The organism is Pseudoneobacillus rhizolycopersici, assembly GCF_054786815.1.
Window position 1 is genome coordinate 115344 of the sequence record NZ_JBTOOE010000001.1, and the last position, 57069, is coordinate 172412.

Genomic DNA, 57069 nt, shown 5'->3' on the forward strand with positions numbered 1-57069 from the left:
ACAATCAGTATATTATTAGAAAAGCAGTTGAAGAAGACGCCGAGCAACTTATCCAACATTTTAAAAAAGTATTAACTGAAAATCCCAATTTTTTCGCAACAACTCTAGAAGAATATGATTTGACCGTTACCGAGGAAGTTGAATTTATTCGTACAATGGAGAGTCAAGGATTGCTAATCGTGGCAGAGGTTGATGGAAAAATCATCGGAATGCTCAACTTTCGATTATCCCCTCGTAAGCGATTTGCCCATCAAGGAATGTTCGGAATGAGCCTACAAGAGGCCTACACAAATATGGGTATCGGTAGTGCTTTAATTAACAGATTGTTAGATTGGGCAAAAGATGATCCAAGAGTAGAAAAGGTCTCCCTTGAGGTATTTTCCAATAACGAAAGAGCGATTCATGTCTATAGCAAGCTAGGATTTGTCGAAGAGGGAAGAAGAGTGAAAGCAGCAAAATTAGGTCCGAATGAATATGTCGATGATATTGTGATGAGTAAGTTTGTTTAAAGAGTATGAAAAAAGGCAGGAGTTTCCCTGCCTTTTTATTTTGGAATTTATGGTAAAATGAACAATGATTTAAAGGCTATTTATACGAAAAGAGCCATGATTAATAACTGAAGAGGTGTCACATGTTACGTATAGAATCCAAGGCGGTAAGGACAGAAAGTCGGGTAATTGTCATCTCTGATATCCACGGAGACCTAGAGCTTTTTCAAAAGCTTTTATACAAGATCGAATTCAATGAACATGATGTCCTATTTATAAATGGCGATATTTGTGAAAAAGGTCCCAATAGTTTAGGAGCAGTCAGATATGTCATGAACTTAGTATCGAAAAAGGTTTATGTCACAAAGGGTAATTGTGATATTTTAATTAAGCATGTTTTTCAGGAAAATGAAGGAATTATCGAATATATGAGAAATCAACCAAATTCTATTTTGAATGAAATGCTTGAAGAGCAAGGAAAGTTCCTTGAAGATTTTTCATCATTAGTTGAGTTGGCTGATTTTTATCAACAGTATTATTCTAAGGAAGTTGATTGGCTATTAAACCTTCCCGATGCATATGAAACGGAAGATTATCTCATCATTCATGCCGGAGTTGAAAATATCGAAAATTGGCAAGAAACTAGCCGAGTTAAAGCTCTTTCGATACCAACTTTTTATGAAAAAGGGCATCAAGTCGATAAAATTGTCATTGTCGGTCATTGGCCTGTCATAAACTATACCTCCATGACGGTCAGCAGCGACAATCCGATTATTGACTTAGATCAAAAAATGATTAATATTGACGGCGGTAATCAAGTTAAATCGTTTGGTCAGCTGAATGCTTTGATTATTGAAAATGGGGAGTACACCTTTACATCTGTAGACCATGTTTTGCAAAAGCGTACTATTAGAATGGATTTCGATGCACCAGCGGAATACATAGGAACTGTGACATATCCGAATTACGAAATGAAGGTATTGATCCAAGAAAAGCATTTTACTTTATGTGAGAATATCAATCTCGGAATCCAACATTGGATTAAAAACGAATACCTGGTGGAGAACGGGGAAGGTACCTATTGTAAGAATGATCTAAGTACGACATTATTATCGGTACGTGCCGGTGAGGTTGTTTCTATTTTGGATGACACTTGTGAAGGCTATGTCCTCATTAAACGAAATGGGGAATTAGGATGGGTTCCGGAAGATGTTATTCATATATAAAATTAACCATCCCATAGCAAACGATGTCGATATTTGTATCCTAATAAAGATTGAAAGGTAATATTTTCAAGAGTAATCTGAGATAGGTAAATAATATTTTCTAAGGGAAATGTTATTTAAATAACCCCTTTGGGAGCCGAATCGAGGACAATTGTTTATGAAAATAAAAAGCTTACTATCGACTAGTTTTACCTGCCTAATCCTCCTAATTGGAAGTGTAGGGCATACATACGCCAATAAAGAAAATCCAATTATCAAAACGGAAATATCCAAAATAGCAAACTTGCAATATTCCTTTCAAGGTTCTCCAGGCATCATCATTGGAAAGCCAAACACACAAACATTTCCGCCAGAATACAGCGATATTTCTGGTGTTCTAACCTTCCGAGGAAACCATCTTCGGGACAGCGCTGCTTATGGTACCCTTGCAAAGGCACCAACTACTCTTGAGAAAAACTGGGAGTTCCAAACTGGCAGAAGCCCAAGATGGGGTGGAGGGGCGGGCTGGACAGGTCAGCCGGCGATCATTAAATGGCCCAATGATGTAAAAAACATCATGAACCTACAACCCGAATTTAAAAATAACCCAAACTTTGTGGAGGTAATCTATGCCTCTTTAGATGGCAAGGTTTATTTTTTCGACCTATCATCTGGGAAACAATCAAGAACACCGATCAACATTGAAAACCCGATAAAAGGAAGTGTTTCTGTTGATCCCCGCGGATATCCATTATTGTATGTCGGTCAGGGAATCCCCGAAACAGGCAATGACAAAATTGGTTACCGTATTTATAGTTTAATAGATGGCAAGCTATTGTACTTTTTAAAGGGAAGAGATGGGTTCGCTTATAAGGGCTGGGGCGCATTTGATGGTGCAGCGCTTATAAACCGTCAAACAGATACCATGTTTCTTGGCGGCGAAAATGGGCTTTTTTACTCTATCAAATTAAATACAAAGTTTGATCTTAATAAAAAATCCATCGCCATTAGCCCACAAGTGGTAAAATATAGATATAAACTTTCCCCGAAGGACCATATTGGGATAGAAAATTCGGTGGCTGCCTATAAAAATTTAATCTTCTTTACCGACAATGGCGGTACCTTACAAGGAATCGACACTACTAAAATGAAACCCGTATGGGCTAAGGGAGTGACCGATGACTCCGATGCCACAATCGTAGTTGAGCCGGTAAACGACATTCCATTTTTATATACTGGGACAGAGGTAGATAAACAAGGTACAACCGGGAACAGTATCCTACGCAAAGTGAACGGTCTGAATGGAAAAACCATCTGGCGAAAGGATATTCCGGCGCTCAGTGTTTTAGGGGAAAACCCCGTCAATGGTGGGCTCCTAGCCACACCTGTCTTAGGGAAAAACGATATCGCAGAAAGTGTTATATTCACGATTGCAAGGTACAAAAAACTAGCAAGCGGCTTGATGATTTCTTTAGATAAAGAGACAGGTAAAGAACTCTGGCGCTGGGAAATGCCGAACTACGCTTGGTCCTCACCGGTGGTAGTGTACGATCAAAAAGGTCATTCCTATATCATACAGTGTGATTCAGTTGGAAGAATTCATTTATTGCAAGGAAAAACTGGCAAGTTGATTAAAACGATCAATACATATGGAGCCAATATTGAAGCGTCTCCAGCAATCTATCAGGATACAATTGTTATTGCGAACCGTGGCGGGAAAATATTCACTGTGAAAATCAATTAATGGTTGCTTGTAATAATGTTATGTAAACTTAAAAGAAAGAGTGGTGATGTAAATGAATTTAGGCGCACTTTTAGGTCGGGGAAATACGGCTGAAGTTTTCCAAATGGGAGAAAAGGATGTTATAAAGCTATTTTATAATTTCATTCCAAATGAATTTATCGAAAAAGAATTTGAGATTAGTAACATTATTCATCAATTGGGAGTACCATCTCCTCAAGCAAAAAAAATAACCGAACATGACCAGCGCTGGGGAATCATTTATGAAAGAGTAGGCGGCAAAAGTTTTACAGAAATTTTGTCATCGAAACCTTTTTCCTTAAAGAAAAATGCTCGTTATTTTGCGGAATTACAAGCAAGATTTCACCAAAAAAATACAATTCAGCTACCAGCCCAGAAAGCGATTTTCTCGCGTCATATTTCAGGAACTGATCTACTAACGGATGACGAAAAGGAAACCATTCTAGAATATTTAGGGAAACTACCTGAAGGGTACCAAGTTTGTCACGGAGATTACCATAGTGACAATATTGTTGTAAAAGATGGCGATGCGAAAATTCTTGATTGGATGACATGCGCATCAGGAAATCCATATGGCGATGTGGCAAGAACTTTTATGATAATGCGTTACTCTTATCTTTCAGAAAGCATGCCAAAAATGACGAAATATTCCATTCAACTGATTCGAAAACTATTGTGTAAATTTTACCTAGATTCTTACATCAAACAGACAGGTGCCAGTAAAGAAGCTATTTTTAAATGGATGTTGCCTGTAATGGCTGCTAGACTTGTGGAAGGTGTACCAAATCCGGAAAAACAGTTTCTCTTAGTCAAAATTAGAGAGGAATTGGCAGCTCTAGAAAACAAATAATACAATCAAACCCAAAACTTGTTTTTGGGTTTTTTTTTATGAGATAAGTTTCTACTAGATAGATTAAGCATGTGTATCCCATAGTTTGTATATTACCTCACCCAACCGAAAGAATCGGTCTTTCAAAATATCTTAGAAGATTCTAAAAATTCCTATTCCCAAAAAGTAGAAAAGTAGTATAATATTCGTGTCCCGAAATTAATCACAGGGGACTTACTTTAATCTACAACTTAAGGGAGAGTCTAACTTTGCAGCAATCAAGATTTTCGCTATTTAAGCACCAATCTTTTGCAAACTTTTGGTTTGCCAGAATTCTGTCATCATCATCCTTTCAAATGCTTTCGGTTGCCATTGCCTGGCAAATGTATGATCTTACCAAGGATCCATTTAGCCTAGGTTTTGTTGGACTAGCCCAATTTTTGCCTATGGTTCTGCTGACCTTTGTCGTAGGTCAGGTGGCCGACCGATTTGATCGCCGAAAAATTGTTTATATTTGCCAATTTATCGAATCTGGTATCGCTGCACTTTTACTTTATGCCAATTTTACTGGTGGACTTAATAAAGAACAAATTTATCTTGCTGCTGCGATTCTTGGGGCTTGCCGGGCTTTTGAGGGGCCGACTTCCACCTCATTATTACCACAATTGGTATCTAGGGCGATTTTACCCCAAGCGATTTCTCTCAGTACGACCGCTGGTCAAACTTCGCAAATTCTTGGCCCGGCATTGGGGGGCTTGTTATTTTCATTAGGGGCATCTTTTGTTTATGGAACTGCAACCGTTGCTTTATTGATCGCTTCTATTCTTACTTTTTTCATAAAGGTCGAACAGGTTGTCAGAACGACCGAGCCGGTGTCATTCCGGTCGGTGTTTATGGGATTGGAATTTATATTTAAGAAGCCCATCATCTTAGGAACGATTTCCCTAGATTTGTTTGCAGTTCTATTAGGTGGGGCAACGGCGTTAATGCCAATTTTTGCACAAGATATTTTACAAACAGGTCCATGGGGGCTTGGATTATTACGGACCGCTCCTGCCATCGGTGCCTTAATCGTTTCGGTCTTCTTGGCCTACCATCCTTTAAAGAAAGCCATCGGGTTGAAATTGTTTGCTGCATTGGGTGTGTTTGGCTTATCAACTATGGTATTTGCGTTATCCACAAACTTGATTCTATCTTTAATTGCGTTACTTTTCATCGGGGGATCGGATGTAGTCAGTGTTGTCATCAGACACTCGTTGGTCCAATTGCAAACACCTGACGAAATGCGTGGACGTGTGAATGCGGTCAATTCACTATTCATCGGGACCTCGAATCAGCTAGGAGAGTTTGAGTCAGGAATGGTCGCTGGTTTAATCGGTACCGTACCCGCGGCATTTGTTGGGGGAGTAGGCACGATTTTAGTTGCTGGTCTATGGATGTACTTATTCCCATCCTTGAGAAGAATCCGCTCATTATCGGAAAGTTAGTCTGCCCCTTTTACTATAACTACCATTTTTGGTAAAATGAGATTAACATTCTGATTGCAAGAAGGAGGGACAAGGGTAACGATTATGTATGAATTAAAGACAAAAGAAACGGACCGAAGTGTGATCGAGTTTATAGAAAATATTGATAACCCCAAAAAACGGGAGGATGCTTATCTTTTATTAGATCTATTCACCGAAACGACTGGTTTTAATGCAAAAATGTGGGGGCCGAGTATTATTGGATTTGGTTCTTATCATTATAAATATCAATCGGGTCATGAAGGTGATGCACCACTCGTCGGCTATTCTCCGCGTAAAGCTAAAATCAGTTTATATTTTGCACCTGGGGACACAAAACGTGAAGAATTGTTACAGAAATTCGGAAAACATACGACAGGAAAGGCTTGTGTTTATATAAATAAGGTGGCAGATATTCAAATGGATGTGTTAAAAGAATTAATTGAACAATCAGTAAAATTTTTGCAAGAAATGTATCCTTCCAATTAGTTCTGAGTTAAGAAATAAGCCAATTTCAGAATTCTGAATTGGCTTATTCTCATCATTATTTCCTCTTTCTTAACACAGTGATAAACCCATCTAAAATATCATGACTGACCGCGAATCCTTTTCGTTTGTAAAATTCCAATGCCGTCTCATTGCCGTTTGAGACATAGATGAAATAGTCTTCGACATCTTCAAACCGATTTAGCCACTCCATTGACATATTAAATAATTTCGAGCCGACACCATATTGTCGATATTCTTCTTTTATGTAAAATTGAGATAAGCAGCCAACATTATTATGTCGGACTGAATCTAGGTCAAAAAAGGTAGCAAACTCATTGGAATATACTTCCTTAGGTGAGATGTTAGAATAGACATACCCAATCGCCTTTTCGCCATCCTTCACAAGTACAATATAATTATGTACAGCCTTTTTAACGGAAGGGACCATCCGTGTTTCAAAGTTCATTGCATCAAATAATTCCGGTTTAACCGATGCCTTTGATTTTTGAAAAACCATCAATTCATTACATAAATCTCGGCAAGACTCTATTTTGTCATCAAGAATCACTTCATACTTTAGCTCCATCGTTATCACTCCTTACTATTATTTTATTTGGAAATGTAATAATTGTCTAAGGTGGAATGAAAAATGAATCAAAATCGAAAAATTTTTATGTTTATTGCTGCAAGTCTTGATGGCTATATTGCAACCAAAGAAGAATCGTTAGAATGGCTGTTTAAAGTCGAAGGCGAAGGAGATAATGGCTATTCTGAATTTTATCAAACTATTGATACCATTATAATGGGCAAGAAAACCTATGATTGGATTATGAATCAGGAGCAAGGCAACTTTCCCTATAAGAATAAGCAATGCTACGTTTTTACTAGAGCGAATCATGACGATACCGAGTACGTAAAATTTGTAAATGGTGATGTGGTTGAATTCGTCGATTCGCTTGATGGCCAAAACATCTGGGTTGTGGGTGGAGGCGAGCTGCTCTATTTCTTTTTAAAAGAACAACTGGTCGATGAAATAATCGTTACCTTGGCACCTGTGCTAATCGGTAATGGCATTCCGTTATTTAGAGAAGCCGAATATTATTTAGATTTAAAGTTGAAAGGGACTCGGACCTTCAATCAGTTTGTTGAGCTGCATTATGAGGTGAAAAAATAGTTTCAATCACTTAATACCACTTTTCTAATCCTGTTAACCACACAAAAAGAGGCGTACCTATAAATAGGTGCGCCTTCCTATTATCGTTTTTTCTTCTTCGAAAGGTCTTCAACAAGCTTGGATTTCTGAACAACCTCTACCTGAACTTGGACATCAATCTTATTCCCCTCAGTATTCGTCACGTTTGAAACCTTTGCTTTCCGCCCTTTGATCTTCAACTCATCACCGACTGCTGGCACTTGCTTGGTTAACTGACTTAATAACAGATTACGATTCTCATAGAAATTAACAACAAACACTTCTACATCTTCCTTTCCATTCTAAAATCTATCTACTAAAATTTATGAAAAAATTCATAGATTTAGACCAAATCGAAGTAAAAATCTGTCCAACTTTCACTAAATCTTGTATAAAATCCCTTTTTTTAGTAATCTAGCATGGAAAACTAACCCAATTATAAAGAATTTATTAAATTTCATTATTTGTCATATTGACCATATATACTCAACATTGAAGGGGGCCAATTGCTGTGATGGCACAAATTTTACTGGTGGAAGATGATTCCGAGATTGCAAGAATTGTATGCGATCATTTGCGAAGGAAAGGCTATAAAGTGTCGTGGGCATCAACTGGGAAGGAGGGCTGGGATGATTTTCAACATTCATCCTATCAACTAGTGTTGGTTGATCTAATGCTCCCGGAAATGGATGGGTTCCAGTTACTGAAACATATTCGCCTTCAAAGTGATGTTCCCATTCTAATCTTAAGTGCCAAGATAAACGAGGATGATAAAGTACGAGGATTAAAGGATGGGGCAGACGATTATTTAACAAAGCCCTTTAGCTTAAGAGAATTGGAAGCAAGAGTGGAGTCACTTTTGCGGCGATATCAGCGGTTTTACGAAAAGGATTACCAAACCATCACAAATGTCCAGTTTTTCCATCCAGGTCTATCGATTGATCTCGTCAAAAAGCAAATTTTTGTCGATCGAAATGAGGTAAACTTAACCGCCAAAGAATATGATTTATTGCTGCTATTCATCAAGCATCCTGGCCGAGTTTTTTCTAAGCAAGAAATTTATGAGCATATTTGGAACCAGGTCGATGTCGACGGAAACAATACCGTCACTGTTCATATTAAAAGCTTGCGGACGAAACTACATGATTCGTTACGAGACCCGTTGTACATCCAAACAGTTTGGGGAGTTGGGTATCGGTTTATTGGAGCGAGTTAAATGAAGATAAAAACATGGTTAATGTTATCCTATTTCGTTCTCATGCTGCTTCCCGTCTTTTTCATATACAGTTTTTACGAGTGGATACAAAGCACTTATGAAAAAGAAGCGTTTGAGGACTACTTACAAGTCGAATCGACCATCTCAAGTCTTGACCGTGATTTACAGGAACTGTCTCTTTACTTAAATTCGGAAAAGTCACAAGTTAATCTTGACCATCTTTTTCAAAAAGATGTCACAATCACTTTGTATAACGCAAAAGGGAAGATCCTCTTCAGCAACGGACAAGGAAGTGCTCATTCCATCAGTCCACCTGTGCTATTCCAGGACCTATATCGACTAAAAACAGGTATTCGCGATTATAGTATTAAAAAGCCAGTCTTTATTAATGGAGAAATCATAGGTGTCTATGAAATTTCGATAAAGAGAATAGAAAATATCAAAAGACTGGAAACGAAGAGAAATCTTATCATCGGTCTACTTGTTCTAACACTAGTGATTGTGTATGTCGTGATGATTTCTTTAGTCAACCGTAAACTAATTCGACCGATGAAAGTCCTTATGAAAAGGATGGACCAATTTGGAACTGGTGAAAAAGTAGAGAGTATTCCTTTCATAAAAGGGGAGGTCGGGGACCTCATTAGACATTTTCAGAGAATGAGAGCTTTACTATTGAAAAGTCAGGAAAAAATCCAACAAACGCAAAAGGAAAAAGAATATATGATCGCCTCGATTACCCATGACTTAAAGACGCCGCTTACATCCATTAGGGCCTATAGTGAATCCGTATTATATAATCAATTGACTGAAACAGAAAAAAAAGAGTATCTCCAAATTATTGTTGAAAAGGCCGATTTTATGAAGAGAATGTTTGATGACCTGACTACCTATACACTTTTACAAAATACCACACGTAAAATTGACAAAGTAGTCGTGGATAGTGAAGAGCTCTTTGAGATGCTACTAAGCGGATACAATGAGTTAAGTGCTCAAAAGGAGATACACTTAAAAGTGGATAATGTGGCTACAGGAGAACTAAGGGTGAATATGAACCAACTGACAAGGGTGGTCGACAATCTCGTTAGTAATGCACTTAAATTTACCGAGCCGGGTAAAAATATTTGGCTTGGCGCCTTTACTGGAGAACCGCCAACTTGGATTTTTCCGCCTTTTCTAACCCAATGGAAAACAAACCCTAGTGGTGTATGCTTAATTGTCCAAAATGAGGGAAAAGGCATTGCATTAGCGGAACAAGAAAAAATACTTCAACCACTCTATCAAATTGAAAGCGCTCGAACAAAAAATGTTCCAGGAGTTGGTTTAGGCCTTAGTATTGTGCTGATGATTATCCAACAGCATGGCGGATTCATTGACGTATTTTCCAAAGAAGGTTATGGTACTGCGATAATTTGTTATCTTCCATTTGAAGGTAAGGGTGGTGTTGAAAATGAAAGCATATAAGATTTTATTCCTTGCTTTAGGAGTTCTGTTAATTGGTTGCAGTCATACATCGGTCCCCACCTTCGATCAAATGATGGAAGAAATGATTGTGTATCGTTCAACAGCCAATTTACCCCAATCCTATTATGTAGAATCGGAAACGACGTTATATGAAAATAATAAAGCAATTAAAAAAGAAAAGATGAAAAGATGGTACGAAAGCTCATCAGGGAGAGAGCGAATCGAAACCTATGTTAAGGGTGAACCTGTACAATTTTCTGTCTTTAATAGTAAAGAGCGTATCATCTATGCGCAAGGGCAGCCAAAGGCCTTTGTTCAAAGTGAGAAACATAACCAATCCGGATTTCAAGAGCCACTGGTCCATTCTGTTCTACAAATGTTACAGCAAGATACTAGTACTCATACCATTGAGCTAGTAGGCGAAGAAACCATCGAAGGTGTGGAAACCTTCTATTTAGTGTTGAAGGCAAAGGAGCAAAACGCAATAGTAGGCGATCGGCAACTTTGGATCGATAGGAAAACATGGATGTTGAAAAAAATGGTCAGTGTGATAGGAAACATCCGCTACGAATCTTCCTTTAAAAATTTTCAGAAAAATCCGGAAAATTTATCAAAGAAATTTATTATGGAGCTACCAACTGACGTTGAAATTGTGAGGGAAGAGACTTCGAATACTAATCTAGGTAACTTGGAAGAATTGAAGTCTCGATTCGAACAGCCATTTTATTTCTATCCTGATAGGAATGGGGTATCACTACAATCCATCGATCAAATGAATAACATGTTTACTTTGACGTATATAAAGGAAGCGCAATTATATTTTTTACTAACCATAAAAAAGACAAAAGAAGAAATAAATGGAGATTACCAGATTAGAGGAAATAGGGCTCAGCTCGAAAAAATGGCTGGCTTAGGACATTCGTTAAGTTGGAATGAAGAAGGAATACGTTATACAATTTTAGACTTGACCAATGTTTTATCCAAAGAGGAAATTTTTGACATAGCGACCGAGATGAAAAAGGACGATAAGTAGGAGGAATTTTTATGAGTACACTCCCGATTATGAAAACAAAAAAAGGACCAAGTTCGAATCTATTTGAAATGATTGCGATGGGTTTTCTCGTTGTTCTATTAGTAGGCTCTGTTATTTTTACCTTATCAATTAGCACTTCTAGTGCCCCGACAGGCTATGTGAGTTTATCAGGTCTGTCACTCGAAGAAACGAAACAAAAAGCCAATTTCGATATATCACTTTTAGATGGACTGCCGTTTGCTGTTACAAAGGAAGAGGGGGGAATCTACATCACAGAGTATGGTTCCAAGGAATTTCACCGTGTGAACCTTCATTATTCAAACGAAAAAACCGGGCAAGAACTGTATGTCGTGTTCTCTAAGCTAGAAAAGGACCTAAAGGAATATGAGCTTTCTGAAAGAGAGATTGTAAAATTGAACGATGGAAAACAGGCAAAATACGGTATTGTCGAATTTGGTGAAGGTTTAACCTGGATAAAAGATGGAATTTCCTATGGAATCTATAATCATGTTCATAAGGGGCAGCCAACCCTAGGTGTTGAAAAATTGAAGGAGTTGGCGGAAAACCTATAAAACGTATCGGCGTTCCTAAGTAATGGTGGGAACGCCAATTTTGATTTGCCCCCATATAATCAAATCTTATTCTCCAAAGGAAGCAATACTTCTTATTCCCACCAAACCTCTGTTATAATAAATAAATGAACGAATTTTCCGAAAAATCCCATCACAACTTAAGGAGTGATTCACTTGAAAAATGTCTACCTCATTGAAGGAGCACGAACCGCATTTACCAGTTTTGGAGGCTCTTTTGCTAACCTTCTAGCGGAAGATCTCGGGGCGGCAACCGCAACCGAAGCCATGAAAAGAGCGAATATCACCCCAGCCAATATCAATCATATCATCTACGGAAATGTCATCCATTCCTACCCAAATGCCACCTACTTATCACGCCATATTGGCTTAAAAGCAGGAGTCCCAAAGGAAGCACCTGCCTATACCGTGAACCGTCTATGCGGTTCTGGAGCGCAGGCTATCGTTTCTGCAGCTCAACATATTCTCTTAGGTGACGCGGATCTTATCCTTGCAGGGGGAGTTGATAATATGTCAATGGCACCATACGCAAACTTTAACTCCCGATTCAGTAAATCAAAATATGGACCGATTTCCTATGAAGATATGCTGCTTTCAACTTTAACAGACGAGTATGCAGGAAGCGGGATGGGAATAACCGCAGAAAAATTGGCTACTATCTACTCGATTTCACGCCAGGAGCAGGATGAATTCTCACTCTTAAGTCAACAGCGAGCCGCAAACGCCCGAAAGAATGGGACTTTTGCTAAAGAAATTGTCCCTGTTAAAAACCAAGTCAAACAAGAAAGCCAATTCATCTCAGAAGATGAGCACATTAAGGAAAATATAACGATAGAAAAATTACAATCTTTGAGACCATCCTTTAAAAAGGATGGCACCGTTACCCCTGGAAATTCAAGTGGAATTAATGATGGCGCCGCTTCCGTCATCGTTGCAGGGGAGAAAGCTGTTAAAGAAAACGGACTTCGTCCTCTTGCGAAGATTGTTTCTTGGGGAGTGGTTGGCGTTGACCCAACGGTTATGGGGATTGGGCCAGTACCCGCCATCCGTCAAGCATTAGGACGAGCCAACTTAACCACTGCCGAAATCGATATATTTGAAATCAATGAGGCGTTTGCAGCACAATATCTCGCCGTGGAACAAGAGCTTGGACTTGACCGCAGTAAAACAAATGTCAATGGCGGGGCAATTGCTTTAGGTCATCCCGTTGGTGCAAGTGGGGCTCGCCTTGTATTATCACTAGCTTACGAGTTAAAGAGACGGAACGCCCAGTATGGAGTCGCTAGTCTTTGTATTGGCGGTGGTCAAGGAATTGCACTTGTCTTAGAAAACGTTTAAGGAGTGAAATAAATGCTAGAAAAATTAGCGTTACCAGTCATCGTTGCCCCGATGTTTTTAGTATCCAGTCCAGAACTTGTAATAAACGCGAGTAAAAAAGGTATCATTGGCTCCTTTCCCTTATTAAACGCGCGGACATCGGACATTCTTGAACAATGGCTTATTGATATTAAGGCTGCCTTACCTACTGAACTATGGGCTGTCAATTTCATCTCCCATCAAACTAACAAACGTTTCTACGAAGATTTAGAATTCATTCGAAAATATCAGCCACCCATTGTAATTACGTCTTTGGGTCACCCAGGCAAGGTATTAGAGGTTGTCCATGAGTATGGCGGTTTCGTTTATTCCGATGTTACCACGATAAAGCATGCTAAAAAAGCAGCTGAAACTGGCGTCGATGGATTGATTCTTGTCTGCAACGGAGCGGGTGGGCATGCTGGCATTTTGAACCCCTTTTCATTCATTGCAGCTGTAAATGAGTTTTGGAGTGGGACGATAATCCTTGCTGGCGGGATGACCAATGGCAAAGAAGTATTAGCAGCCAAAGTGTTAGGGGCGGATCTAGTCTATATGGGGACACGATTTATCGTAGCGGAAGAAAGTGTTGCGTTACCACAATATAAAGAAATGATTATGAATTCTACTTTAGAAGACCTCATCTACACCGATGCTTTCAGTGGAGTCCATGCTAATTACTTGATTCCTAGTTTAGTCAAGGAAGGGATAGATGTCACCACTCTGAAACCAAGGGATACAGTCGATTTTTCGAAAATGTCAGAAGCAAAGGCTTGGCGAGATATTTGGTCCGCAGGGCAAGGGGTGACAACCATTCGTGAGATTCAACCTGTAGCGGATATTATCGATATTTTAATACGAGAATACGAAGCGGCGAAAAGAAACACTCATTAGCTTTTGAATGATTGACTTCCTTTAAAGTAAAAGAAAATATATTCTGATTCTTATCAACAACACCTACTCAATCCAGAGTAGGTGTTGTTTTGTTATTCCATTGACGTGCATATTTCGATGAAATGTCCATCAGGATCGCCCACATAAGCCACCGTTTGCCCCCATGGTTTCGTTACCGGTTCTGTTAATATAGTTACACCTTTCTGACGTAATTCATCAATACATGCCTCAACATCTTCCACCACAAAACCTACTTCAAATGTTTGAGAGGCTTGCAATCCTTCTGAAATCGATAAACCGGTAATTTCCTTAGCTGAATTCCTCGTATTAATGGAAAGGATTGTTGCCCCTGTGTCAAATTCTACATAAGTATCCGCTTGCATTCTAACAGGTAACCCGAGAATATCTCGATAAAACTCCATTGTTTTAGCAAAATCATTCACGTACAAAATGACGTACTTCATTGCTAATTTCATCTTTTCCTGACCTCCCAAATATTTCTACAATAATTTTACCAAAATTGGGACAACTCGGCCAATAGGAAGGGCTTTTTTTACTAAAATTGACTGATAATTTCCACAAATTTCTGTTATGATAGAAAAAGCTAGTCTATCAAATAGAGGTGAATATGCTTGTCGAATAAACATGATCAAGAAGTTTCTAAATCAGGAGCGCCCATTTATCGTCATGAAGATAAAGAATTTGAACTGCAGATTCCTCAAGAAATGGACATGTCTGCAAAGGAAAAATTTGAAGATCATATCGAAACATACATCGGTCCAATCAATGGTGTATATCACGAAATTCTTTCGCATTTAGTTCATATTGATGTGTATCATATTGCTCCATCAAAAGAACAGCCCTATCACACACTGATTACACATGGGATGAGCGACCTGCCAATGAATGTACCTCCAGGTCGAGAAGATTATCGGTTTGCGGAGTTGGTTTGTTTTTTGCCAAAGGAATTCGATTTGTCAGATGAAGGTTTAAAATCTCCGAAAAACGCTTGGGCACTCGAAAATTTAAAATTTTTAGCCAGGTTTCCGCATGAATACAATACCTGGTTAGGAATGGGTCATACGCTGCAAAATGGTAATCCAATCGAACCGTTTATTCAAGGGACAAAGCTTTGTGCGTCGTTAATCATTCCACCGGTTATTTTGTCTGAGAACTTTACCTCAGTAAGAATTACAGCCGATAAAAACATTCATATTTATAATGTGTTTCCGATTTATTTAGAGGAAATGGAATTCAAAATGAAGAAGGGGATAGACGCATTACTCGATAAATTTGATAAGAACAAACTAAACGATATCTATGACTTAAATAGAGTAAATACATGTAAGAATAAATGGTTTAAGTTATTTTCATAAAATAAAGAACCCGATTCGATTCGAATCGGGTTTCATCTTTTATGAGGTGAGTTCTTTTAATTCCTTCGATAAACGGAGGAAATCCGCTTTATTTTTCATTAGCAACGCTTGGTCGATTTCTTTTAGCAGCCTTTCTTTTTTGACATTTTGAAGAATCTTATCCAAAATTAATTCAGCAAATAAAGAATCGAGCGAGTTTTCTTCCGGTTGAACAGGCGGATTTAAAAAGAATTGTTGCATTTAGAAATCAACTCCTTAGCTTTTTTACAGTATAACAGTAATAGTCTGACTATTCAATCTTTTTGTTTTTGTAAAATTATCCAACGATAATGAGTGACCATTTAGACTAAAAAAGGAATAGATTAGTCGCTCGTGTGATTTATATCACGAAATTGAAATTGTTTTACCATTATAATCATAAGAAAAAACATATTGAAGGTGAAAATATTGGATTATCCATTTAAATCGCTTTATTACGAAATTGGCGGACAAGAAACAATTGATAAATTGGTTAATGCATTTTATCCACGCGTCTATGCAAATGAAGAACTTAGACCTTTGTTTGAAGGAGATATGGAAGAAATCAAACGAAAACAAAGAATGTTTTTGCCGCAATTTTTAGGTGGACCAGCCCTATACAGTCAGGAGTTTGGGCCTCCTGCCATGCGCGAAAGACATTTACCGTTTGAAGTTACTCCTTATCGAGCTAAATGCTGGTTAGGTTGTATGAAAGAAGCTTTTGAAGAAATAGGGCTTTATGAAACAGCTGCTGGGAAAGCTTTTTATGATCGCCTAACTCAAGTAGCTGGAATAATGGTTAATAGCCCGGATCGTTAAAAAAACAGCTTCTCGGAGAGTAGGATGAAACATTTTACCCCATTTGGTGCATCTTAATGTTGGAGGTGACAAAAATGAGGGGTAAAGAGGAACAAGCCTTTCCGAATGTGAAATTAGGTGGAAAGATTGTGAAAGAAAAGGGAAGAGTTAATGGCGAATTGGGCAATGACCCAGATATACAAACCAGTAGGAAAAAGAAATAGCGTTATAAAAAAAACAACCTTAAGGGGTTGTTTTTTTTATGGATTAAATAAGCTAGTCCTAACATTAGGGAAAATGGTCTAACTATTTCATGTAAAATTAGTTCTTTTGTTGTAGCTTAAGGTTTTAAAAAATGGGGTACTTGATGAACTGTTAACGATTTGAAAGTTTTACAATTTTTTCATAAAAGGAGGATTAAAATTGCAAAAAAATCGGTTGGTTGGTTTTATCGCGTTTTGTTGTTTATTATGGACCTTTACACCTAATCTTTTAGTCTTAGCCGATTCCCAGGTTGAAACTACCTCTGCATCAGAAATAGAAGTAAATAATAGCATAGTCACCGCCTCGTCTCTTGAACTTTCTACCACAAGACACACTGGAATCCATCTCCATCTATCGAACTGTCCTGAAGTATATACCCAAATCTTTGTGAAAATAAAAGGCGAATGGCTAGAATTAACACAACAAGGGAACTCCGCCCTCTATAAAGCACTTGATGGCGGTGAATTTGTCAGTGATGATATTAGAGAATTTAAATTTATTACCGAAGCAAAAGAAGAAATGATTGTTTCCGTAAGTGAAATAAAAGTTGGAGTGGAAGCAGAAGGGACGATTAATTACTGGTTAGAAAAATGTCTCGGGACGACACAACCGATTGAGGCTCCCAAAGATGATAACAATATCAAAAATACGCAGATTCACATTCATTTAAAGGATTGCCCTCAGGAATTTTTGCAGGTATTTGTTCGTATAAAAGAGGAATGGCTTGAGCTAATTCGTCAAGGAAATTCCTCACTATATAAAGCTCCGGATGGCGGTGAATATGTTCAAGATGATATTTCTGAATTTAAGTTTATTATTGAGTCTAAGAAGGAAATCATTTTACCTGTAAATGAACTGAAGGTTGGAATGGAAGCACAAGGAACCATTAATTACTGGTTAGAAAAATGTCTTCAAAATGAAGATCCACCATCCGATGAAGGGGGCATAGGGCCGGTAGATGGTGAAGAAAACAATGACGAAGATCCTGTTATTGGTGGTGGGAATGATGATCTTTCTAGTCACCCACCTGGTCAAATAGGCGGGGATGACGGGACTAATGTAGACTCTCCAACTGGAACATTACCCCAAACAGGTGATACAGGAAATTTATTTTATTATGTTTTTGGTCTCGTATTAATTAGTCTGGGTGCCTTTCTCTTATTAAGGAAAAAAGGATCAATGGTATAAAGGAGTTGTAGGATGAAGGTATTTATTGCCATCGGATGTATGATCACTGGCATTTTATGTTTGGCGTATCCTAAACTTATGGAAAAAATTCACAATCAGCAACAAACCGAAATTTTGCAGGTATGGGAACCCAACACGATTGGGATGATAGATGAGTCGGCCATCATCCCGAAAGCTTTAAAAAAAAATTTTATCGAATTAGATCGTGTTTTAATAAATGAGCCAGTTGAACTAGCTGCCGAAGAGGAGACTATTCAAACGCAAACTCCAACTCCAAAGCAAACAGTCCAAAAACAACTACCTTCTAAAATGGTCGGTGTGATATCAATCTCAAAAATAAAGGTGACACTGCCGATATTGGAAGGTACTAGTAAAAAAGTATTGGATGTTGCTGCTGGCCACCTAGAAGGCTCCGTACTTCCTGGCAAGAGCGGTAATTCTGCTATCGCCGCCCATCGAAGCAGGACATATGGTCGGATGTTTAATCGCCTTGGCGAAATGAAATTAGGGGACGAAATTACCGTAGAAACCAAAAACGGCTCGTTTCGTTACGTTGTTTTTAAAAAACTGATTGTCACGCCTGATGACTTGTCCGTACTTAGAAATTACGGGGATGAAAAAGTGATTACTCTGATCACTTGTCATCCTGTTAAAAATCCAACGCATCGATTAATCATTCAGGCTAAAATGTCTTAAAAAAAGGATAGATGGAAGCTTTTTTACAAGCTTTCGTCTATCCTTTTTTCTTAGCTTTCTTCCAGGGCATCAATGGCAACCAACCTGCGATGATCATGATTGCCTCTTTGCGATACCATTGCCATGCTAGAGGTTGGCTCGATATTTTCGATCCAAACGGGGACTCCATGATAATGGACTGATATTTCTTCGTCAGTTGCGATGATGGCTTTAATGCGATGTAAGTCCACTAGCTTTCACCTCGATTACCTGATGGAGCATCACGATATGGGTCTTCGCTTTCCTTACTATTTTCATCATGGGTTGGATGTGCACCTGGGAATTGTCTAGGAAGACTCTCATGGAAATTTCTATTTTCATAAGTAAAAGCACTGTAAAATTGCTGGCCATGCTCCCAAGGTGTATCTTTATTGCTAACGGGTTTATTTTTATTGATGGATGAGCCAAAGGGCCCCTCGGGAAATTCTTCAGACGTCAGAAAAGTTTTTTGCGTTTCAACAGTTGAAAAATCAGTATATTGTTCATCCTTATCGCTCATTATTCGCACCTCATAAATCATATCGTTTATTATAGTATGAACGAAGGTGTGATATTTATGTTGATGAAAGAAAAATGGCCATATGGAAAAATTTTATTATCTACCCGTATCTTTTTATATACGCTCAACCGTTAAAAGGATAGAGAGGTTGTAAAGGAGTGAAGGAAAATGTCAAACAATAGGGGCATCATAACTACCACCATTACGGAAAGTGAAGAGGATCGGCAAATGCTTCATTTTTATCCTGGATTGGTTCGCTATTGTCGATTTCTTTCAAGAAATAAATGGGATGGGGAAGACCTTGCCCAAGAGACGATGTTAAAGGCATCGTTGTCTTATCAGTCTAATGATGTAAGTTCCGCCTTATTAAATAAAATCGCCTATCATCAATGGATTGATTTAATGCGAAAAAAGGAACGGGAGGTTGTTGGAATCCCCGATGAAATCAATGAAATACAAAAGGAAAGCTCTCCAGACAGACTGATGGACACTGTCAAATATCTGTTAAATCAACTCACACCTAAACAAATGGTTATTTATTTACTTAAAGAAGCCTTTTCCTTTCGTTCAAAAGAGATTGCAGAAATACTAAATACATCGGAAATGGCTATTAAGTCCACGTTACATCGCGCTAAAAACCGTTTGAAAAGAGAAGAACACCTTCATTCCAATGATGGGTTTTGGTCCGAGGAGGAAAAGGAGCTACTAAGTGATTTAGTTTATCAATCACTTCAGGCAGAGGATCCTCAAGTGCTCATTGAAAAAATGGCCGATTTTCCTTCAATTGTAAGTGCCCCTAGTTTGCCAGAAGCAAAGATGTCACTTTCACCTCTCTATTCTTATTGCATAGCAAATGCAGCATAAAAGGAAAGGATGGGATTATTAATGGGTACTATTCCTTATGTAATTGAACAATCCAATCGTGGAGAACGTTCCTACGACATTTATTCAAGGCTTTTAAAGGATCGGATCATTATGATCGGTGACGAAATAAATGACCAGGTAGCAAACAGTGTCATTGCTCAGCTCTTATTTTTAGAGGCAGATAATCCTGAAAAGGATATATCGATTTATATTAATAGTCCTGGAGGATCAACTTCAGCGGGATTTGCCATTTTCGATACAATGGAGCTGATTAAACCGGATGTAAGCACGATTTGTATTGGTATGGCAGCTTCCTTTGGAGCGATGTTACTTCTTGCTGGAACAAAGGGGAAGAGATATGCACTACCTAATAGTGAAATCATGATCCACCAACCATTGGGTGGAGCAAGAGGGCAAGCAACCGAAATTGAAATCTCCGCCCGTAGGATTCTAAAACTACGTGAGCACGTTAACCAAATCATTTCCGAACGAACCGGTCAACCCGTCGATAAAATCGTCAGAGACACCGACCGCGACTACTTTATGAGCGCCCAAGAAGCCCTAGAATACGGCATCATCGACAAAATCATTAGCCGAAAACCATAAACCCTTCACCACTTAAAAGCATGTGTTTTTTTAAAAGCACTAAAGCCCTTTAGCGCTTTAATAAATTTGGGGACAGTCCCTACATGCTTTAAAGTGCTAAAGGGTTTTTGTTTAGTATTATTTTTTTATTGTGGAATGATATGGGTAAAAGGGTTAAGGGGGATAAGGATGTCTAATTTCTGCCCTGTTCTATGGCCAGAGGATCCTACACCGGATGGTCAAAATGACTGTATGGAATGTGGTTTATACAAGCACGGTTCGCGCATGATTTGGGGAGAAGGTAACCCGAAAGCATCTATACTGGTTCTTCTTGATAATCCAGGTGCACGCGAAAACCGAGAGGGGAATCCATTTGTCTGTGGGACTAGACAAGCATTGCAAGAAGCTGCCTATCTGGTGGGGTTATCAGTAGAAGACTTATATATTACTTATATTTTAAAAAGAAGACCTGTGCGTGCTTACGATAAAGATCAGGTACGGCAAACTTGCATGGTGCACCTGGAACTACAGCTTCAAACCATGCAGCCTGAGTTGGTCTTATGCTTAGGAAATGTAGCTGTACAAGCATTTTTTCATAACCCGGAAGCTGAAGTGAAGGAATTGCGAGGATTCATCCATCAAGTTCAAGGTTTTCCAACAGCCGTTGCCTATCATCCATTAGCGGTTAGAAGGCGACCAAATCTTTGGAACCTATTTTTGGAGGATTGGCAATTGGTCGCAAATAAAGTTAGCCAATCATTACCTACCAAACTAACTGGAGGAGGTTAAATATGGGTATTGCCGAACTTTCTATTCGAATTTTATTAGCATTTTTAGTTTTATTTACCTTAACCAGAATGATGGGGAGAAAGGAAATTAGTCAGCTAACATTTTTTAACTTTGTTTCAGCGATTGCAATCGGAACAATAGGTGGTGCGATTGTAACAGATTCAGCCTTGAGTATTCGAAATGGAGTATTGGGGTTAATTGGTTGGTCCATTTTAACCATTGCAATGGGATTATTAGATATTAAATCCAAACAGGCCAGAAAAGTAATTGAAGGTGAGCCGGTGATTGTTGTAAAGAAAGGTAAGATTATGGAGGACCAACTTCGAAAGCAACGTTTAGATATGGACGAATTACGAGCTATGCTTCGAAAAAAAGAGGTTTTTTCATTAGACGAGGTTGAATACGCCATTTTTGAAACAGATGGAACTTTATCTGTTATGAAAAAAGAGGAAAAGCAACCAGTAACTAAAAAAGATTTAAATATACCTCAAAAATCAGGTAGCATCGACCCAATTGTAACCCAGGTCGTTTCCGATGGAATCATATTAAATCATCATCTTGCCAATCTTAACTTGGGGCCAAAATGGCTCGAACAAAAACTAAAGGAAGCAGGTGTGGAGTCGGTAGCAGATGTCTTTTATGCAGAAATCCAACCAGATGGAAAACTATATATTGATAAGCGGAACGACCTTTTACATTAAAATAACGCTCAGTCCAATCTGAGCGTTATTAGTTCCTCCAATATTTTCAGTTGAGCATTTCCGATAAAGTATGGACTGGTTTTAACAGTAGAAAATGCACTTTCGATTAAGAATTTTCGATGATTTTTTGTCTCTAGTAATTCTTCTAACATAAAGTCTAACAACTCTTGATACTTGGCTTCATCTACTGTATTTGTTAGCGAACTTTTTAATTCTGTTATACAATGGGTAAGTTTCTTTTGATACTCTTGGCAGTTCTGTTTTTTGTTTGGAATCCATTGATCTAAGAAGTTATTCGGAATCAACGGAGATTCCGTCCCCTCAAATCCATCTACCATTTTTACGATCCTATTTATACTATACCGAATCACTCGTTCAAGATTAAAATGGGATTGGTTTGCCATATGAAAAAATTTCATATTTTCGCGGAGGATTCCCATAAACATGATCGCGCAATCAAGTAGAAACGCTTGTTTTTTCTCGCCAAATATGTCTAAGAACCGTTCGTATAACCAGTAAATGTTCCGCATTCGACCTGTTTCCATAAATTGTTTAAGTTCTTTATCGTTGGATGAAAGAACCTCTTCAAACAACGAAATCATTTTATTTTCGCGGTTGGTATTCATTTGTAAAATGATCTGCTTAATAAAGACCTCTATATCGGAACGATCCTCTCCAATTAATAGTTCATTGCGTTTTATCTCCAACTCTTGGTAGGTAGATTTAAATATCGCAATTAATAATTCGTTTTTTGAGGAAAAGTAATTATAAAATGTTCCTTTCGATATCCCGCTTACGTCGAGGATATCTTGAATGGAGGTCGATTGAAACCCTTTTTCAATGAAAAGTTTATGGGCTATTTGAACAACGTTTTGTTTACGATTTATCATGAAAATCACCTATGAAAAGAATTATACTATCAGTATAAGTTAATATTACATAATAACACCATATTTAACAAACCTCAAATTTTCCGCTAAACTTTTTTATTGCAAAAGTTGAACTATCGGTATAATATAGGTAAGTATGAAAAAGGGGTATAAAAAATTGAACAATAGGTTTAAAGGAGGAATACGATGGATCAAACGATGAAAAAGACCACCTCACGTCCGCCATATGGAATTATATCTATTTTAATGATTGGTGCCTTTATAACGTTTTTAAACAATACGTTATTAAATATTGCCTTACCATCCATTATGAGTGACTTGAAAATTGATGCTTCAACCGTTCAGTGGCTGACAACTGGCTTTATGTTAGTTAACGGAGTATTGATTCCAACGACAGCATTTTTAATACAGAAATATTCAGTTCGCGCCTTATTTTTAGCGGCAATGGGGCTATTTACTGTCGGTACTATTTTAGCAGGTGTTGCCCATATATTCCCGGTTCTATTAGCAGGTCGGATGATCCAGGCTGCGGGTTCGGCCATTATGATGCCACTGCTAATGAATGTAATGTTAGTCAGCTTTCCTGTAGAAAAAAGAGGAGCAGCGATGGGAGTGTTTGGTTTAATTTTAATGGGGGCTCCTGCCATTGGGCCAACACTATCAGGTTGGATTGTAGAACACTATGATTGGCGAATGCTGTTCCATTTTATTACACCAATTGCCATTATTGTCTTATTGATTGGTTTCTTCTTATTAAAAGATAAAAAGGAAAAAGTAGATATTCGTCTAGATTTTGGCTCAGTTTTATTATCAAGCTTAGCTTTTGCAGGACTTTTGTATGGATTTAGTTCTGCGGGTAAAAAAGGCTGGGATAGTCCGGAAGTTTATGGAACATTAATCATTGGAGCGATTGCTTTAGTTGTGTTTATTGTACTTCAATTAAAGCAGGATAAACCGATGCTTAACTTTAAGATTTTCAAATACCCAATGTACGCCTTATCGATTACCATTTCGATGATTGTTACAATGGCTTTGTTCTCCGGTATGATTTTGATGCCGATTTATGTGCAAACCCTACGTGGTATTTCACCTATGGATGCAGGGTTGTTGATGCTTCCAGGGGCAATTGTAATGGCCTTAATGTCACCTATTACAGGAAAATTATTTGACAAATTTGGAGGTCGTGTCTTAGCTATCATCGGTTTAGCCATCCTGACAATCACAAGTTTTTATTTCAGTAAATTAACTCTTGAAACAACTTATACTCAATTGATTGTTCTGTACACAATTCGTATGTTTGGAATGTCAATGGTTAACATGCCAGTTACTACTAATGGTTTAAATCAATTGCCTAAACGTTTCTATCCACATGGTACTGCAATGAACAATACCTTACAGCAGGTGTCTGGTGCAATTGGAACAGCCTTGCTAGTAACGGTCATGACTAACCGTGCTAAAACGCATGCAACAGAACTTGGCGAAGCGGCGATGAAAAAGTTCACATCACCACCATCTGCTGAGGCACTTGCACAAATGAAACAGCAAGTCATGGCTCAAGGGATGCTTGAAGGAATCAATGACGCCTTCTTTGTTACCGTATTTATTTCGGCAGTGGCGCTAGTGCTCGCATTCTTCATCAAACGTGCTAAACCAGCAGAAGAGCCGAATCAAGAAAAACCAGCCATACAAGTTCAACCAAAAGTAGCCGAAAACTAAAAAACACTTTAACACTTTAAAGCGTGTGGGGACAGTCCCCACACGCTTTAATGCGTTAAAGTGTATGTGTATTATACCATTTTTTCAAGTTGGATTCGTTTGTTTAATGCATATATAATTGGTGCACCGATGATCATAACGACGAATTCACCAATCGCCGTTGTGAGCCAGCCCATATAGAAAGGCACACCAAAGGCTAAATGAAGCTCAATGGCAATTAAGAACATCGTAAAGGTAAATACTAGAGTATTTACAATCATGCGCCACCAAATGTTTGCAATGTACTTGCAGCATACAATCGTAATCAATAAAGCAATAATAGATTGACCGACACCGAAAATTAAATCATAGGCCTTCATCGGTGAGAAAAATAGATTGGTTAAAAAGACGCCAAGGACAATTCCATAGATGTATTTCTTATTAAAGACAACCAAATGGTTGAACATCTCGGAAATACGGAATTGGACTTGTGAAAAAGCCAAGGGTTGAATAAGAAATGACACAGCAATATACAAAGCTGCAACAATTCCATTTCCAACAAGTGTTTTAATATTCATTTTTCATCTCTCCTAGTTTTTTATCGTGGGATGGTTACGAACCACGTCATACACTCAGATTCATAATTTTATAGGCAAATAGCTATTAGGTCAACAACTTTCTCAAAAGCCCAAAAATAAAAAGGAAAAAACAAATATATACAGAATATTAAATATAATCAAAAAATACACTTTAACACTTTAATGTGTGTGGGGACAGTCCCCACATGCGTTAAAGCGTTAAAGTGGAGAAGGGGTGTTGGGTATGGCTGATTTGTTTCCAATTGAGGCTGTAAGAGAGAAGTTTCCTGCTTTGAACAAGGTGGATGGTGAAGGAAAGCCAATTGTGTTTTTTGATGGTCCAGGTGGGACCCAGATGGCAGAACCTGCTTTAGAAGCTATGACAGGTTATATCCGTAATGGGATGGCCAATCTTCACGGCACGTTCCAAACAAGTGTTGCAACAGACTCTTTATTAGAAGAGGCTCGTCTAGCCGTTTCAGATTTGCTTGGTTGCAAGCAGAATGAGGTAGCTTTCGGAGCCAATATGACCACTTTGGCTTTTGCCATTGCTCGTAGTTTATCGTCCTTTATTGTGGAAGGCGATGAAATCGTCGTAACTGAGCTAGATCATAGAGCCAATGTTGATCCATGGGTCACATTAGCAAAAGATAAAGGTGCAGTGGTAAAGTTTATTAAACTTGATCCGGAAACCTTTCAATTAAAGCTGGATGAATTAGATCAAATTATTACTCCTAAAACAAAACTAGTCGCAGTTGGAATGTCTTCCAATGTAACCGGAACAGTAACAGATGTAAAATCTGTTGTTCAAAAAGCTAAACAACACCATGCACTGGTTGCGATTGATGCTGTTCATGCTGCTCCACATTTACCAATTGATTTTCAAAACATTGGTTGTGATATTCTACTATGCTCTGCCTATAAATTTTTCGGCCCACACGTGGGTATAGCTGTCATCACGGAGTCTCTTTTTGAAAAACTACCAGTTTATAAGCTTCAAACAGCTCCTGGAGAGATTCCTTTTAAATTAGAGACGGGCACACAAAACCACGAAGGAATTGCCGGCATAATTGGCGCCATTAACTTTATTGAGGAATTAGGAACTGGACATTCCCGGCGTGAAAAAATTCTTTCCGGAATGCAAGCAATCGAGGAATATGAAAATGAACTGGCTAGTGAAATCGATCGTTTCTTAACAGAAATACCAAATCTTAAACTTTTCAGGTCTCCTTCAGGTCGAAAAACACCTACATTTGCGTTCACAATCGAAAATCATCACTCAAGGGACGTTACAGACTGGCTAACCAAACAATTTAATTTGTGTGTGGCAGATGGAGATTTTTACGCTTCCACAATGGCAGAAATTTTACAAGTGCATCCAGTAGGAGGCTGGATTCGAATTGGTCTTGCTCCATATAATAAGTTAGAGGAAATTCAATTATTTAAAAAAGCGATTCAAACTTATCTTGGGTTGCCATTAAAGGATAAAAACTTTATCAATCAACTATAATCACCATAAACAGACGTAAGCCAGCGATGGTTTATGTCTTTTTTTGTCGAAAAAATATCTTTAAGTGTTGACATCTACTTAAATAAGCATTATTATTTATCTTGAAATTGAGATATTCAAATTAAAGGTAAAGTACAAGCATGGAGGTGGCTGTAATGGGTTTTTTCGATAAATTATTTGGAAATGTACAAAAGGAGGAAGAAACAATGACTAACCAAAAATTAAAAATTGGAATCATTTTAGGAAGCACACGTCAAGGTCGAGTAAGTCCACAAGTTGGGGAATGGGTAAAAAGTATTGCCGATAAACGAAATGATGCTGAATATGAAATTGTTGACATTGCCGATTATCAATTACCATTTTTAGGTGAAGGTACTGGTCAAGAAGAAGGAATTGCCGCTTGGAATGAAAAGCTTGCTAATTTAGATGGATTTGTATTTATTGTACAAGAATACAACCATAGTATTACTGGGGCATTAAAAAATGCACTTGATTTAGCTCGTGAACCATGGAACAACAAAGCTGCAGGTATTGTGAGCTACGGTTCCACAGGAGGTGCTCGTGCGGCTGAACATTTACGTGGAATCATGGGAGAATTAATGATTGCCGACGTTCGGGTTCATCCTACACTTTCATTATTTACAGACTTTGAAAATGGATCAGTGTTCAAGCCAGCTGATTTACATTTAACGAATGTTAATGCAATGCTTGATCAAGTACTTACTTGGAGTGCAGCTTTAAAAACAATTCGATAAACTTTAGCAGGAGGGGATAATATTCCCCTCCTTTCACATTGGTATGTTAAAATAGTTTAGGCTTAATCTATACATAATAATAACAGTAGAGTTAATTCATGTTTCTGTAGGTGATCTAATGAAAATTGAGACAGATGTTTGTATTGTTGGTGGTGGCCCCGGTGGCGCCTTACTAGCATATATTTTAGCGAAAAATAATATTTCAACTGTCCTTTTAGAGCGTCATGAAAAAATTGATAAAGAATTTAGAGGCGAGCATCTAAATGAAGAAGGCGAACAAATTTTAAAGCGTTACGGCCTTTATGAAAAAATCGAACAATATGGCCTACTACTTATGGAGAGAGTAGAGTATTGGGATCAAGGACATGTGATTAAAACAATCATTCCACAATCCGGTAAAAGACATGTAGGTATCCATGTACCGCAAAATCATCTCCTTCGAGTTATTTACGATGAATTGCAACAATTGGAAACGAACCGAACACTATTAGGGACAACGGTTACCGAATTAGTTCAGGATGATCAAGGACGGTATATTGGGGTAAAAGCCAATCGGAATGGAGAAACCATAACCATCCGTAGTTCAGCTATTGTCGGGGCCGATGGTCGATTTTCAACAGTGCGCAGGTTAGCACAAATACCAACAACTATGATTAAACACGGTTACGATTTGCTTTGGGCGAAAATCCCTAGTCCTCGCGGATGGGAACCCACAATAAAATTAGCGTTGGTTGATGAAAAACAATTAGCTATTTTTACGCAATTCGGCGGATTTATTCAAATCGGTTGGGGGATAGAAGAGGATTCTTATTCCAAATTAAAGAGTCAATCATTCGAACCGTTTATTTCCCGGCTTAGTGCCGCTTTTCCCGAATTAAAAGAAACAGTTAAACAACATATTACTGCTTGTAAAGATTTCGTTGTATTAAAGGTCCAAAGCTGTCGCTGTGAGACATGGGTCAAGGAGGGGCTAGTTATCATGGGAGATGCCGCGCACACCATGAGTCCAACAGGTGCTATTGGGATTAACAGTGCATTAATAGATGCCGACACCTTGGCAAGTGTCATTACAGAATCTGTAAATACAAAAGATTTCAGTCTTCAACAACTTAAAAGATTTGAGCACTCTCGCCGCCAAGTGGTCGAAAAACAACAACAAGAACAAATGCAACGTGAAGCCACCTACCAAGAAAACTTCATCACCGCATTCACACACTAAATCACCAAAAACCCTTTAGTGCTTTAAAAAACTTGGGGACAGTCCCCACATGCTTTAAAGCGCTAAAGGGTTTTTCTATTGGTTTAGTATTTTTCGATTTGTTCGGCTAGGTAGATGCTGAGTTGGCGCCGGTTTTTTCGGAGTTGCATGCGATCAGTCGCGCTTTCAAATAGATATTTTTCTTCTTCGGTTTCCGGATAGACCTCTGGAACGCGTTTTGGTCTTCCTTTTTCATCCAATGAAACAAACGTGATGAAACTTGTGGCCGCCACCTTGCTATCTCCAGTAATAAGATGTTCAGCAATAACTTTCACAAAAACCTCCATGGAACTATTCCCCGTATAGGTAACAAATGATTCCAAATGAATGGCGTCCGTTGGACGGATGGGATGTAGGAAATCGACCGAGTCCATCGAAGCCGTCACTATGCTCGCCCGGCAATGCTTCTGTGCAGAAATCGAAGCGACCACATCGATATAGGACATTAATTTCCCCCCAAACAAAGTTTGATGGTTATTTGTATCAGGAGGTAAAACTCGATTGGTTTGAAGAACCCGTGAATCTCGACATGGCTTACGTTCTAAGTTGTTTGTCATAACTATTTTTCTCCTTTATCTATCGATTCTCCCATTTTAGCCGAAAATTTCATGTAATGTAAATAATCGACGGAATTATTACAGTTTGTCATTTTATTGTAATATTTCCTTGCTCTCTTAAATATATTTATTTACTAGCTTAGACTCGGTATCTTGACTTCCAATTTGAAACAAGAAGATACCAATTTACGAGAAAGAAAAGGGGGTATGCACGTTTCAATACTCATTATCGGAAAATTCGAATTTTCAACAAAAATCAGGAGGTTTCATAATGAAAAAAAGATTCCATATCTTTTTGTCGGCATTTTTTGCCATGATGCTCGTTTTAGCCGGCTGTACAACAACTGGTGAAAAAGCAGACCCAGGCAAGAAAGATGACCCCAAAAACGAAGAAACACCAGTAGCGAAAAAGATTCTACGCACCAATAACCATTCTGAACCAGGCGCACTACATCCAGGTCTAGCACAAGGAACACACGATTCATGGGTCATTGATCATGTGTTTGAAGGATTAACTACAAAGTCTCAAGACGGAACCATCCAACCCGGAATGGCTCTAACTTGGGATACAAGTGAAGATGGCTTAACATGGACCTTCCATTTACGCGATGGTATTAAATGGTCAAACGGCGATCCTGTTACAGCTGCTGACTTTGAATATGCTTGGAAATTTGCCCTAGATCCGAACTCAGCCTCTCAATATGCCTATCAGTTGTATTATCTAGAAGGTGGTCAAGCCTATAACGAAATTGGTGCAGACGTGCTAAAAGAATATGCGAAGGCAGTCGAAAAGGCTGAAGAAGATGGCACTGAACCTCCAGAAAAGCCGGTTATCCCTGAAAGTGATCTTCAACCTGCTCGTGATAAGGTTGGTGTTAAGGCACTAGACGAAAAAACACTTGAGGTTAAACTAGCAACAGCAACGCCATATTTCCTAGATTTAACCTCGTTCTATACGTATTATCCTATTAATAAAAAGGTAGCTGAAAGCAACCCAGACTGGTTCAAGGACGCTGCTTCTTTTGTCTCAAATGGCGCGTTCAAATTAAAAGAGTGGAAGAATAAAGAAAGTATTACATTAGCCAAAAGTGAAAACTATTATGATGCAGCTAAGGTCAACTTAGATGAAGTATTATTATACATCATCGAAGATAACAACACGGCATGGCAAATGTACCAAACAGGAGAAATCGATTTATTGGATAATCTTCCTACAGAAGTTACCGGTAAGTTAATTGCTGAAAATGCCCCAGACTTCCATAATGCGGCAGAGCTTTCTACTTACTATTACAACTTAAATTCAAAGGTAAAGCCGTTTAACAATGCGAAAATACGCAAAGCATTAGGTATGGCAATTGATCGCCAAACCCTAGTGGAACACGTTGCGCAAGGTGGACAGATGCCGGCGTTTGGGGTAGTTCCTCCGGGTATGCCTGATGTGAGCGGGGACTTTAGAGAAAACGCAGGGGCCTTATTTGAAGAAAATGCGGAAGAAGCTAAAAAGCTTCTTGCTGAAGGTTTAGCGGAAGAAGGAATGAAAGAATTCCCTAAAGTAACCCTTCTTTATAACACACACGAACTTCACAAAGTTGTAGCAGAAGCCATTCAAGAAATGTGGCGTAAAAACCTTGGCATCGAAAACCTTACTCTAGAAAACGTAGAATTCCAAGTAAAACTTGACCGCGAACAATCAGGAAATTATATGATTAGCCGCGCAGGTTGGATTGGGGATTATGTTGATCCAATGACGTATCTAGACCTATGGCTAACCGATGGACCATACAACGACGCCAACTATAGCAATCCTGAATACGATGCATTGGTCAATTCGGCAAAGACAACGATGGATGTCAATGCTCGTATGGATGCAATGCATAAAGCGGAGCAGATTTTAATGGACGACATGGCGATTATTCCAATCTATTACTATACTAGACCGCATGTCTATAAAGAAAATGTCACAGGAATTTACACGTTAATTAACCGCCAGCCGTCCTTTAAATATGCGGATATTAAGAATTAATTAAATCTAACGAGAGATTTGGGTATGCTAGCCATTAGCATACCCAATCTTGTAAAAAGAGGGATTTTCATGCTCAAATTTATCGTTAAACGGATCCTGATGGCGATTGTGACGATCTGGGCAACTGTTACGATTACCTTTATTATCATGCACAGTATTCCAGGGGATCCATTTGCAAGAGAAGGGACAATGCCGGAAGCCGTCTATCAAAATCTTCGCTCGTTCTATAATTTAGATGAACCGCTTCATGTCCAATATTTACTGTATTTAAAACAAATTGCCCAATTTGATTTTGGACCGTCCTTAAAATCTTCTACCTTAACAGTAAACGATTATATTAACAAAGGTTTCCCCGTATCGGCACAATTAGGCATTCAAGCACTGCTAGTAGCCGTTTTCTTTGGCTTAATCCTTGGTGTCATTGCTGCGATGAATCGAAATAAATGGCCCGATTATTTCGCTATGGTTTTGGCGATTATCGGTATTAGTGTCCCAAGCTTTATTTTAGCCACCTTTCTAATTAATTTCTTAGCAGTAGAATGGCGGCTATTCCCAGTTGCCACCTGGCAAACACCAAAGCATACAGTTCTACCAACCCTTAGTTTAGCGATGTTGCCAATGGCTTTCATTGCGAGACTGATGCGTTCCAGTATGCTCGAAGTGTTGAATCAAGATTATATGATTACCGCTAAGGCGAAAGGACTAAGTAAAGGCTTTATTCTTGTAAAATATGGTCTCAAAAATGCGATTTTACCAGTCGTTACCGTCTTGGGAATTATCGCAGCCAATTTAGTAACAGGAAGCTTTATAGTTGAAATGATTTTTGGAGTTCCGGGAATTGGGGAAATGTTTGTAAAGGGAATCTTTAACCGTGACTATCCAGTCATCCTCGGCTCTACGATTGTTTATAGTGTCGTTTTAATCATTTTAATTTTAATTGTTGATATTGCTTACACCTGGATTGATCCAAGAATTAAAGTGACGGGGGAGAAAAACTAATGTCTAAAAATATCCAATTAACGGAAGAAATGTTTACCCCTGTCGATGATAACTTTAAAGATGCCGAAAAAATCGCCAAACCTAATATTTCTTATTGGGGCGATGTTTGGCGTCGGTTAAAAGAAAATAAATTAGCCATGCTTGGATTCATTATCATCATCATCTTAGCAGTAATGGCGATTATTGGTCCTTACTTGAGCGGCTATACCTATTACGAGCAAGACTTTACTCGCAAAAACTTACGTCCTAACGCGGAGCATTGGTTTGGGACCGACACCTCCGGGCGCGATATTTTTACAAGAGCATGGTTCGGAGCAAGGATTTCCTTATTTATCGGACTGATGGCCGCCCTGATTGATTTTGTTGTCGGCATAATCTACGGTGGAGTTTCGGCCATTAAAGGCGGTAAGGTCGATAATTTTATGATGAGATTAGCGGAAGTATTATTCTCCATTCCGTATTTACTAATGGTCATCCTCATGATGATCGTTTTAGAACGTGGAATGTGGCCAATTATAGTTGCGATGACAATCACAGGCTGGATCCCGATGGCAAGGCTTATTCGCGGACAGGTTTTACAATTAAAGGAATATGATTATGTCCATGCTGCAAACGCAATGGGAGCACCGTTGAGCTGGACCCTTCGTAAACACCTTATTCCGAATACAATGGGGCCGATATTAGTTAACGTGACCTTAACGGTTCCGACAGCGATTTTTGCGGAGGCCACCTTAAGTTTTCTTGGCCTTGGTATTCCAGCACCTGAAGCAAGTTGGGGCACAATGGCAAGCGATTCATTAAGCAGTATTTTGGTAGGAAATTTCTATCAGCTTGCAATTCCAGCCTTGTTAATCTCGGTGACGATGTTTGCCTTTAACGTTTTTGGTGACGGGTTACGAGATGCCCTCGATCCAAAACTACGAAAATAGCAGGAGGTGATCATGATGGAAAAACTTTTACAAGTAGAAAACCTGCACGTCACCTTTAAAACATATGGTGGAGAGGTGCAGGCGGTTAGAGGTGTGAATTTTTCAATCAAAAAAGGAGAAGCCGTCGCCATCGTAGGCGAATCAGGCTGTGGAAAAAGTGTGACTGCCAAATCAATCATGAAGCTGTTAGCAGAACCTCCTGCCTATTACAAGGAAGGAAAAATTCTCTTTCATGGCAAGGACCTACTCACACAAAGTGAACACGAAATGAAAAAAATTCGTGGCCATAAAATCAGTATGATTTTTCAGGACCCGATGTCCTCACTAAATCCGACAAGTAAAATTGGAGACCAATTAATCGAGGGTCTAGTGAAACATAAACGATTACCAAGAGCTATGGCGTTTCAGCATGCCATTAAGATTTTAGAGCGGGTAGGCATCCCTAATGCAAAAACACGTCTCAAGCACTACCCTCATGAGTTTTCCGGTGGGATGAGGCAAAGGGTCATGATTGCCATGGCGCTCGCTTGTGATCCCGAGCTGATTATTGCCGATGAACCAACAACGGCTCTTGATGTGACGATTCAAGCGCAAATCTTAACCTTAATGAAGCGTCTCCAAAAAGAAACAGACACCTCGATCATATTAATCACCCATGACCTCGGAGTTGTTGCTGAAGTATGCGATAAAGTGATTGTTATGTATGCAGGGGAGGTTGTTGAAACAGGTACGGTCGAAGAGATTTTTAAACATCCAACCCATCCTTATACAAGGGGATTAATGAAGTCTGTACCGCGTTTGGATATGAATCGGAAGGAAAAATTATATTCAATAATCGGTAGTCCGCCTGACTTATTGGACCCTCCAAAAGGCTGCTCGTTTTTTCCTCGCTGCGAATTCGCCATGAAGGTCTGCCGGGACAACCACCCAGACCTTGAACCAATTAGCGGAAAGCAGCAGGCTGCCTGCTGGCTCCACCATCCATTGGCACAGGCTGCAGTAACGAAGGCAAAGGGGGAATAGACTTTTATGACAGTCAACCAAACAGAAGAACCACTCATTAAAATCAAAAAATTAAAAAAATATTATCGAGTAGGCGGTCGTTCACTCAAAGCCGTTAATGATATTAGTCTAGACATTTACCCTGGGGAAACCATTGGACTTGTTGGCGAAAGCGGCTGTGGAAAATCAACCGCAGGAAAAACCATTATTCGAATGCATAAAGCAACTTCAGGTGAGGTCCTTTTTAATGGTGTAAATATTTTCAAATTAAAAGGAAAGTCAATGATTAAATACAAGAAAGATATGCAAATCATCTTTCAAGACCCCTATTCATCATTAAATCCACGAATGACCGTAGAGGACCTAATTGGAGAACCACTTGATATCCACAAGCTTGCAAGAGGGAAGGAGAGACGGGAACGAATTATCGAACTTTTAGAGTTGGTCGGACTAAATCGAGAACATATTAGCCGGTTCCCACACGAGTTTAGCGGGGGACAACGCCAACGAATCGGCATTGCCAGAGCACTAGCCTTAAACCCTAAATTCATTGTCTGTGACGAACCGATATCTGCTCTTGATGTTTCTATCCAAGCTCAGGTCGTTAATCTGCTAAAGGACCTTCAACAAAAAATGGGTCTAACCTATTTATTTATTGCCCATGATTTGTCAATGGTTAAATATATTTCTGATCGGATTTTAGTCATGTATTTAGGAAATATGGTTGAATTAACGGATAGCGACTCCCTTTATAATGATCCGTTACATCCTTACACTCAAGCATTGTTATCGTCCGTCCCTCTCCCTGAGCCAAACTTAAAAAGGGAAAGAATCGTTCTTGAAGGTGAAGTTCCGAGTCCTCTTGACCCTCCAAGCGGTTGCGTATTTCGGACAAGATGTAGTAGGGCAATGGATATTTGTGCAAAGACTTCACCCGAGTGGAGTGAGGTGAAACCAGGCCATTTTACTGCCTGCCATTTATACAATGAGAATGCATCCCTGTCATGATTGGCAGGGATTTTTGGGATACTTGTAATAGTTATTCCATGTAAAAAACATACTAATGAAGAAGCTTTTACTTCGTTTAGGAGGCCCATTATGCTCGCAACCAACGCGGTTACTATGTTAAAAAATAAAATCCAATTAATTAGGTACCATAACAAAGCCATTTATTTAGTAGGACCAATCAAGTTACCAGTAAATCTTTATGGTGAAACGGAAATCTTTCAATGGTATTGCTGGCTTCATTGTGATGAAATTACGGACAAAATGGAACGGATAATTGAAAAATTATCATCAGCCAATTTAGCAGAAATGCAACAATCCAGCGTTTTAGTGTACGGTGATTTTGCCAATGCCGATAACGCACTCATTCGAATGCACAGTATCTGTCATACCGGTGATATTTTTGGCAGTAAGCGCTGTGACTGTGGCTTTCAACTCAAGCGCTCCATGAAAATGATCACAGAAAATGGGACAGGGGCACTCTTTTATTTAGCCAATCATGAAGGTAGGGGAATCGGTCTATTCAGTAAAGCGATGGCCTATGTCTTGCAGGAAGAGGGGTTAGACACCGTAGAAGCAAATCTCTCATTAGGCTTTGTGGATGACGCCCGTAATTATGATGATGCTATAGAGGTTTTGAAAAATCTACGAAACAAACCGGTTACATTAATCACCAACAACCCCAAAAAACTAGATGCTTTACAAAAAGCCGGTTTAAATGTGTCAGGTCGTGAGCCACTTTGGGGTGATGTTTCCAAATATAATGAAAAATACCTACAGACGAAAATACATCGTTCCGGTCATTTTGAAGGGGAACAATCTGACGAAAGAGTCTAGAGAACCATCAATCTCGATTGATGGTTCTCTTTTTTCGTTAAAAATTGACTAACTATTCAATTATTTACATAATATGGAGTAGATAGATATATGATTAAAAGGGGAGAAACAGGTGAGGATCAAAAAAGGTTACATCATTATTGGAATTGTGTTAGTAGTAGCGTTTATTGTTGGCGTGATAAACGAAGATCGGTTCAAAAAAGAACAAGTCAGTTTATTTACTGAGAAAAATGTCTATGAGACAAAAATAACGGAAAGTTGGAATGTGTTTAAAAAAGAACAAGAAATTTCCAAGGATGCTAGGTTAGATTCTTTCTCAATGATTTTAAGTCCAAATGGCGATTTTGCTAATATCAAACTTAAAACGATTGAACCTAGAGGAAAAAAATATAATGTTCTTAATTTCAAAGAGTGTATTTCTTGTCCAGGTCAACAAGCAAATGAAAAAAGTTTATGGAATGACCCGGCTATCGAAGTACCTAAGTTTTCAAAAATGATGCCGGTGGACCAATTTTTCACCATACTTGACAAACTCAAAACACAAAAAGTTTTTACAAATGAAAAAGATAATGCCTTATTCTTAGTTCGATCCAGACTTTGGAGTGATGAAATCAAACATCCAGGGAAATACCTGCGCTGGGATGGAACTCAATTAACGTCCATTGAATCGACAACGGAGCAAAATCCTTTACAAGGCTATATTTTACAAGTTGTTCGAAACAATGATTGGAAGGATTTTATTTCTGATGAAAATACGATTAACATTATCATAGGAGAATAGAAATAACAAAGGCTACGGACACCGTAGCCTTTTCGTTTATTTCGAGAATTTATTTTTCGAATATTCAATTATTTCTCGGGAAAGCGCATAATTAGACAATTCCCGTATGAACATTGTCGGATTGTGTTATATGTTATATGTATTTGTTAATAATCAAAATAGTTGTGATACCATAACCTATAGTGTAAATTAGAATTAACGATTTGTTAATTAAAAACAAAGGGGGTCTCCATTTGATTCCAGATTTACATCAACAAAAGCCCCAAAAATATCGAACACCTGACGGCTATACGAGTGACATTGCGATTTTCACTATTATTTCCGAAAAATCCGAAGTTTATAAACCGCCTAGAAAAACGTTAAAGCTCATGTTAATACAACGTGCTGAGAAAAATGCCGAAGGAGAACCAAACATTGAAGGAGGAAAATGGGCATTACCTGGAGGCTTTATTCAACCAAATGAAACCGCCATCGAAGCAGCAAAACGCGAACTGGAGGAAGAAACAGCTGTAACGGGTGTGCATATTAAGCATTTTGGAGTGTATGATCAGCCAGGAAGGGACTTCCGTGGCTGGATTATTTCAAATGCACATTATGCTATTGTTGCAGAAAATGATCTTCTACAAAGAAAAGCAGCAGACGATGCCACCTGTGTTGAGCTTTTTTCCATCGAAGAAGTTCAGCGACTAGATTTAGCATTTGACCATCGACAAATTATTGAAGATGCACTTTGGTTTATTCGAAAGGACATGGCTTTAACGACCATAGCTAAAAAATTCTTACCTGAAGAATTTGTCCTCTCAGAGCTTCAAGGTGTCCTGCTAACCGTTTTGGATGATCCATCTATCAAATTGGATGCTGCCTTTTTTCGAAAGGCACCGACTCTACCATTTATCGAAAAAGTCTTTGAAAACGGTAAAGCGAAAAAATCCAATCTGTATTCAAAAACTCCGGCACAGCTTTATCGATTTAATGAGTACCAACCATTTGTATCCGTTTATCAGGGAAGATTTTAAACTGTTTGATTAACAATTAACCAATTATTAATCGGGAGTGAGGAAAAATGAAAGCATTCATTAATATTGATTACACGTATGATTTTGTTGCTGATGACGGAGCACTCACCTGTGGGAAACCCGGTCAGGAAATTGAAAATGAAATTGTGAAGCTTACGGAAGAATTTATTGAAAATGGAGATTTCACTGTTTTTGCGATTGACTTTCATATTAAAGGCGATGAACGTCACCCTGAAACGAAGCTCTTCCCGCCACATAATATTAAGGGAACAAGTGGCCGGAAGCTATTTGGACGTCTGCAAGATGTCTACGAAAGTAATAAGGATAAAGAAAATGTGCACTATATGGATAAAACAAGATATAGCGCCTTTGCCGGAACCGACCTCGAAATTAAATTGCGTGAACGAGGAATTACGGAAGTCCATTTAGTCGGTGTTTGTACGGATATTTGTGTCCTTCATACGGCCGTTGATGCCTATAATCGTGGTTTTCAAATCGTCATTCACGAAAAGGCAGTAGCAAGTTTCAACCAAGCTGGACATGATTGGGCCCTTGGACATTTTAAAGACTGCCTAAATGCGACAATAAAATAACTCCCATTTGGAGGTACTACTATAATGAGAAAATCTTATCCAGACGATAGTTATACCCTGCATACCGATGCCTATCAAATCAATATGGTTGAAACGTACTGGCATGATGGCATTCATAATAAAAAAGCCGTATTTGAACTTTATTTTCGCAAGCTACCATTTGGCAATGGCTATGGAATTTTTGCCGGGCTGGAGCGTGTAATTGAATATATAAAGGGATTTCGTTTCACAGATAGCGATATCGAATATCTACGAGATGAAGTTGGTTATGAGGAAGAGTTCCTTGACTATTTAAAAGGACTTAAGTTTACTGGTAAAATTAGGTCGATGAGAGAAGGGGAATTGGTATTTGGCAATGAACCGATTTTACAAGTAGATTCAACTTTGGCAGAAGCACAGCTTGTTGAGACTGCCCTGCTTAATATTATCAATTACCAAACACTAGTAGCGACGAAAGCATCCCGTATTAAGCAGATCATTGGTGACGCGGATGCCATGGAATTCGGGACCCGCCGTGCCCATGAAATGGATGCCGCAATATGGGGAACTAGAGCTGCTTATATAGCTGGATTTACATCTACAAGTAATGTGCGCGCAGGTAAGCTCTTTGGCATTCCAGTGTCTGGAACCCATGCCCACTCTTTAATCCAAGCATATAATGATGACTATACAGCCATGAAGAAATATGCCGAAAGCTGTGTTCGCAGGAAAAATAAAGTCTTTATTCCGCTTGTTGATACGTATGACACTTTACGTCTAGGAGTCCCTGCCGCCATTCGAGTGGCAAAGGAATTTGAGGGACAAATCGAATTTACTGGAGTTCGCCTCGATAGTGGTGATATCGCTTATTTATCAAAAGAAACAAGAAAAATGTTAGATGAGGCCGGATATCCGGATGCAAAAATCGTAGCTTCTAATGATTTAGACGAATACACGATTATGAACCTTAGAGCCCAGGGAGCCCAAATAGATATATGGGGAGTTGGCACGAAATTAATCACTGCCTTTGACCAACCTGCCTTAGGGGCTGTTTATAAAATTGTTGCCATCGAAGACGAAAATGGGGAAATGATCGATACCATTAAAATATCAGGTAATCCTGAGAAGGTAACTACGCCAGGAATGAAAAGACTCTATCGCGTCATCAATATGGTTAATCAACGCTCTGAAGGGGATTATATTGCGCTAGCAAATGAACGTCCTAATGAAGAAGACCATTTAAAGATGTTCCATCCTGTCCATACCTATATTAGTAAGTTTGTCTCTAATTTTGAAGCCAGAGACCTTCACCATGACATATTTGTTGATGGTCAATTAGTCTATGATTTACCTGATATTCAAGAAATTCAACAGTTTTCCTTGAGTAACATGTCCGTTTTATGGGACGAATATAAGCGTTCATTAAATCCAGAAGAATACCCAGTAGATTTAAGCCAGAAATGTTGGGATAACAAAATGAACATCATTCAGAAGGTTAAAGAAAAAATCGCAGGGTCCAAGGAGATAGAAAAATGAATGAATTCCAAAAGGAAGTTATTGCGGCACTAAAAACAAAACCTTTAATCGACGTCAAAGCGGAAATCCGTCAAAGCGTTGATATGATGAAAAACTATTTAAAAAAGTATTCTTTTTTAGAATCAATGGTCCTTGGAATCTCAGGTGGACAAGATTCCACCTTATCCGGAAAACTTGCACAATTGGCTGTTAATGAATTGAATGATGAGATTGGATTAAAAAAATATAAGTTCATTGCCGTTCGTCTTCCCTATGGGACCCAAACCGACGAAGAAGATTGCCAGGATGCCATTCGGTTCATTCAGCCTGATGAGGTAGTAATAGTCAATATTAAAGATTCCGTCGATGCTAGCGTCGCTGCAGTTGAAAAAGGCATGGGTAAAAAGTTGACCGATTATTTAAAAGGTAACGTAAAGGCCCGTCATCGCATGGAAGTGCAGTATAGTATTGCTGGGGTAAATAAGGGTATTGTTTTGGGCACTGATCATTCTGCCGAAGCGATTACAGGTTTTTACACAAAGTTCGGTGATGGTGCCTCGGATATGGTACCGATTTTTCGTTTGAATAAGCGTCAAGGGAAGCTCCTATTAAAAGAATTAGGCTGCCCTGAGCATCTGTATTTAAAGGTTCCTACTGCTGATTTAGAGGATGATCGACCATCCTTACCGGATGAAGTAGCCTTAGGAGTAACATATGATGATATTGATGATTATTTAGAAGGAAAAGAAGTCAGCGAGCCAAGTAAATCTAAAATCGAAGAATGGTATCGTAAATCTGAACATAAACGTCAACCACCAATAAATGTATTTGATGAATGGTGGAAGTGATTGTATTTGAGGTAGTTAAAAATCAACGCGGTTTTTGATTTCCTAATGTCGATGAAGAGTGTTGCGTTTGGGAATCAAAGTGCTCTATTTGATTCCCAAACTTGTTGGGTTTTGTGAGTTTGGGAATCAAAACGCTAGCTTGATTTCCAAAGTTAATGATGCCTTGGGAGTTAGGGAATAACTCTACATATAAATAGGGGAGAAAATAGATGGAATTCGTCACAACAGACCAATGGGATGAACAGCTTTGGCTAATGGCAGAACCTATCTACAAAGAAGCGTTCCATGACGGGGCAAAATCAGAAAAAATTATCCGAAATATGTTTTCCAAAAAGCTCTGCTATCTACACGTCCTCAAACAAAACGAGGAGGTAATTGCCATGGCTTTAACCGGAAAAATCGAACAGCCCAAGTCACTGCTAATCGATTACATCGCTGTCAGCCAAAACAGACGTAGCCACGGCATCGGCAGTAGCCTTTTAGGCAAAATTAAGAACTGGGCAAAACTCGAACACAATCTCCAAGCTATCATCATCGAGGTAGAATCAGACCTAACATCTGAAAATCTAAAACGAATCGATTATTGGCAGCAGAACAATTTCCACCTTACCGAATATATTCACAAATACATTTGGGTACCTGAACCTTACTTAGCCATGTATTGCCTATTAGACCCCAATGCGAAACTAGCAACCAATGGTGAAACACTTTTCCGGTATATTACTCAATTTCATAAGGAGAGTTTCTCCAGAGACTAAAATAGGTCCTCATGCAAACAGCCTGGAGGACCTACTCCCAAATTACTCATAAAAAACAATCTCCTCCACATCTTTCATCCACTCAACCGCCTCTGAACCATCAGGATTCGCCTGCCACAAAGTCTTATCTTGATCAATGATCGACTTCCCCCTAAACCAAAGGATCTTATCAATCGCCCCCACATACCGAGGATGGTAATCTCCAAAGCCTTTCGGAGGTATAGTAATTTTATTCTGCATATTTTTCGCCAAATCAATCGAATAAAGTGACGGTAATGGATGTTTACTAAAATCATTTGACCATTCTCTTTCTTCAACCCTGGAACTTACCAACATTCTATCCGTTACCCAATCAAAATCCAAATCGGCATATTTGGTAGGGGTCAAGGTTCCTGAAGCAGGCATTTCCCGCACCTTTAAATCCTTATTCTTAAATCTAAATACAATCCGACCACCACCAGCGATATAAGCAATTGTATCAGAAGTAGGTGCCCACTTCGGTGAACCAATCTCTAAAATAATCTCATCCAACACCTCAAAATTCTTACCATCGCTTGATATCACACACACCATATTACTATCCATCGACCACGAAGCAGTGGGGGAGACGATAAACGAAATCCACTTCCCACTAGGTGAAAAGGTTAAACCATCGGCATACACAGCAATGATTTTCCGCTCACCATCCCCAATTTCTCTCGGTAGAGTAAAAAAATGATCAACTCCACCAAAAAAGATGATATCCTTAAAATTTTTCTTCAGCTTTTTCGTATACAGAATCGCGCTCGTCCAGCCGTCTGGTTGTAAATGCCCGCTCGTTGAAAGAAGAAATCCACTCCCATCAGGCAACCAAGTATAGTCGCTAACCCCAGTTGCGATGTTATAAAATCCCTCAAAAGTAGAGATATCCAGTATTCCACCATCCTTAAAGGCAACCATTTTTTTATTTGGCGCCCAAGAAGGGGCAATCCCATCGCGAAAAATTTTCTTTTTCTCACCGGTTTCAACATGATATGCCCAAATTTCAGCTTGGAGCTCTGTTTTTTGTAGATCAGAGGCGGCTTCCATTTGGTATAACAGCCATTTACCATCGTAGGACCACTTTGGGGAAGCAAAAACCCTTCCTGTTGTTGTTATTTGTTTCTTTTCACCATTAATAAGCGACCATAAATTTCCGTTCTTAATATAAGCTGCCTTCACTTTAGCAGGAGTGTCGGCCAAAGAATTTATTGGAAAAATAAAAACCAAACATAACACTAAAATGATAGTCCGAAACATCCATGTCACCTCCCATAATATCGTTCACCTAACAAGAATTATTTATTTTTCCTTAGTTTGGATATAATAACTAAACAATATGGAAGAAATCATCAGGAGGCTTTTCAGCATGAGAAGGATTAATCCAGGCTCCGTCGTTTCTTATATTCGGTATGGAAATATTAAAATTCCCAAAAGCATTCAATGTGAATGCCCGGCATGCCGTAAAACAACAGAGTTTAACCTTAATGCCAACTATCAAAATCGGAAGCATAGTTTGATTACAGAGTGTCATTGCCCATCTTGTAAAAAATCGGCTGTTTTCATCATTATGACGAATGATGTCATCGAGGAACAAGGTGAGCATGCAGATACCTATATTTATGATCACCAAGCTTCAAAACACCCAATTAATCAAATCGAAAATTTATCTAATATCCCCCAAGATTTGATTCGCGCCTATCGATCGGCATTAAATGTTCATCAATCTCGGGAAACATCGGCAACGGCCGTAATGTCGAAAAGGGTGATTGAAAGTATCCTCAAACATTTTCTTGTTGAAAAAAGTAAAGGTCAGCCATTATCCAAACAGTTAGACATTTTGCCAAATCATGTTGATTTAGCCAAGCCCATTCAATCACTTAGTCAATTACTAACAAACGATGGTTCACTTAGTCAAATGCTTGAACTTGAGGCGGAGATGGATTATGAAACAACCTCATTACTTATGGATTTGTTAGAGAACCTTATCGAGTACTTATTTGTCCTCCCAGGCAAGATAGAAGTAACCCATAAGAAAATCACAAATAACCTAATAAAATAAACAGATATAAACCAAATATAATAATGCTATCAATTAACTATGTATGTATTAGCTAATTGATAGCTATTTTTTTTGCGTTATTCGTCACAGATCTCGCTCCTTAATCGTTATGTTTTTGAAAACACATAAAAGGAGCGACGAGTATGGGGAAGCAAAAAAACATCATTATTGTAGGTGGCGGATATGCAGGAATCCATTTATTAACAGGTCTTAAAAAGCAATTAAAAGATCAAATAAATGAAAATATAAAAATCATATTTATTGATAAAAATGCTTATCATTTTAAAAAGGTGAAGCTTTTTAAGGCAATTACTGAAGAGACCACAGACCAATTGCGAATTCCATTAACCCGTTTTTGTGGACCGGGGATTGATTTTATTCAAGGCTCGCTTGACAACGTAAACCCTATAAACAAAACCATCATACTGAAAACAAATACCGAAGGGAACATCGAACTTCCTTATCATCAATTAATCCTTACAATAGGGAGCATCCCCCGTAAAGTACACCCTGAGCTGGGAGGAAAATCACTATGCAGTTTAGATTCCGCCAAGGAGATTCGACAAGATCTATTAACGATGATTAGGGATTCCAGTGAACATCTGAAAATTGCCGTCATTGGTGGTGGTGTTACCGGAATTGAAACAGCAACCGAGATCAACTCATGGCTAAATCTGTATTCCCCTAAAAAAATAGAGGTTTTTCTAATAAACGAGAAGAATAGACTACTAGATGACTTACCCGAAAAAGTCAGTTTACAACTAGAAAATCGCTTAAATAATCAAGGTATTTCAATTATCAATGGGAAAAAGGTAACCACATTTCAATCAACGCAAATCCAATTTACAGAAGGATCTCCGTTGCAAGCCAATTACTGTATTTGGACGGTTGGGCAAATTCCACATCCCACTGTAAAGAAACTAGCATTGCCATTAAGTAACGATGGTCGGTTATTAACCGACTCACAGTATAGGCTTTTCGATTACCCAACCATTTATGCGATTGGCGACTGCGCTCATGTCCTTGACCCGAACACAGGAGATTTGGCTGGAATGACTTGTAAAGAAGCAATCTCTCAAGCTCAAAAGCTAACAAAAATTATCAAAGCGAATCTAGAAGGAATAGCTGCACCGTCACATCAAAATTATCCTGATCTACTATGTATTAGTTTGGGTTCAAAGGACGGGTTTGTCTGGTCCAGGAAATGGGGGATTGACTTTATATTAACCGGAAAACTTGGTTCAAAAATTCGCGAATATACATGGGATATTGCTAGCTTAAACAACTAGTGGAAGAGGGGGAGGAGCGATGAAATTAGAGGATTTCTATGATAAATATCGACCACTATTATTTTCAATCGCTTACCGGATGCTCGGGACGGTAACTGATGCAGAAGATATTGTTCAAGATGTATTTGTGTTAGCGGGCGAAAAAAGCTGGGAACAAATTGATAATCAAAAGGCTTATCTCTGTAAAATGGTCACAAATAAATGCTTGGATTACCTCAAGTCGGCGAGGAACAAACGTGAACTTTATATTGGTCCATGGCTGCCGGAGCCAATGCTTTTGAAAGAAAATGATCCCTACCATGAGGTATTGAAAAATGAGGACTTGAGCCTTGCCGTATTAGTCGTGCTTGAGCAATTAAATCCAATCGAGCGCGCAGTTTTTATTTTACGAGAGGTATTCCAATATGATTATCAAACGATTGGTGAGTTTATTGGAAAAACAGATGCCAATTGCCGTAAAATTTTCAGCCGTGCTAAGAGTAAATTACCATTAACCTTTCAACCGGAAAAAAAAGAGAGTAATAAAAAAAACGAAAAAATCATTTCCGACTTTGTTTCTGCCATACTTGCCGGAAATTTACAGCAACTTGAAAATATACTGGCACAAGATGTTACCTTATATTCCGATGGAGGCGGAAAGGTTTATGCGGCATTAAAACCAATCCATACAAGAAATCTGGTCCTTCGGTTTATTACCCATTTATTAGCACACTATTACCAGCCACATCTACCTGAACCGACAGTTTCACTCGTCAATATTAATGGTCAGACCGGGATATTTGCAAACGATCAAGAGCAAATAAAATCAATCATCTCCTTTCACGTTAATAACGGTCAAATACAAGAAATCTATGTTGTCAGGAATCCAGAGAAATTAACGCATATAAATTAATCTCCGCCTTCAGACGGAGGAATCGCCTACAAAATTTCCTCCTCCAATCGGAGCAGTTTTCGGTTTTTAGCTAGGAGGCTCCTTTTCTAATTTGTTGTAGACTTAAGGTAATCAATGGTTCAACTACCATATTAAAGGAGCTTAACAATGAGAGAATATTCATTTCGTACATTCTTAACTATTTGGATCGGTCAATTAGCTTCAGTTATCGGATCTGGTTTAACTAGCTTCGGCTTAGGTGTTTGGGTTTTAAAAGAAACCGGTTCTGTTACGCAATTTTCACTCATAATCATGTGTGCTAGCATTCCAGCAATTATCGCCGCTCCGTTTGCAGGGGTTATTGTTGACAAATGGAAACGGAAATGGATTATGGTGATTAGTGATACGGTTGCAGGACTAAGCACCGTTACGATTTTTGTTCTCCTATATTTTAATGTTTTTGAAGTTTGGCATTTGTATATTGCTGCAGCAGTATCATCCTTATTTAGTTCGTTTCAAATGCCAGCCTATCAAGCTACGATTCCATTGCTTGTACCAAAAGAGCAGCTTGGCAGAGCAAACGGACTTGTTCAGATGGCCGATGCCTTATCAATCGTGTTTGCTCCAGTTATGGCTGGTTTATTGCTTGCAACAATAGAAATTAAAGGCATTCTAATCATTGACTTTTGCACGTTTTTAATTGCTCTATCTACTTTACTATTTGTTAAGTTTCCGGAATTGGCCAATAACGAAAAGGATTCAAAGAAAGTCTCATTTTTTCAAGATGCTTTATACGGCTGGAAATATATTATGGAGCGGCCTGGCTTAAAAGGCTTACTTGTTTATTTTGCCGTTGTTAACCTTTTATTAGGTTATTTTAATGTCCTTTTACAACCATTGATTTTGTCTTTTACAAATGAAAAAGTTTTAGGTATGGCCCTTTCCATTACGGGAATCGGGATGTTATTAGGTGGTATTTCGATGAGTGTTTGGGGTGGTCCGAAAAATCGTGTCTTAGGGGTTGTTGGATCAGGTGTGATTAGTGGGATTTTTCTAATGTTGCTTGGATTTAAAGAATCAATTGTTTTGATCACAGCAGCCACCTGTTTTATGTTCTTATTATTACCGATAGGAAATGCTTCAAGCCAGGTAATCTGGCAAAGCAAGGTACCACTAAATGTCCAAGGTAGAGTGTTTGCATTAAGACGAATGGTTGCCATTTCTTTATCACCAATTGCTTATATAACGGCAGGGCCTCTAGTTGAAAAAATCCTTAACCCAGCTGTCCAACATGGGGGATTCGCCAATAGGGTGACAAATATTATCGGTACAGGTGACGGGCGTGGTATAGGGTTATTGTTTATTTTACTAGGATTTGGTTGGATTCTTACTTCTATATTCGTTTATCTGAATCCTAGAGTTAGAGGATTGGAAAAGGAAATTCCGGATGCGATTTCACAGGAAAGTGAAATAAAGAAAGAAGGGTTAGTTACTGTCAGTTAAAAAGCAGGCTCCAGAATGGGAGCCTGCTTTTTAACTCTTTGTAAAGACGGCATTACTAACGACTTTGTGCTAGCCCAAAATCATGTGCATTAATGATTATTTTATAACATAAGAAGGGAATTAACGGTAAATTGTCTTCGAATAATGACCACTAAGTTCTTATGAAAATGGTATATTTTTTTACTAATATTCAAATATTGACCACCTTGATTTATAATTTTTATACGACTTATTTTGGAGCACATTGGTCGATGAGTTTTGATTATTCTATAACTTGGAGGTATCGCAAATGAACGTCATTGAAATTCAAAATCTAACTAAGTCATATGGTAAGGCTAGAGGGATTACGGACATAAGTTTCAGTGTCGAAGAAGGCGAGATATTTGGTTTCATCGGTCCAAACGGTGCCGGCAAATCCACTACCATTCGAACACTTTTGTCATTGATTTATCCAACGAGCGGAAGCGCCAAAATTTTCGGTAAGGACTGCATCCAATTTGCCCCAGAGATCAAAAAGGAAATTGGCTACCTGCCATCTGAAGTCTTTTATTATGACAATATGAAGGTGAAGGACCTATTAAACTATTCAGCAAGTTTTTATAAAAAAGATTGCCGCAAAAGAATAAAAGAATTGGCTGAAATCATGGACTTAGACCTAAATAAAAAAATAGATGATCTCTCACTTGGAAATAAAAAGAAGGTCGGTATTGTTCAAGGACTCCTCCATGAACCAAAGTTAATCATACTCGATGAGCCGACGAGTGGGCTTGATCCATTAATGCAGCAAAAGTTTTTTGACTTATTAGAGGCGGTAAATAAAAAAGGGGCCACGATTCTATTTTCCTCTCATATTTTAAGCGAGGTTCAACGATTGTGTAACCGAGTGGCGATTATTAAAGAAGGTAAAATCGTCACGGTTGAAAAAATCAGCACCTTAAAGGAAAACAATTATAAAAAATTTAAGATAGAATTGAAATCCAATATTAATCAAGATTATTTCCAAATGGATGGGGTTAGTAATTTAAATATTTCTGGCGTAACTGTTCACTTCCTATTCAAGGGAGATATTAACACGGTTTTAAGAAAAATAGCTGGACTCGATATTGCCAATCTTTGGATTGAGGAGCCAGATCTGGAGGAGATTTTCATGCATTATTATGAAAAGGAGGCTTTGGTCGATGAATATCTTTTTCTATGAATTAAATGCCTACCGTAAATCAACGATGATCTGGACGGTTTCACTTTGTGTTTTAGTAGCGTTTTTCCTGTCGATTTATCCTTCCTTTTCGCAAGATGCCGCTGAGTTTAAAAAATTACTTGAAGGATACCCGGAAGTAGTAAGAAAGGCACTTGGCGTCAGAATGGATTCTATCTTTACTCTTATGGGGTTCTATTCCTATATCTTCATATATATTTCTCTTTGCGGAGCGATTCAGGCTATGAACTTTGGAACCTCGATTGTTAGCAAGGAGATTCGCGAGAAAACGGCTGATTTTTTATTAACAAAGCCGGTAACACGGACAACTATCATCACAGCTAAATTGGGGGCAGCATTCTTTTCACTATTATTTACTAACCTTGTCTACTTGGTTGTATCCTATCTAGTTACTAAACAAGTGACGAACGAGGCGTTTAGTAGTAAAACGTTTCTCCTTATTTCCTTGACTTTATTTTTTATTCAGCTGATGTTTCTTTCACTAGGATTTATGATTGCTGTGCTGTACCGCAAGCTAAAATCGGTATTAACAATCTCGCTTGGAACGGTTTTCACGTTCTTTATCATTGCGATGATTAGCTCGGCAACTGGCGATGATGCCAAACGGTTTTTGTCACCTTTTAAATATTTTGAACACCGTTACATCATCGAGCATGGGAGTTATGAAACCAGTTTTTTACTAACTAGTGCGGGATTCATCCTTGTTGCTATTCTGGGAAGCTATTACATTTATAAAAATAAGGACGTTCACACCGTATAGGAAAGGAGGAACGTGCGATGAATGTATTTTGGCGGGAGATGAAGGCACATAGCAAGTCATTGATTATTTGGTGTATTGGCGTTATTTTGTTGGTCTTTTCAGGAATGAATAAGTACGATCGTTTTTCTGGGACCGGCCAGTCAATGAATGATTTAATTGCTGATATGCCGAAGTCGCTACAGGCATTTATGGGGTCAGGCGGCTTTGATTTATCGAAAGTGACCGGCTATTACGGGGTGCTTTATTTATATTTAATTCTAATCGCTACCATCCATGCAGTTATACTTGGGGCAACCATCATCTCGAAGGAAGAACGTGATAAAACAGCGGAATTTCTATTTGTCAAACCTATATCTAGGCGAAGCATTATTACTTCTAAACTTACTGCAGCCACTGCCCAGCTACTGATTTTTAATATGATTACCTTCATTTCTTCGATTCTAGTGGTTGATCAATATGGTAAGGGAGAAGAAGGCGTTTTTTCAGACATATCGATTTTAATGATTGGGATGTTTTTTTTACAACTTTTATTTATGGTTATTGGTAGTGGATTAGCCTCGGTTCTGCCTAACCCGAAGAGGGCAGGCGCTTTATCGACAGGGATTCTGTTATTATTTTTTATTTTATCGATTGTGAATGACTTAAATGATTACTTGAATTTCTTAGAATTTGTTACTCCATATAAATATTTTGATGCGAAGAATTTGCTCCATACAGGCCAATTGGACCCCGTTTTCACCTGTATAGCATTAATCTTGATCGGTGTGCTCGTTTTGATCACCTATGTGTTTTTTCAAAAAAGGGATTTAAAATAAAAAGAGATAGGGGCTTGCCTTGACAGGCGTCCTATCTCTTTTCTTATGCTTAATCCTGGCGAACGACAATAGCTCCGGAATTTTGAATCGTTAAACACCCTTCAAGGTCTTCCTCTTTGAGGAAACCGAGATTAACAGCGGCGCGCACCTTTTCTTCATCCGGTTTTTTGATGACTTTAATCAAATCGGTCATATTAAGACTCTCTAACAGGTCGACTGTTTTTGCATCATCAAACTTTTCTACCTTACGGATTTGGCGCTGCAATTTGTAACCGTCAATCGTTAACTCACCTTTCTCATTAACACCCACATGTTCATCAAAGTATAAATGAAATGACTTTTTTAATAGCTCCAGTTTCTTCTCAATATCTTTCTTTAAATCCAACAAATCGGCATACTCACAAAGCATTTCTTTTGTAATCATTTCATTATTCATTTCGGCTTTGATTCCCCCATCTTTCAAAGATAGTTCATCATATGGTAGGACAAGTGAAAATATGCGTTCGGTTTTTGGAAATAATGGAGTCAAAAAAAGTTTCCTTCATTATTTACCTTTATCGCTAAAATAAGTTAATATTAGGTTTGGATAAATTTTTAAAAGGAGAGTATTACATAATGGAAAAACAACTTATTTTTGGTCATAAAAATCCAGACACAGATTCCATCTGTTCGGCAATCGTATATTCAGAATTAAAAAATCAATTAGGGTTCAGTACCGAGCCAGTTCGTTTGGGAACAGTAAGTGGTGAAACTCAATTTGTATTAGATTATTTCAAAGTGGAAGCCCCTCGTTTTATTGAAAAAGTGGCAGGTGAAGTAAAACAAGTCATTCTTGTCGATCATAATGAACAACAGCAAAGTGCCGATGACATCGCGGACGTTCAAATCACAGAGGTCATTGACCACCACCGTGTCGCAAACTTCGAAACAAAGGACCCATTATACTTCCGTGCCGAGCCTGTTGGTTGTACAACAACCATTCTCAATAAAATGTACAAAGAAAACGGGGTATCCGTTCGGAAAGAGATGGCTGGATTAATGCTTTCAGCGATTATTTCTGACACATTATTATTAAAATCACCAACATGCACCCAACAAGACGTGGACGCTGCTCATGAATTAGCGGAAATCGCCGGGGTTGACCTTCAGGACTATGGTCTTGAAATGTTAAAGGCAGGGGCAGATTTAAGTGATAAAACTATCGAGCAGTTAATCTCACTTGATTCCAAAGTATTCCCAATGGGTGATGCAAAAGTGGAAGTCGCTCAAGTTAATGCTGTGGACACCAATGACATTTTAGCGCGTCAGCAAGAAATCGAAGTTGAGTTAGAAAAAGTTATTGCGGAAAAAGAGTTAGATCTATTCCTTTTTGTTGTTACCGATATCCTAAATAACGACTCCGTAGTATTAGCAGTTGGAAAGGCTACTTCAAAAGTAGAAGAGGCATTCCACGTAACCCTAGACAATAACAAAACGGCTCTTCTAAAAGGCGTCGTCTCACGTAAAAAACAAATCGTACCACAACTAACCGAAGTCTTCACAAAATAATTCAACACTTTAACGCTTTAAAGCACATGGGGACAGTCCCCAAGTTTTTTAAAGCACTAAAGCACTAAAGTGCTTAAGTGCCTTAAAAGATATACATGCTTTAAAGCGTTAAAGTGTTTTTTTTCTTATGTTTTGGTAACCTTTTTCCCCTGATCTCGTCTGTTATAGTGCCGGCAATAATTTAACATGAGGTGTTTGGAATGAAGGGAACTAAAATTTTCGGTGGCTTACTGGCTACTTTATTGATAACTGGATTAGTTGGCTGTGGATCGACAGAATCGGATGTTGGGGTCAAGGAACCCAAGAAGGTGGTTAGTGGGTCTAATGGTGATGCACCAAAAGGTATTGTAGCGGGTCAATTAACTCCAGATCTACAAAAGCAAATCAAAGACGGTAAGTTAGTCTACATTTTTAGTTTTAAAAATGATAAAGAAACAGAAGAAGTTCTTCAATATAGCAGCACACAGCAATATGAATATCAAATTAAGGATAGCAAAGGGACGGTAGTTTATACCTACTCAATGGATAAAATGTTCCTGCAAACAGTGTCTGAGCAAACTATTAAACAAGGTGAAAAGGTAGAATTTGAAATTGACCTTTCCGAAGACCTAAAAAAACTAGCACCAGACACTTACAAATTTGAAGTTTGGTCAGTCGCCAAAGATCGCACAGATCTTAGAGCAGAAGCAGAATTTAACTGGGGCGGCGAAGGTGAAGGCTTAGAGGAAGACGCCTCTAAACTTGCAGGGGCAATCGTTACCTATGTTGGTTTAATGGATCAGAACTCCATCGAAGTCATCAACGAGAATGGGGAATATGATCACTATCGACTATCTGAAAAGGTGAAAACAGAATTCGCTACATTAGAAGCCCACACAAAAATCACTATCCACTACGGCATGACGAGCGATGGCCAGAAGATCATTGAAGAGGTCATTAAAGAATAGAAATAAGCGTAAGCTGTACCGATTGGTGCAGCTATTTTTATTTTTCGATAATATTCTTGACCTAACCATTGGATTCCATGACAAAATCTATTATGATGGGTATGGGACATGCTTACTAAAGCACTATCCAACTACTTACGGGGGGATACATAAATGGAGAACAAAATATCTCGTATTGAAAAAGATTTTCTCGGCACAAAAGAGGTGGATGCAAACGCTTACTACGGAATCCAAACTTTACGCGCGGTAGAAAACTTTCCGATCACTGGTTACACGATTCACAAAGAATTGATCATTGCTATGGCGATGGTCAAAAAGGCAGCAGCCTTGGCAAATATGGAAACAGGGCGCCTCTATCATGAACTTGGAAATGTCATTGTCCAAGCAGCTGATGAAATTATTGAAGGAAAGTATCATGATCATTTCATCGTCGACCCGATTCAAGGTGGGGCAGGAACATCGATTAATATGAATACCAATGAAGTCATTGCCAATCGTGGACTTGAACTACTCGGCAAGGAAAAAGGCGATTATTTTCATTTAAGCCCTAACTCACATGTTAATATGGCTCAATCAACCAATGATGCCTTCCCAACGGCTATACATATTTCAACCTTGTCATTATTAGACTCCTTGCTCGTTACAATGCAAAGTATGCATGATGCATTTGCAAAAAAGGCAGAAGAATTTGATGGCATTATCAAAATGGGCCGGACACACCTACAAGATGCTGTGCCAATTAGACTTGGCCAAGAATTTGAAGCCTATCGCCGTGTCATCGCCCGGGATATTAAAAGAATCGGCAACACTCGCGAGCATCTTTATGAAGTAAATATGGGAGCTACTGCGGTAGGAACAGGCTTAAACGCTAATCCAAAATATATCGTCAATGTTGTAAATCATTTACGAGATATTTCTGGTTTCCCATTAGTCAATGCGGAGCACTTAGTTGATGCAACGCAAAATACTGATGCCTATACTGAAGTATCCGCTGCATTAAAGGTTTGTATGATGAATATGTCCAAAATCGCCAATGACCTTCGATTAATGGCATCTGGACCGCGCGTTGGTTTTAATGAAATCTTCTTACCAGCTCGCCAACCTGGATCTTCAATTATGCCAGGAAAGGTGAACCCGGTTATGCCAGAACTCATTAATCAGGTCGCATTCCAAGTAATTGGTAATGACCAAACGATTTGTTTAGCCTCTCAGGCTGGCCAACTTGAGCTCAACGTAATGGAACCGGTACTAGTTTTCAACCTCATTCAATCCATTAGTATTATGAACAACGCGTTCAAAGTATTTACTGAATATTGTGTAGAGGGAATCGAAGCAAATCCGGAAAAAACCAAAGCAGACGTCGAACGCAGTGTCGGAATCATCACAGCTATCAACCCGCATCTAGGTTATGAGCCAGTAGCACGAATTGCGCGTGAAGCGATTTTAACAGGAAAATCCGTTCGTGAGCTTTGCCTAGCTTACGATGTATTAACGGAAGAGGAACTGGACCTTATCTTAGATCCATTTGAAATGACACATCCTGGTATTGCAGGTGAGTCATTACTAAATAAAGATTAAGACAAACAGCTCGGTCAAGCGACCGAGCTTTTTCTTCACGCACTAACTTGTTGCATTTTTTTCTTAACTCTTAAGGAATAGAAGACAATGAACATAGTTGTTGTTATTAAACTTCCATGAAACATCCAAACCATCTCAGGAAGGGAAAACATTTTTAGTAAAATCGGCGCTACCACAAACCCTAAGGCAAACCCGAGAGATTTTAACAGCATGCCGACACCGAATATGCGGCCTCTAATGTGATTATCGGTTTTTTGTAAAATCGTTGCATGAAGAGTCGTAAAACAAGCATCAAAAATACCAGTAAAAAAAGCAAACGAGAAAACAATCCATAGATTGGTATTAGACAGGAAAATGATAAATCCCGTTGACATTAATATCGCTCCAATAAAACATCCATAATACATCCGAGTACCACTCAGCTTTAATTTCGGTAAGATCATTGTAGCTAGAACTGAGCCGATTCCCCAAACTCCCCAAATCATCCCATAGTAGAAGCTCTGCTTCGAACTATCAAGCTGTTCCGCCAAAAGCGGTATTCCTAAATTATGTGAAGCACCGGCAAAAGCCCCAACTAAGAACACGATATTGACCATCAAAAGCATTGGGGCCAGAAGGATAAACGAATAAACCTCTTTTAAATCGTTGCCCATGGCGAGAAGTTTTTGCTTAACACCATTCGATAGCCCTATATTAGTTCCCGTCGAACTGACCCATTTTATTTTTAGTAAAACTAGAGCCGATATAATATAGGTTGCTGCATCGATAGCTAAGGTGACCTTATAGCCAAGGATATTGGTGATGACTCCCGCTCCAATAAAACCACCTACTAAACTAATCGACGTTAGTCTAGCAATTAAAGAATTCGTCTCCAGCACCTTATCCTGCCCGAAAATTTGCGGAATTTCCGCACTGTAGCTGACAGCAAAAAAGCTGCTCGTTAAGCCTATTAAAAAGCAAACTACGATAATCATAATCGGATTCGGAAAAGGAATTAAGCTTAAAATAATGACTGCCCTAAAAATATCGGTGTAAATCATGATTTTCCGACGGTCAAAGCGGTCAGCGATAACACCTGATATTAAACTAGCAAGTACGCCACCGAGAGTACGGAATGCCATCGTAGCTGCGAGCCAAGCAGAACTACCCGTTGCCGCATAAATGAGGACATTGATGGCAATTAAATCCATAAAGGTCCCAAGATCAGAAAAAGCCTTAACATACAGAAAAATTTTGCGATTCATAAAATCTCCTTGCTTAAATGTAATAAATCTATTTTAAATAGTATGAATATACTTCGCAATACGAAATTTCAGATTTATGGTAAAATGGAGAAAAATTATTTGGAAAAGGAGTCATACATAATGGAAAAAAAATCACCTGAAAGGCTAGCTCAATTACAGCTAGATGCTTATAACGAAAAGAAAATAGAAGAGTTTGTTGCCCAATACGACGACAACATCGTCGTGATGGACTTCCCAACAAATAAAGTGACCCTTGAGGGAAAGGAAGCCTTTACCGCGAGATATCGTAAGTTGTTTGAGGATAATCACCAGCTACATGCGGAACTAAAAAATCGCACGGTCATGGGGAATCACGTCATCGACCACGAGTATTTGACAGGGAGAGCCAATGGCACAACCGGTGAAGCAATTGCCATTTACGAAATGAATGATACCCATATCGTGAAGGTTTGGTTTATAAGATAATAGAATGGGATAACCCTTCGAAATGTTGATTTCGAAGGGTTTGATTTTGTTTTAATTAATGGCCACCAGCAACAACGCCGTCGTCATTACCATCTTTCGTTACTTTAATAATTCCAACCGCACCTTTAGTTGCGTGGTTAAACTGATGGGTAACAATTGGATAATTCCCTTCTCGTGTAACCGTAAATTCCACCACTGCACCTCCGCTGGCAGGTAGAATCACTGTTTGCATACCTTTCATGTGATTGAACGGATTTCCATCGATATAAACGTCATCAAAAATCGTTCCAACGACATGAAAGCTACTTACTTCATTCGGACCAACATTATTGACATATAAGCGAACTCGGTCGCCAACTTTAGCGAGAAGAGGGGCGTCTACTAAACTACCAACAGTACCGTTTGTATTATGTTGACCTTCCTTTAGTGCTTTTGTGGCAAAAACAACATTTGTCGGTACACCATTTGTAAAGTCTTCTAAATCATTGTATTTATACCATTCATTTTGAATAATGACATATTCCCTATCAATCTTACCATCATTTGGATATCCATCCTTCGGCTTAACGATAATGGTACCATGCATCCCATTTGCTATATGTGAAAGAACAGGCTTTGTCCCACAATGGTACATGAAAACGCCTGGCTTATTGGCCGGATAAGAAAAGGAACCGCTTTCATTCGGCATCACATCAATGAAATCCTTAGAAGGTGCCGCATGGACAGCATGGAAATCCATACTATGTGGAATCGCAGGATCCATGTTTTTAAGGGTAAAATTTATCGTATCACCTTCGTTTACAACCACTACCGGCCCTGGAACCTCCCCGTTAAAGGTCCAAGCTTTATACATGTTTCCTTCTGAGATTTCAATATCGGTAATTTGTGCCGTCATCTCAACATTAACAACATTTTTTCCTACTCGTTCCATTTTGACTGGTACTGGTGGTTGATTTAAATCCTTATGCGGTTCAATGATGTTCGAATTAGTTGGGGCTGATGCAACCTTTGGTGCACTTGTTTGGTCCGCTTTCTCAGATGAAGAATTGGCACTACATGCAGACAATAGAATCAATGTGGCAATGATCGAGCTTTTTAACATCTTTTTCCTCATTTTCATTTCCTCCCATATTCCCCAATAGTTACTTTCTATTGGTTTTTCAAGATAATCTTATATTCAGAAAAGTAGGGTAAATGTGATTCGAATCACTAAATCCAATACTAAATATGAACGAATTGTGAATGTTAAGCATAAACATCTATATTTGTCAATAGATAAGTTTGATAACTTGACAATAGTGCTAATAGTATTTTAGAAAAATATCAATGATGTAGAAGACTTTCATTGACTTTTTTCCCAGTTTTTCTTATAGTAGTATCTAATTTTT

The 57069-nt window shown here is 38.7% G+C and carries 62 protein-coding genes and 1 riboswitch (1 of these 63 cut by a window edge); of the genes, 49 read left to right on the top strand and 13 right to left on the bottom strand.

The window, feature by feature from the left end:
* The 6 genes from ACX9YW_RS00640 to ACX9YW_RS00665 form a co-directional block, all read left to right on the top strand.
* Positions 1-509, top strand: partial view of a GNAT family N-acetyltransferase gene (locus ACX9YW_RS00640; RefSeq protein WP_460340240.1) — the 3' portion only. It extends 4 nt beyond the left edge of the window; 509 of the gene's 513 nt are visible here — the last part of the coding sequence; the start codon falls outside the window, past its left edge; its stop codon occupies positions 507-509.
* Positions 510-631: 122 nt separating this feature from the next.
* Entirely contained in the window at positions 632-1714 is a 1083-nt protein-coding gene (locus ACX9YW_RS00645) for a metallophosphoesterase (RefSeq protein WP_460340243.1), read from the top strand.
* A 157-nt stretch (positions 1715-1871) separates the two neighbouring features.
* Positions 1872-3437, top strand: a complete 1566-nt coding sequence (locus ACX9YW_RS00650) for a PQQ-binding-like beta-propeller repeat protein (protein WP_460340246.1) — start codon at positions 1872-1874, stop codon at positions 3435-3437.
* A 52-nt stretch (positions 3438-3489) separates the two neighbouring features.
* Positions 3490-4305, top strand: coding sequence for a phosphotransferase family protein (locus ACX9YW_RS00655; RefSeq protein WP_460340249.1), 816 nt, complete (start codon positions 3490-3492; stop codon positions 4303-4305).
* A gap of 248 nt (positions 4306-4553) precedes the next feature.
* Positions 4554-5771 carry an MFS transporter gene (locus tag ACX9YW_RS00660; RefSeq protein ID WP_460340252.1) on the top strand — a complete coding sequence of 406 codons (1218 nt, stop codon included), beginning with the start codon at positions 4554-4556 and terminating at the stop codon, positions 5769-5771.
* Between the two features lie 84 nt (positions 5772-5855).
* Positions 5856-6278 (top strand): DUF1801 domain-containing protein, encoded by a 423-nt coding sequence (locus ACX9YW_RS00665; protein ID WP_460340255.1) that lies wholly within the window; start codon positions 5856-5858, stop codon positions 6276-6278.
* Between the two features lie 55 nt (positions 6279-6333).
* On the opposite strand, the gene ACX9YW_RS00670 is transcribed toward ACX9YW_RS00665, so the two are convergent.
* A complete protein-coding gene (locus ACX9YW_RS00670; protein ID WP_460340258.1) occupies positions 6334-6864 on the bottom strand; it encodes a GNAT family N-acetyltransferase in 531 nt (176 codons plus the stop codon).
* A 63-nt stretch (positions 6865-6927) separates the two neighbouring features.
* On the opposite strand from ACX9YW_RS00670, the gene ACX9YW_RS00675 reads away from it, so the two are divergent.
* Positions 6928-7452, top strand: a complete 525-nt coding sequence (locus ACX9YW_RS00675) for a dihydrofolate reductase family protein (RefSeq protein WP_460340260.1) — start codon at positions 6928-6930, stop codon at positions 7450-7452.
* 80 nt (positions 7453-7532) lie between these two features.
* Here the strand turns inward: ACX9YW_RS00675 and ACX9YW_RS00680 are convergent, their stop codons facing one another.
* Entirely contained in the window at positions 7533-7751 is a 219-nt protein-coding gene (locus tag ACX9YW_RS00680; RefSeq protein ID WP_460340263.1) for a hypothetical protein, read from the bottom strand.
* 233 nt (positions 7752-7984) lie between these two features.
* Between ACX9YW_RS00680 and ACX9YW_RS00685 the strand changes: the two genes are divergently transcribed.
* From ACX9YW_RS00685 to ACX9YW_RS00710, 6 genes are all read left to right on the top strand, one after another.
* Positions 7985-8686, top strand: a complete 702-nt coding sequence (locus tag ACX9YW_RS00685) for a response regulator transcription factor (protein ID WP_460341231.1) — start codon at positions 7985-7987, stop codon at positions 8684-8686.
* Positions 8687-10147, top strand: a complete 1461-nt coding sequence (locus ACX9YW_RS00690) for a sensor histidine kinase (RefSeq protein ID WP_460340266.1) — start codon at positions 8687-8689, stop codon at positions 10145-10147.
* Complete coding sequence (locus tag ACX9YW_RS00695; RefSeq protein ID WP_460340269.1) at positions 10134-11180, top strand: outer membrane lipoprotein-sorting protein; 1047 nt, start codon at positions 10134-10136, stop codon at positions 11178-11180. Before ACX9YW_RS00690 ends, ACX9YW_RS00695 begins: the two co-directional genes overlap by 14 nt.
* Before the next feature lie 11 nt (positions 11181-11191).
* Positions 11192-11752: a hypothetical protein gene (locus ACX9YW_RS00700; protein ID WP_460340272.1), complete on the top strand. Its 561-nt coding sequence runs from the start codon at positions 11192-11194 to the stop codon at positions 11750-11752.
* 174 nt (positions 11753-11926) lie between these two features.
* Positions 11927-13108: an acetyl-CoA C-acetyltransferase gene (locus ACX9YW_RS00705; protein WP_460340275.1), complete on the top strand. Its 1182-nt coding sequence runs from the start codon at positions 11927-11929 to the stop codon at positions 13106-13108.
* A 51-nt stretch (positions 13109-13159) separates the two neighbouring features.
* Positions 13160-14020, top strand: coding sequence for an NAD(P)H-dependent flavin oxidoreductase (locus ACX9YW_RS00710; RefSeq protein WP_460340278.1), 861 nt, complete (start codon positions 13160-13162; stop codon positions 14018-14020).
* A gap of 92 nt (positions 14021-14112) precedes the next feature.
* On the opposite strand, the gene ACX9YW_RS00715 is transcribed toward ACX9YW_RS00710, so the two are convergent.
* Complete coding sequence (locus tag ACX9YW_RS00715; RefSeq protein WP_460340281.1) at positions 14113-14496, bottom strand: VOC family protein; 384 nt, start codon at positions 14494-14496, stop codon at positions 14113-14115.
* Between the two features lie 156 nt (positions 14497-14652).
* On the opposite strand from ACX9YW_RS00715, the gene ACX9YW_RS00720 reads away from it, so the two are divergent.
* Positions 14653-15396, top strand: coding sequence for a suppressor of fused domain protein (locus tag ACX9YW_RS00720; protein WP_460340284.1), 744 nt, complete (start codon positions 14653-14655; stop codon positions 15394-15396).
* Between the two features lie 39 nt (positions 15397-15435).
* On the opposite strand, the gene ACX9YW_RS00725 is transcribed toward ACX9YW_RS00720, so the two are convergent.
* Positions 15436-15636: an IDEAL domain-containing protein gene (locus ACX9YW_RS00725; protein ID WP_460340288.1), complete on the bottom strand. Its 201-nt coding sequence runs from the start codon at positions 15634-15636 to the stop codon at positions 15436-15438.
* A gap of 207 nt (positions 15637-15843) precedes the next feature.
* Here ACX9YW_RS00725 and ACX9YW_RS00730 point away from each other — a divergent pair, with 207 nt between their 5' ends.
* From ACX9YW_RS00730 to ACX9YW_RS00745, 4 genes are all read left to right on the top strand, one after another.
* The gene (locus ACX9YW_RS00730) at positions 15844-16233 is read left to right on the top strand and encodes a globin domain-containing protein (protein ID WP_460340291.1); all 390 of its coding nucleotides are present in this window, start codon (positions 15844-15846) and stop codon (positions 16231-16233) included.
* Between the two features lie 74 nt (positions 16234-16307).
* On the top strand, positions 16308-16436 hold the full coding sequence (locus ACX9YW_RS00735) for a hypothetical protein (RefSeq protein WP_460340296.1): 129 nt from the start codon (positions 16308-16310) through the stop codon (positions 16434-16436).
* 199 nt (positions 16437-16635) lie between these two features.
* Complete coding sequence (locus ACX9YW_RS00740; protein WP_460340299.1) at positions 16636-17664, top strand: LPXTG cell wall anchor domain-containing protein; 1029 nt, start codon at positions 16636-16638, stop codon at positions 17662-17664.
* A gap of 12 nt (positions 17665-17676) precedes the next feature.
* Complete coding sequence (locus ACX9YW_RS00745) at positions 17677-18360, top strand: class D sortase (RefSeq protein ID WP_460340304.1); 684 nt, start codon at positions 17677-17679, stop codon at positions 18358-18360.
* Between the two features lie 50 nt (positions 18361-18410).
* Here the strand turns inward: ACX9YW_RS00745 and ACX9YW_RS00750 are convergent, their stop codons facing one another.
* Together ACX9YW_RS00750 and ACX9YW_RS00755 are read right to left on the bottom strand one after the other, a co-directional pair.
* Entirely contained in the window at positions 18411-18590 is a 180-nt protein-coding gene (locus ACX9YW_RS00750) for a small, acid-soluble spore protein, H family (protein WP_460340307.1), read from the bottom strand.
* Complete coding sequence (locus ACX9YW_RS00755) at positions 18590-18898, bottom strand: hypothetical protein (protein WP_460340309.1); 309 nt, start codon at positions 18896-18898, stop codon at positions 18590-18592. The genes ACX9YW_RS00750 and ACX9YW_RS00755 overlap by 1 nt, the downstream gene beginning before the upstream one ends.
* A gap of 168 nt (positions 18899-19066) precedes the next feature.
* Between ACX9YW_RS00755 and ACX9YW_RS00760 the strand changes: the two genes are divergently transcribed.
* From ACX9YW_RS00760 to ACX9YW_RS00775, 4 genes are all read left to right on the top strand, one after another.
* The gene (locus tag ACX9YW_RS00760) at positions 19067-19762 is read left to right on the top strand and encodes a sigma-70 family RNA polymerase sigma factor (protein ID WP_460340312.1); all 696 of its coding nucleotides are present in this window, start codon (positions 19067-19069) and stop codon (positions 19760-19762) included.
* A gap of 21 nt (positions 19763-19783) precedes the next feature.
* Positions 19784-20368 carry an ATP-dependent Clp endopeptidase proteolytic subunit ClpP gene (gene clpP, locus ACX9YW_RS00765; protein ID WP_460340315.1) on the top strand — a complete coding sequence of 195 codons (585 nt, stop codon included), beginning with the start codon at positions 19784-19786 and terminating at the stop codon, positions 20366-20368.
* 168 nt (positions 20369-20536) lie between these two features.
* Complete coding sequence (locus ACX9YW_RS00770) at positions 20537-21136, top strand: uracil-DNA glycosylase (RefSeq protein WP_460340317.1); 600 nt, start codon at positions 20537-20539, stop codon at positions 21134-21136.
* Between the two features lie 2 nt (positions 21137-21138).
* The gene (locus tag ACX9YW_RS00775; RefSeq protein WP_460340320.1) at positions 21139-21837 is read left to right on the top strand and encodes a DUF421 domain-containing protein; all 699 of its coding nucleotides are present in this window, start codon (positions 21139-21141) and stop codon (positions 21835-21837) included.
* Between the two features lie 8 nt (positions 21838-21845).
* Here the strand turns inward: ACX9YW_RS00775 and ACX9YW_RS00780 are convergent, their stop codons facing one another.
* Positions 21846-22727, bottom strand: a complete 882-nt coding sequence (locus ACX9YW_RS00780) for a TetR/AcrR family transcriptional regulator (protein ID WP_460340323.1) — start codon at positions 22725-22727, stop codon at positions 21846-21848.
* Positions 22728-22913: 186 nt separating this feature from the next.
* Between ACX9YW_RS00780 and ACX9YW_RS00785 the strand changes: the two genes are divergently transcribed.
* Positions 22914-24443 carry a DHA2 family efflux MFS transporter permease subunit gene (locus ACX9YW_RS00785; protein WP_460340326.1) on the top strand — a complete coding sequence of 510 codons (1530 nt, stop codon included), beginning with the start codon at positions 22914-22916 and terminating at the stop codon, positions 24441-24443.
* A 71-nt stretch (positions 24444-24514) separates the two neighbouring features.
* On the opposite strand, the gene ACX9YW_RS00790 is transcribed toward ACX9YW_RS00785, so the two are convergent.
* Positions 24515-25000 (bottom strand): QueT transporter family protein, encoded by a 486-nt coding sequence (locus ACX9YW_RS00790; RefSeq protein WP_460340329.1) that lies wholly within the window; start codon positions 24998-25000, stop codon positions 24515-24517.
* Between the two features lie 6 nt (positions 25001-25006).
* Positions 25007-25051: riboswitch (PreQ1 riboswitch) on the bottom strand.
* 193 nt (positions 25052-25244) lie between these two features.
* Here ACX9YW_RS00790 and ACX9YW_RS00795 point away from each other — a divergent pair.
* The 3 genes from ACX9YW_RS00795 (at position 25245) to ACX9YW_RS00805 (ending at position 28484) form a co-directional block, all read left to right on the top strand.
* Positions 25245-26510, top strand: a complete 1266-nt coding sequence (locus tag ACX9YW_RS00795) for a cysteine desulfurase-like protein (RefSeq protein WP_460340332.1) — start codon at positions 25245-25247, stop codon at positions 26508-26510.
* 155 nt (positions 26511-26665) lie between these two features.
* Complete coding sequence (locus tag ACX9YW_RS00800; protein ID WP_460340335.1) at positions 26666-27265, top strand: NADPH-dependent FMN reductase; 600 nt, start codon at positions 26666-26668, stop codon at positions 27263-27265.
* A gap of 118 nt (positions 27266-27383) precedes the next feature.
* Positions 27384-28484, top strand: a complete 1101-nt coding sequence (locus ACX9YW_RS00805) for an FAD-dependent monooxygenase (RefSeq protein ID WP_460340338.1) — start codon at positions 27384-27386, stop codon at positions 28482-28484.
* A gap of 83 nt (positions 28485-28567) precedes the next feature.
* On the opposite strand, the gene ACX9YW_RS00810 is transcribed toward ACX9YW_RS00805, so the two are convergent.
* Positions 28568-29080 (bottom strand): acyl-CoA thioesterase, encoded by a 513-nt coding sequence (locus tag ACX9YW_RS00810; RefSeq protein WP_460340342.1) that lies wholly within the window; start codon positions 29078-29080, stop codon positions 28568-28570.
* A 271-nt stretch (positions 29081-29351) separates the two neighbouring features.
* Here ACX9YW_RS00810 and ACX9YW_RS00815 point away from each other — a divergent pair, with 271 nt between their 5' ends.
* From ACX9YW_RS00815 to ACX9YW_RS00870, 12 genes are all read left to right on the top strand, one after another.
* Positions 29352-31103 carry a peptide ABC transporter substrate-binding protein gene (locus ACX9YW_RS00815; protein WP_460340345.1) on the top strand — a complete coding sequence of 584 codons (1752 nt, stop codon included), beginning with the start codon at positions 29352-29354 and terminating at the stop codon, positions 31101-31103.
* A 69-nt stretch (positions 31104-31172) separates the two neighbouring features.
* Positions 31173-32102, top strand: coding sequence for an ABC transporter permease (locus tag ACX9YW_RS00820; RefSeq protein ID WP_460340348.1), 930 nt, complete (start codon positions 31173-31175; stop codon positions 32100-32102).
* The gene (locus tag ACX9YW_RS00825; RefSeq protein WP_460340351.1) at positions 32102-33031 is read left to right on the top strand and encodes an ABC transporter permease; all 930 of its coding nucleotides are present in this window, start codon (positions 32102-32104) and stop codon (positions 33029-33031) included. The genes ACX9YW_RS00820 and ACX9YW_RS00825 overlap by 1 nt, the downstream gene beginning before the upstream one ends.
* A 15-nt stretch (positions 33032-33046) precedes the next feature.
* Complete coding sequence (locus tag ACX9YW_RS00830; RefSeq protein WP_460341233.1) at positions 33047-34054, top strand: ABC transporter ATP-binding protein; 1008 nt, start codon at positions 33047-33049, stop codon at positions 34052-34054.
* Between the two features lie 6 nt (positions 34055-34060).
* Positions 34061-35041 (top strand): ABC transporter ATP-binding protein, encoded by a 981-nt coding sequence (locus ACX9YW_RS00835; RefSeq protein WP_460340354.1) that lies wholly within the window; start codon positions 34061-34063, stop codon positions 35039-35041.
* Positions 35042-35131: 90 nt separating this feature from the next.
* Positions 35132-35875 carry a GTP cyclohydrolase II gene (locus tag ACX9YW_RS00840; RefSeq protein WP_460340357.1) on the top strand — a complete coding sequence of 248 codons (744 nt, stop codon included), beginning with the start codon at positions 35132-35134 and terminating at the stop codon, positions 35873-35875.
* A 112-nt stretch (positions 35876-35987) separates the two neighbouring features.
* Positions 35988-36656 carry a hypothetical protein gene (locus ACX9YW_RS00845; RefSeq protein ID WP_460340360.1) on the top strand — a complete coding sequence of 223 codons (669 nt, stop codon included), beginning with the start codon at positions 35988-35990 and terminating at the stop codon, positions 36654-36656.
* 233 nt (positions 36657-36889) lie between these two features.
* A complete protein-coding gene (locus tag ACX9YW_RS00850) occupies positions 36890-37672 on the top strand; it encodes an NUDIX domain-containing protein (RefSeq protein ID WP_460340363.1) in 783 nt (260 codons plus the stop codon).
* A 47-nt stretch (positions 37673-37719) separates the two neighbouring features.
* Positions 37720-38265: a cysteine hydrolase family protein gene (locus ACX9YW_RS00855; RefSeq protein ID WP_460340365.1), complete on the top strand. Its 546-nt coding sequence runs from the start codon at positions 37720-37722 to the stop codon at positions 38263-38265.
* Between the two features lie 24 nt (positions 38266-38289).
* A complete protein-coding gene (locus ACX9YW_RS00860) occupies positions 38290-39780 on the top strand; it encodes a nicotinate phosphoribosyltransferase (protein WP_460340368.1) in 1491 nt (496 codons plus the stop codon).
* Positions 39777-40607, top strand: a complete 831-nt coding sequence (gene nadE, locus ACX9YW_RS00865) for an NAD(+) synthase (RefSeq protein WP_460340371.1) — start codon at positions 39777-39779, stop codon at positions 40605-40607. Before ACX9YW_RS00860 ends, nadE begins: the two co-directional genes overlap by 4 nt.
* Before the next feature lie 209 nt (positions 40608-40816).
* The gene (locus ACX9YW_RS00870; RefSeq protein ID WP_460340374.1) at positions 40817-41365 is read left to right on the top strand and encodes a GNAT family N-acetyltransferase; all 549 of its coding nucleotides are present in this window, start codon (positions 40817-40819) and stop codon (positions 41363-41365) included.
* 42 nt (positions 41366-41407) lie between these two features.
* Here the strand turns inward: ACX9YW_RS00870 and ACX9YW_RS00875 are convergent, their stop codons facing one another.
* Positions 41408-42643, bottom strand: a complete 1236-nt coding sequence (locus ACX9YW_RS00875; RefSeq protein ID WP_460340377.1) for a TolB-like translocation protein — start codon at positions 42641-42643, stop codon at positions 41408-41410.
* Positions 42644-42752: 109 nt separating this feature from the next.
* Between ACX9YW_RS00875 and ACX9YW_RS00880 the strand changes: the two genes are divergently transcribed.
* The 7 genes from ACX9YW_RS00880 to ACX9YW_RS00910 all read left to right on the top strand — a co-directional run bounded on the left by ACX9YW_RS00880 (position 42753) and on the right by ACX9YW_RS00910 (position 49899).
* Positions 42753-43445, top strand: coding sequence for a DUF4145 domain-containing protein (locus tag ACX9YW_RS00880; protein WP_460340380.1), 693 nt, complete (start codon positions 42753-42755; stop codon positions 43443-43445).
* A 143-nt stretch (positions 43446-43588) separates the two neighbouring features.
* Complete coding sequence (locus tag ACX9YW_RS00885; RefSeq protein ID WP_460340383.1) at positions 43589-44734, top strand: NAD(P)/FAD-dependent oxidoreductase; 1146 nt, start codon at positions 43589-43591, stop codon at positions 44732-44734.
* Between the two features lie 19 nt (positions 44735-44753).
* A complete protein-coding gene (locus tag ACX9YW_RS00890) occupies positions 44754-45626 on the top strand; it encodes an RNA polymerase sigma-70 factor (RefSeq protein WP_460340386.1) in 873 nt (290 codons plus the stop codon).
* A gap of 147 nt (positions 45627-45773) precedes the next feature.
* Positions 45774-47108, top strand: a complete 1335-nt coding sequence (locus tag ACX9YW_RS00895) for an MFS transporter (RefSeq protein ID WP_460340389.1) — start codon at positions 45774-45776, stop codon at positions 47106-47108.
* Between the two features lie 289 nt (positions 47109-47397).
* Entirely contained in the window at positions 47398-48306 is a 909-nt protein-coding gene (locus ACX9YW_RS00900; protein ID WP_460340391.1) for an ABC transporter ATP-binding protein, read from the top strand.
* Positions 48287-49084 (top strand): ABC transporter permease subunit, encoded by a 798-nt coding sequence (locus tag ACX9YW_RS00905; protein ID WP_460340394.1) that lies wholly within the window; start codon positions 48287-48289, stop codon positions 49082-49084. The genes ACX9YW_RS00900 and ACX9YW_RS00905 overlap by 20 nt, the downstream gene beginning before the upstream one ends.
* A 17-nt stretch (positions 49085-49101) precedes the next feature.
* The gene (locus tag ACX9YW_RS00910) at positions 49102-49899 is read left to right on the top strand and encodes a DUF2705 family protein (protein WP_460340397.1); all 798 of its coding nucleotides are present in this window, start codon (positions 49102-49104) and stop codon (positions 49897-49899) included.
* Between the two features lie 49 nt (positions 49900-49948).
* Here ACX9YW_RS00910 and ACX9YW_RS00915 read toward each other — a convergent pair whose 3' ends face one another.
* Positions 49949-50428, bottom strand: coding sequence for a hypothetical protein (locus ACX9YW_RS00915; protein ID WP_460340400.1), 480 nt, complete (start codon positions 50426-50428; stop codon positions 49949-49951).
* Between the two features lie 86 nt (positions 50429-50514).
* Here ACX9YW_RS00915 and ACX9YW_RS00920 point away from each other — a divergent pair, with 86 nt between their 5' ends.
* From ACX9YW_RS00920 to aspA, 3 genes are all read left to right on the top strand, one after another.
* The gene (locus tag ACX9YW_RS00920) at positions 50515-51447 is read left to right on the top strand and encodes a manganese-dependent inorganic pyrophosphatase (protein ID WP_460340403.1); all 933 of its coding nucleotides are present in this window, start codon (positions 50515-50517) and stop codon (positions 51445-51447) included.
* Between the two features lie 200 nt (positions 51448-51647).
* Positions 51648-52394 carry a BsuPI-related putative proteinase inhibitor gene (locus ACX9YW_RS00925; RefSeq protein ID WP_460340406.1) on the top strand — a complete coding sequence of 249 codons (747 nt, stop codon included), beginning with the start codon at positions 51648-51650 and terminating at the stop codon, positions 52392-52394.
* Positions 52395-52547: 153 nt separating this feature from the next.
* Complete coding sequence (aspA, locus tag ACX9YW_RS00930) at positions 52548-53972, top strand: aspartate ammonia-lyase (RefSeq protein WP_460340409.1); 1425 nt, start codon at positions 52548-52550, stop codon at positions 53970-53972.
* A gap of 35 nt (positions 53973-54007) precedes the next feature.
* Here aspA and ACX9YW_RS00935 read toward each other — a convergent pair whose 3' ends face one another.
* Positions 54008-55216 carry an MFS transporter gene (locus ACX9YW_RS00935; RefSeq protein ID WP_460340412.1) on the bottom strand — a complete coding sequence of 403 codons (1209 nt, stop codon included), beginning with the start codon at positions 55214-55216 and terminating at the stop codon, positions 54008-54010.
* A 120-nt stretch (positions 55217-55336) separates the two neighbouring features.
* Between ACX9YW_RS00935 and ACX9YW_RS00940 the strand changes: the two genes are divergently transcribed.
* Positions 55337-55681 (top strand): nuclear transport factor 2 family protein, encoded by a 345-nt coding sequence (locus tag ACX9YW_RS00940; protein ID WP_460340415.1) that lies wholly within the window; start codon positions 55337-55339, stop codon positions 55679-55681.
* Between the two features lie 55 nt (positions 55682-55736).
* On the opposite strand, the gene ACX9YW_RS00945 is transcribed toward ACX9YW_RS00940, so the two are convergent.
* Positions 55737-56795: a multicopper oxidase domain-containing protein gene (locus ACX9YW_RS00945; protein ID WP_460340418.1), complete on the bottom strand. Its 1059-nt coding sequence runs from the start codon at positions 56793-56795 to the stop codon at positions 55737-55739.
* Positions 56796-57069 lie beyond the last annotated feature (274 nt).

What these genes read in the sequence shown, in the direction of transcription:
- ACX9YW_RS00645 (WP_460340243.1), top strand. Translation starts at nt 632, where the DNA reads ATGTTACGTATAGAATCCAAGGCGGTAAGGACAGAAAGTCGGGTAATT.
- ACX9YW_RS00650 (WP_460340246.1), top strand. Translation starts at nt 1,872, where the DNA reads ATGAAAATAAAAAGCTTACTATCGACTAGTTTTACCTGCCTAATCCTC.
- ACX9YW_RS00655 (WP_460340249.1), top strand. Translation starts at nt 3,490, where the DNA reads ATGAATTTAGGCGCACTTTTAGGTCGGGGAAATACGGCTGAAGTTTTC.
- ACX9YW_RS00665 (WP_460340255.1), top strand. Translation starts at nt 5,856, where the DNA reads ATGTATGAATTAAAGACAAAAGAAACGGACCGAAGTGTGATCGAGTTT.
- ACX9YW_RS00670 (WP_460340258.1), bottom strand. Translation starts at nt 6,864, where the DNA reads ATGGAGCTAAAGTATGAAGTGATTCTTGATGACAAAATAGAGTCTTGC.
- ACX9YW_RS00675 (WP_460340260.1), top strand. Translation starts at nt 6,928, where the DNA reads ATGAATCAAAATCGAAAAATTTTTATGTTTATTGCTGCAAGTCTTGAT.
- ACX9YW_RS00685 (WP_460341231.1), top strand. Translation starts at nt 7,985, where the DNA reads ATGGCACAAATTTTACTGGTGGAAGATGATTCCGAGATTGCAAGAATT.
- ACX9YW_RS00690 (WP_460340266.1), top strand. Translation starts at nt 8,687, where the DNA reads ATGAAGATAAAAACATGGTTAATGTTATCCTATTTCGTTCTCATGCTG.
- ACX9YW_RS00695 (WP_460340269.1), top strand. Translation starts at nt 10,134, where the DNA reads ATGAAAGCATATAAGATTTTATTCCTTGCTTTAGGAGTTCTGTTAATT.
- ACX9YW_RS00700 (WP_460340272.1), top strand. Translation starts at nt 11,192, where the DNA reads ATGAGTACACTCCCGATTATGAAAACAAAAAAAGGACCAAGTTCGAAT.
- ACX9YW_RS00710 (WP_460340278.1), top strand. Translation starts at nt 13,160, where the DNA reads ATGTTTTTAGTATCCAGTCCAGAACTTGTAATAAACGCGAGTAAAAAA.
- ACX9YW_RS00715 (WP_460340281.1), bottom strand. Translation starts at nt 14,496, where the DNA reads ATGAAATTAGCAATGAAGTACGTCATTTTGTACGTGAATGATTTTGCT.
- ACX9YW_RS00725 (WP_460340288.1), bottom strand. Translation starts at nt 15,636, where the DNA reads ATGCAACAATTCTTTTTAAATCCGCCTGTTCAACCGGAAGAAAACTCG.
- ACX9YW_RS00735 (WP_460340296.1), top strand. Translation starts at nt 16,308, where the DNA reads ATGAGGGGTAAAGAGGAACAAGCCTTTCCGAATGTGAAATTAGGTGGA.
- ACX9YW_RS00745 (WP_460340304.1), top strand. Translation starts at nt 17,677, where the DNA reads ATGAAGGTATTTATTGCCATCGGATGTATGATCACTGGCATTTTATGT.
- ACX9YW_RS00755 (WP_460340309.1), bottom strand. Translation starts at nt 18,898, where the DNA reads ATGAGCGATAAGGATGAACAATATACTGATTTTTCAACTGTTGAAACG.
- ACX9YW_RS00760 (WP_460340312.1), top strand. Translation starts at nt 19,067, where the DNA reads ATGTCAAACAATAGGGGCATCATAACTACCACCATTACGGAAAGTGAA.
- clpP (WP_460340315.1), top strand. Translation starts at nt 19,784, where the DNA reads ATGGGTACTATTCCTTATGTAATTGAACAATCCAATCGTGGAGAACGT.
- ACX9YW_RS00770 (WP_460340317.1), top strand. Translation starts at nt 20,537, where the DNA reads ATGTCTAATTTCTGCCCTGTTCTATGGCCAGAGGATCCTACACCGGAT.
- ACX9YW_RS00775 (WP_460340320.1), top strand. Translation starts at nt 21,139, where the DNA reads ATGGGTATTGCCGAACTTTCTATTCGAATTTTATTAGCATTTTTAGTT.
- ACX9YW_RS00780 (WP_460340323.1), bottom strand. Translation starts at nt 22,727, where the DNA reads ATGATAAATCGTAAACAAAACGTTGTTCAAATAGCCCATAAACTTTTC.
- ACX9YW_RS00785 (WP_460340326.1), top strand. Translation starts at nt 22,914, where the DNA reads ATGGATCAAACGATGAAAAAGACCACCTCACGTCCGCCATATGGAATT.
- ACX9YW_RS00790 (WP_460340329.1), bottom strand. Translation starts at nt 25,000, where the DNA reads ATGAATATTAAAACACTTGTTGGAAATGGAATTGTTGCAGCTTTGTAT.
- ACX9YW_RS00795 (WP_460340332.1), top strand. Translation starts at nt 25,245, where the DNA reads ATGGCTGATTTGTTTCCAATTGAGGCTGTAAGAGAGAAGTTTCCTGCT.
- ACX9YW_RS00800 (WP_460340335.1), top strand. Translation starts at nt 26,666, where the DNA reads ATGGGTTTTTTCGATAAATTATTTGGAAATGTACAAAAGGAGGAAGAA.
- ACX9YW_RS00805 (WP_460340338.1), top strand. Translation starts at nt 27,384, where the DNA reads ATGAAAATTGAGACAGATGTTTGTATTGTTGGTGGTGGCCCCGGTGGC.
- ACX9YW_RS00810 (WP_460340342.1), bottom strand. Translation starts at nt 29,080, where the DNA reads ATGACAAACAACTTAGAACGTAAGCCATGTCGAGATTCACGGGTTCTT.
- ACX9YW_RS00815 (WP_460340345.1), top strand. Translation starts at nt 29,352, where the DNA reads ATGAAAAAAAGATTCCATATCTTTTTGTCGGCATTTTTTGCCATGATG.
- ACX9YW_RS00820 (WP_460340348.1), top strand. Translation starts at nt 31,173, where the DNA reads ATGCTCAAATTTATCGTTAAACGGATCCTGATGGCGATTGTGACGATC.
- ACX9YW_RS00825 (WP_460340351.1), top strand. Translation starts at nt 32,102, where the DNA reads ATGTCTAAAAATATCCAATTAACGGAAGAAATGTTTACCCCTGTCGAT.
- ACX9YW_RS00830 (WP_460341233.1), top strand. Translation starts at nt 33,047, where the DNA reads ATGGAAAAACTTTTACAAGTAGAAAACCTGCACGTCACCTTTAAAACA.
- ACX9YW_RS00835 (WP_460340354.1), top strand. Translation starts at nt 34,061, where the DNA reads ATGACAGTCAACCAAACAGAAGAACCACTCATTAAAATCAAAAAATTA.
- ACX9YW_RS00840 (WP_460340357.1), top strand. Translation starts at nt 35,132, where the DNA reads ATGCTCGCAACCAACGCGGTTACTATGTTAAAAAATAAAATCCAATTA.
- ACX9YW_RS00855 (WP_460340365.1), top strand. Translation starts at nt 37,720, where the DNA reads ATGAAAGCATTCATTAATATTGATTACACGTATGATTTTGTTGCTGAT.
- ACX9YW_RS00860 (WP_460340368.1), top strand. Translation starts at nt 38,290, where the DNA reads ATGAGAAAATCTTATCCAGACGATAGTTATACCCTGCATACCGATGCC.
- nadE (WP_460340371.1), top strand. Translation starts at nt 39,777, where the DNA reads ATGAATGAATTCCAAAAGGAAGTTATTGCGGCACTAAAAACAAAACCT.
- ACX9YW_RS00870 (WP_460340374.1), top strand. Translation starts at nt 40,817, where the DNA reads ATGGAATTCGTCACAACAGACCAATGGGATGAACAGCTTTGGCTAATG.
- ACX9YW_RS00875 (WP_460340377.1), bottom strand. Translation starts at nt 42,643, where the DNA reads ATGTTTCGGACTATCATTTTAGTGTTATGTTTGGTTTTTATTTTTCCA.
- ACX9YW_RS00880 (WP_460340380.1), top strand. Translation starts at nt 42,753, where the DNA reads ATGAGAAGGATTAATCCAGGCTCCGTCGTTTCTTATATTCGGTATGGA.
- ACX9YW_RS00885 (WP_460340383.1), top strand. Translation starts at nt 43,589, where the DNA reads ATGGGGAAGCAAAAAAACATCATTATTGTAGGTGGCGGATATGCAGGA.
- ACX9YW_RS00890 (WP_460340386.1), top strand. Translation starts at nt 44,754, where the DNA reads ATGAAATTAGAGGATTTCTATGATAAATATCGACCACTATTATTTTCA.
- ACX9YW_RS00895 (WP_460340389.1), top strand. Translation starts at nt 45,774, where the DNA reads ATGAGAGAATATTCATTTCGTACATTCTTAACTATTTGGATCGGTCAA.
- ACX9YW_RS00900 (WP_460340391.1), top strand. Translation starts at nt 47,398, where the DNA reads ATGAACGTCATTGAAATTCAAAATCTAACTAAGTCATATGGTAAGGCT.
- ACX9YW_RS00905 (WP_460340394.1), top strand. Translation starts at nt 48,287, where the DNA reads ATGAATATCTTTTTCTATGAATTAAATGCCTACCGTAAATCAACGATG.
- ACX9YW_RS00910 (WP_460340397.1), top strand. Translation starts at nt 49,102, where the DNA reads ATGAATGTATTTTGGCGGGAGATGAAGGCACATAGCAAGTCATTGATT.
- ACX9YW_RS00920 (WP_460340403.1), top strand. Translation starts at nt 50,515, where the DNA reads ATGGAAAAACAACTTATTTTTGGTCATAAAAATCCAGACACAGATTCC.
- ACX9YW_RS00925 (WP_460340406.1), top strand. Translation starts at nt 51,648, where the DNA reads ATGAAGGGAACTAAAATTTTCGGTGGCTTACTGGCTACTTTATTGATA.
- aspA (WP_460340409.1), top strand. Translation starts at nt 52,548, where the DNA reads ATGGAGAACAAAATATCTCGTATTGAAAAAGATTTTCTCGGCACAAAA.
- ACX9YW_RS00935 (WP_460340412.1), bottom strand. Translation starts at nt 55,216, where the DNA reads ATGAATCGCAAAATTTTTCTGTATGTTAAGGCTTTTTCTGATCTTGGG.
- ACX9YW_RS00940 (WP_460340415.1), top strand. Translation starts at nt 55,337, where the DNA reads ATGGAAAAAAAATCACCTGAAAGGCTAGCTCAATTACAGCTAGATGCT.
- ACX9YW_RS00945 (WP_460340418.1), bottom strand. Translation starts at nt 56,795, where the DNA reads ATGAGGAAAAAGATGTTAAAAAGCTCGATCATTGCCACATTGATTCTA.